Consider the following 55,839-nt stretch of genomic DNA (forward strand, 5'->3'; position numbering starts at 1 on the left):
GTCGTGTCGCTGAACGCCACCTCGGGCCCGCTGAGCTGCGTCCACGCGTAGCTCACCGCGTTCGTCGACCCGCTGCCGTCCAGCTCCGTGGCCATCCCGCGGGCGACCGAGCCCGGCAGGGCGGCGACGGCCGCGGTGGCCGCAGGCTGCTCGACGTCGGGGGTGTCCGGGGTGGTGCCGTCCGTGACCGGACCGGGATCCGGCTGGGGCTCGACCGGGTCCTCCCCGACCGGGGAGGCCTCCCCACCGGTGACCACCACGGGCACGGTGGTGCTGCTCGTCCCGGAGGTGGAGACCGTGGCCTCGACCGGGGGAGCGGCCGTGGTGAACGAGCCCGTGAACAGGTTCGCCGTGCCGGTGGCCTCGAGCGCTCCGAAGCCGGCGACCTCCGGGACGGCCCCGGACGAGGACGTCGCCTCGACGGTCAGGGCGGTCCCGTCGTAGCTCGCGGCCGTCGCGACCGAGACGTCGGTGACGGCGACCTCGGCGCTGCTGACGGGCTTGTCCCCGAGGTTCCGGACCGTCACGGCGGCCGGTGCGGTGCCCGTGTACGCGATCCGGGCGTAGGCCCGCTCCGAGTCGCCCTCGTCCTTCTCCATGGGCGTGGTGCTGAACACGCCGTCCTGACCGACCACCTCGAGCTGGTCCCCGCGGCTGGTGGCGAAGACGTCGATGTGGCCCTCGCCCACCACGGCCCGGTCGGCCTGCACGCCCGTGTTGGTGGAGAGCTTGCCCATCACGGAGAACTGGTCGTTGCGGGCGGTGGCGCCGTCCGCGGTGGTCACCTCGAAGTAGTTCGTGCCGAGCGGACTGCCCGTCACCGTGTGCTCCACGTCGGGATTGCCCAGGTATCCCTCGGGCGCCCCGCTGTCCCACTGCAGGAACGGACCGATGTCCCCCTCGAGCGGGGTCCGGAAGTTGCCGACGGCCGGGGAGACGTCCTCGACCAGCCGGCCGCGGCCGCGCTCGTCGGTGTCGACCGTGACGGTGCCGTAGGGGTGCGTGAACGTCAGGGTGGTGTTGGGTGCGGCGGCGTCCACGTCGACGCGCTGGCGGGCGAAGACCACCTGGTCGCCGGGCACCGGGTTCTCGTTGGCGAAGGCGGCCTCCAGGGCGAGGGTCAGCACCGCGTCCCCGCCGCCGGGCAGGGCGACCTCGGAGCCGGCGAGCATGTAGAAGGCCTCGCCGGGGAAGTTGTCCGGGAAGGAGATGGGCTTCAGCGGGTCCGGGACGTCCCCGGGCGGAAAGGCGCACAGCGGGTTGTCGGCCTCCAGGCACAGTTCCGTGCGGACCTTGCTGCTGTCCTCGTACCAGGCGGGGAAGCCGTGCTCGGTGTTCACGGGCCCCACGGCGGTCAGCCCGCCGGGATTGCGCTGGATCACCTCGGTCGCAGCGACCGAGGCGCTGATGCCCGTGGCCCCCAGCACGAAGGCGGCCGCCACGGCGACCGTGCGGCGTCCCCGCGGACGCTGTGGCGGGTCCCGCAGCAGTTCGCGGGGACCGGATGAGGTGTTCATGGTGTCTCCTCGAGTAGTGACGGTGCTGATAGCGCGAATATGCAAAGTCACACTTGAGAAAACCCTGTGGCAGCCGCCCCGGCCGCGGTCCGGGGCGGAACCGGGCGGGGGACGGCGCCGACGCGGGACGTCACGCGGGGACGGGTGCCCCGCGGACGCTCATGGCCGCGGCCGCTCAGCCCCGCAGCCGGGCCACGGCGTCCTGCTGGCCGAGGAGGTCCTGGCGCAGCTCGTCCTCGAGGAAGGCCAGCAGCGCGCGGGAGAGGTCCGCGTTCTCGGAGGCCACGGCGTCCCGGGCCACGGCCCCCCGGAAGTTGTGGGCGAACGCGTCCATCGCGGTCTGGGCCACGCAGCTGTGCGTGGAGAGCCCGCACAGCACCACGTGGGTGGCGTCCAGGTTGCGCAGCCGGGCCGCGAGGTCGGTGTCGAAGAACGCGCTGTCCCGGGTCTTGATCAGACCCGTCCCGCCCTCGGTGTCGAGGCCGGCCACGTACGCGGACTGCTCCGTGCCCGGGAACGCGAAGCCCTGGTCGTCGTCGTGCATGTTGACGGTCCACGTGGAGCGGTCCCGCTCGTGCTGGGTGCGGATCAGCAGGATCGGGCAGCCGCCCTCGCGGGCCGCCCGGATCAGCTCGTTGACCTTCTCCGTCACCGGCTCCCGCTGCTCCTCGAGCTCGGGGAAGTCGAAGTACGAGTTCTGCATGTCGATGACGAGCAGGGCGGTGCGGCCCGTCGGGGGGTGCTGGGTCATGGCGTCCTCTCCGGTGGGGGAGTCCCCGGGGAACTCCCGTGATCGGCTGATCCGATCAGCAAGCTTACTGCTACCGGCGGCCCGGCTCCACCCGGCGCCGGACCGTTCCACCGGTCAGCGCAGCGCCGCGCGCACCCCGGGACGGCCCGCCGCCACGAGCCACACGACGTTGACCGCCACCAGGACCGCGGTGCTCAGCCCGGGCAGCAGGTGCCCGCCCAGGAGGTACACGGCGAGGTCGAAGACGTCGCCCAGCACGGCCAGGGAGCAGAAGACGAGACCGAGCACCCAGCCCCACTGCAGCTGCTCGCGCAGCGGGAACCAGACGAGCGCGTAGAGCGACGCCGTCAGCACGGTGCCGAACAGCGTCACGGCCGCGGCCAGCCCGCCCCCGGGCAGGCCCGGGACCCGGACCACGTCCTCCATCCCGGGCAGCGTGCTGGGCCCCGCGGCCGCCTCCACCAGGCCGTTCGCCACGCTCACCCCGAGCGAGAGCAGGGTGAGCCGCAGCAGCAGCCGCAGCTGGGGGGTCATCGGGGGCCGGGGCGGCACGAGCCCGGGACCCGGTCCGCCGGGGAGATGCGGGGGCTGCCCGCCGCCCGGGCGGTGCGGACCACCGGGACCGTGCGGGTGCTGGCTCATGGACGGTGCCTCCTGGCGGGTGCGGGGTGTGCTCACCGCCGAACCTACCGCCCCCGGGCCCGTCCGGGCACGGGTGGTCCCCGGGCCCGGGGGAACATCTCCGTGCGACGTGGATCACGCGGGGTAGGCTGGCACGACAGGCACCGACGGCGCGACCGCTCGTCGGTCGCGCGCGCCGCCGCGACGACCGACCAGCCAGGAGCAGCCGCGACATGACGACCCAGCACGACCGCCCCGCAGCCCCCGACCGCCGACCGTCCGGGGTGATCGACGCGCCGCTGCGTGCGGACGTCCGCCGCATCACGACCCTGCTGGGGGAGACCCTGGCGCGCCAGCGCGGTCCGGAGCTGCTGGAGCTGGTCGAGCAGGTCCGCCGGCTCACCAAGGACGCGAAGGACGCCAAGGCCTCCGGGGGCGACGACGCCGCGGGCCGGGTCCGCGACCTGCTCGGCTCCCTGCCCCTGGACCGGGCGACGGACCTGGTGCGGGCCTTCGCCCACTACTTCCACCTCGCCAACGCCGCCGAGCAGGTGCACCGCGTGCGCGTGCTCGGCCGCCGCCCCGAGGACGAGGGGTGGCTCGCCGCGGCCGTCACCGACGTCGCCGCCGAGGCCGGCCCCGACGCCCTGCGGGAGGCGGTGGGCAGCCTCGACGTCCGGCCGGTGTTCACCGCGCACCCGACCGAGGCCTCCCGGCGGTCCGTGCTGACCAAGATCCGGCACCTCTCCGACATCCTGGCCCTCGAGACCCCCGAGGGCTCCGCCGCGCGCCGCAGCCAGGACCGGCGCCTGGCCGAGCTGATCGAGCTCCTGTGGCAGACCGACGAGCTGCGCCAGAACCGCCCCACCCCGCTCGACGAGGCCCGCAACGCCCTGTACTACCTCCGGGAGGTCCTCACCGAGACCATGCCCGTGCTGCTCGCGGACCTCGAGGACCAGCTGTCGCAGCACGACGTGCACCTGCCGGCCGGCCCCCCGCCGCTGCGCTTCGGGTCCTGGATCGGCGGGGACCGGGACGGGAACCCCAACGTCACCCCCGAGATGACCCGCCGCGTCCTCCAGCTCCAGGGCCAGGCGGCCGTGGACATCGCCCTGGGCTTCCTGGACGTGCTCGTCTCCCGGCTGTCCCCCTCCACCGCCATCGTCGAGGTCGACCCCGAGCTGCGGGAGTCCGTGGAGCGGGACGTGGCGCACCTGCCCGGCCTGGACCCGCGGGTGCTGGAGCTCAACGCGCAGGAGCCCTACCGGCTCAAGCTCACCTGCATCAAGGCCAAGCTGATCAACACGCGCCGCCGGTTCGCGGAAGAGTCCGCGCACGAGCCGGGCCGGGACTACCGGACCACGGCCGAGCTCGTGGCCGACCTCGACGTGGTGGCCGGCTCGCTGCGCCACCACGCGGGCGCGCTCGCCGCCGACGGCTCCCTGGCCGCGGCGATCCGCACCATCGCCGGCTTCGGCCTGGGCCTGGCCACCCTCGACGTCCGGGAGCACGCCGACGCCCACCACGAGGCCGTGGGGCAGCTGCTCGACCGGCTGGGGGAGCTCGAGCAGCCCTACGCGGACATGGACCGCGCCGCGCGCGCCGCGGTGCTCTCCGGGGAGCTCGCCGGCCGCCGGCCCCTCGCCCCGCCGGGGCTCGCCACGGGGTCCGTGCACCTCGACGGCGACGCGGACCGGACGTTCGCGGTCTTCCGGGAGATCGCCCGGGCCCAGGAGACCTACGGCGAGGAGGTCGTCGAGACGTACATCGTGTCCATGACCCGCGACGCGGACGACATCCTCGCCCCCGTGATCCTGGCCCGCGAGGCCGGGCTGGTGGACCTCACGGGCGAGCAGGACCGTGCCACCCTCGGCTTCGCGCCGCTGCTGGAGACCGTCCAGGAGCTGCGCCGCTCCGCGGAGGTCATCGACGAGCTGCTCTCCGACCCGGCCTACCGGCGGGTGGTCGCCGCGCGCGGGGACGTCCAGGAGGTCATGCTCGGCTACTCCGACTCCAACAAGGAGGCCGGGGTGATGACCAGCCGGTGGGAGATCCACCGCACGGAGCGCCGGCTGCGCGACGTCGCCGCCCGGCACGGGGTGCGGCTGCGGCTCTTCCACGGCCGCGGCGGGTCCGTGGGCCGCGGCGGCGGGCCCACCCACGACGCCATCCTGGCCCAGCCCAGCGGCGTCCTGGCCGGGGAGATCAAGTTCACCGAGCAGGGCGAGGTGATCAGCGACAAGTTCTCCCTGCCCGCGCTGGCCCGGGAGAACCTGGAGCTGTCCCTGGCCGCCGTGCTCCGGGCCACGGCCCTGCACCAGGACCCGCGCTCCACCGAGGAGGAGCTCACCCGGTGGGGCGAGGTCATGGACGTGGTGAGCGACGCCGCCTTCGCCGCCTACCAGGGCCTGGTCGAGGACCCGGACCTGCCGGAGTACTTCCTGTCCGCGACCCCGGTGGAGCAGCTCGGCGCGCTGAACATCGGCTCCCGCCCGGCCAAGCGCCCGTCCTCGGACAAGGGGCTGTCCGGGCTGCGGGCCATCCCGTGGGTCTTCGGCTGGACGCAGTCCCGCCAGATCGTGCCGGGCTGGTTCGGGGTGGGCTCGGGGCTGCGCGCCGCGCGCGAGGCGGGGATGGAGGGGGACCTGCGCACCATGCTGGAGCGCTGGCACTTCTTCGGCTCCGTGATCTCCAACGTGGAGATGACCGTGGCCAAGACCGACCTGGAGATCGCCGCCCACTACGTGCGGGCGCTCGTGCCCGAGCGGCTCCAGCACGTGTTCGAGGTGATCCGCCGCGAGTACGAGCTCACCCTCGACGAGCTCGCCCGGCTCACCGGGCAGCAGGAGCTGCTGGACGGCAACCCCACCCTGCAGCAGACGCTCGAGGTGCGGGACCAGTACCTGGACCCCATCTCCTATCTGCAGGTCGAGCTGCTGCGCCGGATCCGGGAGCAGGACGCCGAGGGCCAGGAGGTCGACGAAGGACTGCAGCGCGCCCTGCTGATCACCATCAACGGGGTGGCCGCCGGCCTGCGCAACACCGGCTGACCGGCCGGCCGGGCGGCGGCGGCCGGAGCGCGTGACTCGCCGCGCCTCCGGCTCCCCGGACGGGGCTCCGCGCCGGAGGGCGCAGCGGCGCTCCGCCGATCAGGCGAGCAGCTGGTGGCGGGCCAGCTCGCGGTAGAGCTCCGAGGTGCCCAGGAGCTCGTCGTGGGTGCCCACGGCCGTCACCCGGCCCCGGTCGAGCACCACGATCCGGTCGGCTCCGGCGACGGTGGACAGCCGGTGGGCGACGATGAGCACCGTGCGCCCGGCCGCGGCGGAGCGGATCGCGGTCTGCAGCGCCTTCTCGTTGCGGGAGTCCAGGCTGGCGGTGGGCTCGTCGAGCAGCAGCAGCGGGGTGTCCGCGAGCAGGGCCCGGGCGATGGCCAGGCGCTGGCGCTCGCCGCCGGACAGGCCCGCGCCGTCGTCCCCGACGGTGGCGTCCAGGCCCTCGGGGTGCGACCGGACGCGCTCCCGGAGGTTGACGGCGTCCAGCACCGCCCAGCAGGACTCCTCGTCGGCCTCGGGGGCGGCGAGCACGAGGTTCTCCCGGAGGGACCCGGCCAGCACCGGTGCGTTCTGCTCCACGAAGCCGATCCGGGCCCGCAGCTCGGCGCGGGACACGGCGCGCACGTCGGTGCCGCCGAGCCGGATCGACCCGGCCACGGGGTCGTAGAAGCGCTCGACCAGGGCGAGCAGGGTGGACTTGCCCGCCCCCGACGGCCCGACGATCGCGGTGATCGACCCCGCGGGGACCGTGAAGCTGAGCCGGTCGAGCACGGGACGGCCCGTCCCGTACGCGAAGGTGACCCGGTCGAAGACCAGCTCGACGGGACGCCGGACGTCTGCCGCGGCACCGGCCCGGGCGCCGGACGCCGGGCCCGCCCGGTCGGGGACGTCGTCGTCCGCGTCCTCGCGGGGGAGGTCCAGGATCTCCTGGATGCGGCCCAGGGCGCCCAGGGCGGTGCGGACCGTGGTGATGGCCGAGAAGAACTGCCCCAGGGGCATGACCATCATGAAGAGGAACAGGATGAACGTCACCAGGTCGGCGATCGCGAGGGCGCCCGAGGCCACCCGGTAGCCGCCCACGCCGAGGACGGCGAGGAAGGAGCCCTGGACGGCGAGCCCGCTGATCGGCCAGAGCACGGCGCCGACGCCGGCGACGCGCACCCCGAAGCCGTAGGCGGAGACCGCCTCGGCCTCCAGCCGGGCCGCCTCGCGGTCGGTGGCCCCGCCGGCGCGGATGGTGCGCACCGCCGACACCGCGCGCTCGACGCCGGCGGCGAGCCGGCCCACCGCCTCCTGGGCCGAGCGGGTGAGGGACTGGATCCGGGCCGACGCGACCACCACGGCCAGCACGGCCACCGCCACGACGCCGAGCGTGATGCCGAGCAGGAGCGGGTCCAGCAGCGCCATCCCGACCAGCGCGCCCGCGAACACCAGCGTCCCGCCCAGGGCGTCCACGAGCCCGCCGGTCAGCGCGGCCCGCACCATGGTGGTGTCCGAACCGACCCGGGAGACCAGGTCCCCGGCCCGGCGGGCGTCGTGCTCCCGCACCGGCAGGTGCAGCAGCTGCCCCACGAGCCGCCGGCGGGCGGAGAGCACCACGCCCTCGGCCGTGCGCTCGAGCAGGTACCGCTGCACCGCGCCCACCAGGGCGGCTCCGATGACCAGCAGCACGAGTGCGGCCACCAGCGGCGCCAGGGACCGGCCGGTGCCGATGGAGCCGATGACCCGGTTGACGACCACCGGCTGCCCGAGGGACAGCCCCGCGCCCAGCACGGACAGGACCAGCACCATGCCCAGGACGCCGCGGTGCTCGGCGAGGTAGCCCGCCAGGTCGCGCAGGCGCCCCCGCGGCGCCTGCGCCTCCTCGGCCGGCGCCGTCACGGGCGGGAACGCCGGCTAGGACCCACCGGCCAGGTCTCCACGGTGCGGGGCTCAGTCGCCGACGGCGTCGCGGCCGCGCCGGACGATCAGCGGATCGGGAGGATAGACCACGTCCGGGTCCTTGTCCTCGTAGTCGAACTGGTCCAGGAAGAAGCGCAGCGCGTTGATCCTCGCCCGCTTCTTGTCGTTGGACTTCACCGTGGTCCACGGGGCGTGGTCGGTGTCGGTGCGCAGGAACATCTCCTCCTTGGCGTCCGTGTAGTCCTCCCACCGGTCGAGGGAGGCGAGGTCCTGCGGGGAGAGCTTCCAGCGCCGCACGGGGTCGATCTGGCGGATCGCGAACCGGGTGCGCTGCTCCTGCTGGGTGACGGAGAACCAGAACTTCGTCAGGTGGATGCCCGAGTCCACCAGCATCTTCTCGAAGACCGGGGCCTGGCTCATGAACCTGGCATAGTCCTGCGGGGTGCAGAAGCCCATCACGGGCTCCACGACCGCGCGGTTGTACCAGGAGCGGTCGAAGAGCACCATCTCCCCGGCGGTGGGCAGGTGGCGGATGTAGCGCTGGAAGTACCACTGCCCGGCCTCGCGGTCCGAGGGCTTGGTGAGGGCGACGACGCGGGCCGCGCGCGGGTTCAGGTACTCGGTGAAGCGCTTGATCGTCCCGCCCTTGCCGGCGGCGTCGCGGCCCTCGAACACGATGACGTGCTGGAGGTCGTGGTCCTGGCCCCAGTACTGGAACTTCAGCAGCTCGATCTGCAGCTGGTACTTCTCGAGCTCGTACTCCTCCCGGCTCATCAGCTCGTCGTAGGGGTGCTCCTCCCGCCAGGTCTCCACCGCCGAGCCCCCCGGGTCGATCAGGTCCGGGTCCTCCTCGTGCCCGTGGGGCACGGTGTAGCCCATCTGCGTGAGGTGGTCGATGAACTCCCGCAGGTTCTCCCGCACCGCCCACTGGTCGGCGGGCATCCACTGCCGTTTTCCGTCGGGCATCGGCCGTTCCTCTCCGGTCGGGTCTCTTCTGCGCAGTGTAGGCCCGGCCGTCCTGACCCGTGCGGACGGCGGGCACATGACTCCCCGGTGACCGGCCGGAGCACGGTCCCGCCGCAGGTGCGGGCGCCTACCGGCCGTCGGCGCCGTCGACGCCCACGCTGATGTCGTGGCCGACGGCCGTCCCGTGCTCCACCGTCCGCGAGACCGTGCAGTACTTGTCGTGGGAGAGGCCGACGAGGCGCTCGACCATGCCGGCCGCCTTGCGGCCGGCCGCGTCGTCGGGGAACGAGAGGTGGAACGAGAGGTGCAGGTCCTCCAGGCGGTTCGCGCCGCTCTCCTCGACGATCTTCTGCCCCGTGGCCTCGATCCGGAACTCCGAGGGCTCCGCGCTGCGGGAGGTCGCGACGTCCACGTCGATGGCGGAGCACCCGGCAATGGCGGCCAGCAGCAGTTCCACGGGGGACAGCAGGTCCTCGCCGCGGCCGAAGGCGATCTCGGCCCCCGCCGGGTTGCGGGCGGTGTAGCGGCCGGTGGCGGTGCGGGTCAGCTCGACGGAGCGCGGGGTGGGGTCCGGGGTTTCACTCATGGGTCCATGATGCCAAGCCCACCGGCCCCGGCGCCGGGCCCCGGTGCGCCCGGCCGGCGCGCTGCCCGGTGCCCCTGACACACGCACGTCACCGGCACGCCGCCTGCCGGGGCCGCGCGGCCGTGGGAGAGTGGGGGCATGCGTGCCGTGGTCATCGATGCGTTCAGGAGCCGGCCCGAGGTCCGTGAGGTGGCCGAGCCCACGGCCCCGCCCGGCGGGGTGGTCGTGCGGGTGATGGCCACGGGCCTGTGCCGCAGCGACTGGCACGCCTGGGCCGGGCACGACGAGATCGCGCTGCCCCACGTCCCCGGGCACGAGCTCGCCGGAGTGGTCGCCGCGGTGGGCGCGGGCGTGCGGCGGTGGCGGACCGGGGACCGGGTGACCGTCCCGTTCGTCTGCGGCTGCGGCCGGTGCGAGTGGTGCCGGTCCGGTGACGCGCAGGTCTGTCCCCAGCAGGAGCAGCCGGGGTTCACCCACTGGGGGTCGTTCGCCGAGCACGTCGCCCTGCGCGCGGCCGACACGAATCTCGTGGCCGTTCCCGAGCACGTGGACTTCGCGACCGCGGCCGGGCTGGGATGCCGGTTCGCCACGGCCTACCGGGCCCTGGCCGGGCGGGCGCAGGTCGCCGCCGGGGAGTGGGTGACCGTGGTCGGCGCCGGCGGAGTGGGACTCAGCGCGGTGATGATCGCGCGGGCCCTGGGCGCCCGGGTCATCGCGGTCGACCGCAACCCGGAAGCGCTCGCCGTGGCGCGCGGGCTCGGCGCGGAGCACACGCTGCGCGCGGCCGGGACCGACGTGCCCGCGGCCGTCGCCGACCTCACCGGCGGGGGCAGCCACGTCGCCGTCGACGCCGTGGGCAGCGAGCAGACCTGCGCCGATGCGGTGCTCAGCCTGCGCCGGCGCGGGCGGCACGTCCAGATCGGCCTGCTGCCGCCGGTCGAGGGCCATCCGCGGGTGCCGATGGCGCGGGTCATCGGCTGGGAGCTCGACCTGCTCGGCAGCCACGGCATGGCGGCCGCCGACTACCCGGACATGATGAGGCTCATCGCGCAGGGCGCCCTGGAGCCGCAGAGACTCGTCGAACGGACCATCGGGCTCGAGGAGGCCGCGGCGCTGCTGCCGGTGTTCGACACGACGCCGGTGGCCGGCATGACGATGATCGATCCCGCGCTGTAGGTGCGCCCGCGCCGGCCCTGCGGGCGCCGGGGGCGGAATACGCCGTGGCGCGGCACCGTTGATGATGGGACTCAGTGCCCAGCGACGAGGAGGCCGGCTTGCCCCCACCACGACCGGCGCGCGACGGCGACGACCCCCAGGAGCCCGATCCCCACCCCCTGGACGCCGAGCTCGAGGCGCTGATCAGCGACTACCAGGAGCTGCACAAGGACGACGAGCGCCTGCGCCGGATCGAGCGCATCGTCCATCCCGGGCACCGGACCGCCGAGGAGGAACCCGGGGAGCGTGCCGGGGCGGTCCGGGAGGAGCAGATCGCCCCCGAGCTGAGGACCCAGGACCTCCGGCGGGTCGCCGCCGGGCTGCTGCGCACCGAGGCCGACATGCGGGCCTACGCGGCCCGGTTCGCCCAGCGCAGCACGCGGCAGGACCCGGCCGGACGGGACCTGGACCGCCAGGCCCACGCGCTGGACGCCGCGGGCCGGCACTGGCTGCTGATGATCGGCCAGAACCGGGACCACGGGCTGGTCGCCTGCCGCTTCGTCCGCGAGCAGGGCATCCCGCACGCCAGGGTCGTGTCCTTCACCCCCGAACGGCTGCGGCTGCCGATCCTGGTCGTCGAGCTCGGCCCGGACGAGGACGGCTCCGCGGCGGAGTGCTGATCCGCGTGGCGTGCCGCCGGGCCCCGATCCCGAGGGCCGGGGGCCGTGCCCGGACCGTCACCGCCTGGCCAGCACCAGCTCCGTGAGCGCGCTCAGCAGCGGTCCCTCGACGCCCAGGGCGCTCGCCTGCCCGAGCGCCCCCACGGGATCCCGCCGCACGGCCTCGTGCACCCGCTCCTTGACGTCGTAGCCGATCTGCGCGTCGTTGAGCAGGTCGAACACGCGGGCGGCGAGGTCCGGGGCGGCCACGGTGCGCAGCGCGGCCGACCGCACGACGATCCGCGCCCCGGGGGCCACGCCCTCGACGACGACGGAGGTGCGGTGCCCGCGCACGGCGTCCCCGTGCCGGACGGTCCGCGCCGGGACCGTTCCTCCGTCCACGGTCACGGCGAGCTCCGCCGGCTCCTCGAACCCGATGAGGGTGAGGGTCCAGGTGCGCGCCGCCGGCAGGCAGCCGAGGCCGCCCCGTGCCGGGCCGACCGTGAGCTCCCCGGCGGCCACGTCGAGGACGAGCGGAGTGCGCGCCCAGCGGCCCGGATCGCGGCCGTCGCCGCTGTCGTCGTCCTCGTCCAGGGCGGAGGCGTGCGAGGCGCCGGCGACCACGAGGACCTCGAGCTCGGCGGGATTGCCGACGCCCGGCGCGGCGTCGTCGTCGGACCCGGCGAGGGGCACCACGGCGCCGGCCCGCGCGAGGACGGGGACGTCCTCCAGGCGGCGGTGCAGCACCAGCTCGCGCCCGCCGTCGTAGACGGCGCCCGTGAACAGGTCCGTCCAGGACCCCTCCGGCAGCCACACCGGCACCGCCGCGCGCGTGACCACGGGGTCCGCGGGGGAGGTGACCGGGGCGACCATCAGCTCGGACCCGAACAGGTACTGGTGCCCGTAGCGGTAGGCCTGCTCCGCCTCCGGGTGCTCGTAGTACAGCGGCCGCACCAGGGGGACGCCCTCCACCGCGGCGGCCCGGTTCGCGGTGTGCAGGTAGGGGACCAGCCGGTGCCGCAGCCGGAGACCGCGCTCCATGACCTCCGCGAAGGGGGAGCGGTAGCGCCACGGCTCCTTGGCGATGAAGTCGTTGTCGCCCGAGTGCAGGCGCAGGATCGGCGAGAACACGCCGAACTGCAGCCAGCGGGTGGCCAGCTCGTCGTCGCGGGCGCCGAAGACGTGCCCGCCGATGTCGTGGCTCCACCAGCCGAAGCCGATGTTCGCCGCCGTCGCCGTGAAGTACGGCTGGAACGCCAGGGACGCCCAGGAGATGACGGTGTCGCCCGAGAAGCCCACCGGATACCGGTGGCTGCCCGGACCGGCGTAGCGGGAGAGCGTCAGCGGGCGGGACCCGTCCGCCCCCGAGTCCAGGAAGTGGTAGTGGTTGAGCACCCACAGGGGGTCCACGCCCGGCAGCCGGGAGTGCGGCCCGGACTGCCAGTCGATCCACCAGAAGTCCACGCCGTCGGCCTCCAGGCCGCGGTGCAGGACCTCGAAGTACGCGGCCACGAACTCCCGGTCGGTGACGTCGAAGGCCACCGGCTCCTCCGACCCCGGGTCCCGGCCCAGGGCCGCGAGCATGGCCGGGTGCGCGTCCTCGAAGGAGCGCACCCCGTCGGCCGGGTGCAGGTTGAGCGTGACCCGGTAGCCGCGCTCGTGCGCCCACGCGAGGAAGTCCCGGGGGTCCGGGAACAGCTCCCGGTTCCACGTGTAGCCCGTCCAGCCCGAGCCGTGCCGGCGCTCCACGTGCTCGTCGGTGAGGTGCCAGTCCATGTCCACCACCAGCACGGAGAACGGCAGCCGGTGCCGGTCGAAGTCGGCGACCAGCTGCCGGTACTCGGCGTCGTCGTAGGCGTGGTAGCGGCTCCACCAGTTGCCGAGCGCCCAGCGGGGCAGGACGGGCTGCGGTCCGGAGAGGGCGTAGAAGTCCCGCAGCGCCTGCTGGTGGTCGTGGCCCCAGCCGAAGAGGTAGAGGTCCACGGCCCCCTCCTCGCCGGCGCGCGGCGCGTACCAGCCGTCCTCCGTGAGCAGCACCGAGGCGGAGTCGTCGACCACCCCGAAGCCCTCGCGGGAGGTGATGCCCGGCTCGAGCGGGATGGGTCCGTCCGCCTCGTCGAGGGTGCGCGCGGTCCCGCCCAGGGTGGGGACCGGGGTGCCGTAGCGCCACACGCTGTGGTAGCTGGTCACGCCGCCGCGGATCTGCGCGGACAGGCCGGTCGGGCTGAAGGCCCGCTCGTCGTAGCTGAGGTGGATCCGCTCGGTGACCAGCTCGATCCCGGCCGCCGTGCGCCGCACCCGGAAGTCCGGCACCGGGAACCGGCGGTCGAGGGCGAACGCGGACGGGCGGTCCTCGAAGCGCCCGCTGGGGCTGTGCTCCAGGCGCAGCAGGCCGGGGCTCAGCACGCTGATGCGGTAGTGCTCGCCGGCGACCACGGCGTCCGGGTCGACGGCCCCGGCGCCGGTGGGGCGGAAGTGGGGGAGGGGCATGCGTCCACCCTAGGCGGACCGGGCCGGGAATAACCCGCCCCGGAGGTTCCTTGTACGGGGTAGTTCAAATTTGAAGCAACTGTGCGGGGGTGTCCGACCGGGCGCCGCCGCGGAGCAGGAGGACGGCATGCAGTTCGGCATCTTCACCATCGGGGACGTCACCGAGGACCCCACCACGGGGCGCACCCCCACCGAGCACGAGCGGATCAGGGCCACGGTCGAGATCGCGCGGAAGGCCGAGGAGGTGGGCCTGGACGTCTTCGCCACGGGCCAGCACCACAACCCGCCGTTCGTGGCCCCGGCGAACCCGCCGATCCTGCTGGCGAGCATCGCGGCGCAGACCGAGCGGATCCAGCTGTCCACGGCCACCACGCTGATCACCACCACCGACCCGGTGCGCATCGCCGAGGACTACGCCTATCTGCAGCACCTGAGCGGCGGGCGCGTGGACCTCACCATGGGCCGGGGCAACACCGGCCCGGTGTACCCGTGGTTCGGCCAGGACATCCGCCAGGGCATCCCCCTGGCGGTCGAGCACTACGGTCTGCTCCACCGGCTGTGGCGGGAGGACGTGGTCAACTGGCAGGGCCGGTTCCGCAGCGCCCTGCAGGGCTTCACCTCGACGCCGCGCCCGCTCGACGACGTGCCTCCCTTCGTGTGGCACGGGTCCATCCGCTCCCCCGAGATCCCGGAGCAGGCCGCCTACTACGGCGACGGGTTCTTCCACAACAACATCTTCTGGCCCGCCGAGCACACCCGGCGGATGGTGGAGTTCTACCGGGCCCGCTACGAGCACTACGGCCACGGCTCCGCCGACCAGGCGATCGTGGGCCTGGGCGGCCAGGTGTTCATGCGCCGGAACTCCCAGGACGCCGTGCGGGAGTTCCGCCCCTACTTCGACAACGCCCCGGTCTACGGCCACGGGCCCTCGCTGGAGGACTTCACGACGCAGACGCCGCTGACCGTGGGCTCCCCGCAGCAGGTCATCGAGAAGACCCTCGCCTTCCGCGACTACGCGGGCGACTACCAGCGCCAGCTGTTCCTCATGGACCACGCGGGCCTGCCGCTGAAGACCGTCCTGGAGCAGCTGGACCTGCTCGGCGAGGAGGTCGTGCCGGTGCTGCGCCGGGAGTTCGCCGCGCTCAAGCCGGCCCACGTGCCCGAGGCCCCGACCCACGCCTCGCTGATGGCCCGCCACCGCGCCGGCCAGGACCCGGTGCCCGGCGGCGCCGAGGACTCGCCCGCCGGGCGCGCCCGCGCCGCGCAGGCCGCGGAGCGGGGCGCGGGGAAGACCGCGGAGGGGGCCCGCCGATGAGCGCCCCCACGACGACGCCGGAGCCCGGCGCGGCGAGCCCGCTCACCCTGACGGTGGTCTCGGCCGGGATGTCGGACGCGTCCGCCACCTCGCTGTTGGCCGACCGGCTCGCGGACGCGGCGCGCGACGCCCCGGGCGGGGCGCCGGTGCGGGTCGAGCGCGTGGACCTGCGCCCGCTGGCCCACGCGATCGCCGACCACCTGCTCACCGGGTTCCCCGGTCCGCAGCTGCGGAGCGCGCTGGAGGCCGTCACCGGGGCGGACGCCCTGATCGCGGCCACCCCGACGTACAAGGCCTCCTACTCGGGACTCTTCAAGTCCTTCTTCGACCTCCTCGACGAGGCCGCGTTGGAGGACCTGCCCGTGCTGGTGGCCGCCACCGGCGGCACCGCGCGGCACTCCTTGATGCTCGACTCGGCCATGCGCCCGCTGTTCGCCCATCTCAAGGCCCTGGTGCTGCCGATGGGGGTGTACGCGGCCACCGAGGACTGGGCCGGGGACACGCTCGAGCAGCGCATCCGGCGGGCCGGGGCCCAGCTGGCGCGTTCGATCGCCCCGGGCGCGGAGCCGGCCGGACGCACGGCCGGCGCCGTTCCGGCCGGGGCCCGGCGCCCGGCGCGGGGGGACGGGTTCGAGCAGGTCCCGGACTTCGCGGACCTGCTCGCCCGGGCCGGACGGTGACCTCCCTGCCGGGCGGCGCGGCGTCCGCGGGTGCTCCCTCCGCGGAGGCTCCCTCCGCCGGCGCCCCTGCGGAGGGCGCCCCTGCGGAGGGCGCCCCGGAGGGGAGCTCCCGCCCGTGGGACGTGTGGCAGCTGTACTTCGAGACCACGGCCCGGCTCACCACCGAGATCGAGGCCCGGCTCAAGGAGCACGGGTGCTCGCTCATGGACTACCAGGTCCTGCTGCTGCTGCGCGACGCGGAGGGCCACCGGCTGCGGATGGGGGAGCTGGCCCAGCGGATGGTGTTCTCCCCGAGCCGGCTCAGCTACCAGATCGGCGTGCTCGAGAAGCGCGGCTGGGTGCGGCGCCGCCGCTGCGCGGAGGACGCGCGCGGCCTCGAGGCCGAGCTCACGGACGAGGGCCTGCGCGCCTTCCGCCGCCTGCGGCCCGCCCACGCCCGCGACGTCGAGGAGCTGTTCCTCGGCGCGCTCGAGGGGGACGACGCCGCACGCCTGGCGGCGGTCATGGAGCGGCTGGCCCGGAACCTGGGCTGAGGGCGGGCCGCCCGCGGCGTCCGGGCCGGCAGCCCGGCCCGCTCCGGTCGGCGCAGCGCGGCCCGGTCAGCGCAGGGCGGCCCGCACGCCGGGGCGGACGGCCACCACGAGCCAGGCCACGTCCACGACCGCCTTGAGCGCACTCGTCAGGAGGCCGGCCGAGACGCCGGTGGGCACCACGAGCAGCAGCGCGGCGTTGGCCAGGGTGCCCAGGAGCGCCATGGACGCGAGGACGATGCCGAGGATCCACGCCCACTGCCGCTGCTCGCGCAGCGGGAAGTACACCAGGGCGTAGAGTCCGGCGGTGACGCCGAGCCCGAGCAGCACGGAGCCGACGAGGACGACCGTGTCGAACGCCGGGCCCAGCGCCGTGGTCTGCTCCGGGGCCGTGAGGAAGCCCACCGCGCTGCCGAGGAGCGCCATCACGAAGGACGCCACGGTGAGCCGCAGGAGCAGCCGCAGGTCGGCGGTCACCGGAGGCCGGGGCGAGCGGTCCCTCGGGTAGGGCGGAGCCCCGGGCGGGGGCGGGCCGCCGTGGGCCCGCGGTTCGTGGGGCTGCTGGGACATCGTCGGTGCCTCCTGGCGCAAGGGTCCGTCACGGGGAAGGGGCCCGGGCAGGGCCCAGCACCGAACCTATCCGCCGGAATCGCTTTCGCGAACACCTAGGGGCCCGGTTGCTGCCTGTGCGGCGGACCGTGACGCCCCGAGCCGCTCAGGCGCCGGGCCGGCCGCCCGCCACGAGGGCCGCGGTCGCGGCCGCGATCGCCTGCTCCTCGTCGGTGGGCACCACGAGCACCTCGAGCGCGGAGTCCGGCGCGGAGATCCGCCGGACCTCCCGGGAGCGGGCGGCGTTGGCGTCGTCGTCGAGCACGACGCCGAGGGCGCCCAGCCGGGAGCAGACGCGGGCCCGGAAGGCCGAGGCGTTCTCGCCGATGCCGGCCGTGAAGACCAGCGCCTGCGCCCCGTCCACGGCCACGTGGTAGCCGCCCACGTACTTCGCCAGGCGGTGGGCGGCCATCTCCAGGGCGAGCTCGGCGCGCTCGTCGCCGCGGTCCGCGGCCTCCTGGACGGCGCGCATGTCGTGGTCGCCGGCGATCGCCCGGAGGCCGGACTCCTTGTTGAGCACGGCGTCGAGCCGCTCGGCGGTCATCCCCGGGTCCCGGCGCAGGACGGCGGTGACCACGGAGGGGTCCAGGTCCCCGGTGCGGGTGCCCATCACGAGCCCCGCCAGGGGGGTGTAGCCCATCGACGTGTCGTAGGACGCGCCGTCCTTGACCGCCGTCACCGACGCGCCGTTGCCCAGGTGCGCCACCACGCAGCTGAAGCGCTCGCGCGGGACCCCCAGGAACTGCGCCGCCCGCCCCGTCACCCAGTCGTGGGAGGTGCCGTGGAACCCGTAGCGGCGGATGCCCCAGTGCTCGTAGAACTCCTCCGGCACGGCGTAGCGCCACACGTGCTCGGGCATCGTGCGGTGGAAGGCGGTGTCGAACACGCAGATCTGCGGCAGGTGCGGCCACGTCTTCTGCACGGCCCGCAGGCCCAGGACGGCGGCGGGGTTGTGCAGGGGTGCCAGCGGGACCAGCCGCTCGATGTCGCGGATGATCTCGTTCGTGGCGAGCACCGGGGCGGAGAAGCGCTCGCCGCCGTGCACCACGCGGTGGCCCGCGGCGTCGATCGTGCGCCCCTCCAGCTCGACCTCGAGGCGCTGGGCGAGCAGCTCGAGGGCCTGCGTGTGGTCCTCGATCTGCGAGCTGCCGATGTTCTCGATCAGCCCGGAGGCCAGCACCGTCCCGCCGTCCGCACCGGCCTCGAGCTCCCGGACCTGGTACTTGAGCGAGGACGAGCCGCAGTTGACGACGAGCACGAGCATGGAGGACTCCCTGGGGCGGTGCGGACGGGGACGGTGGGGCACGGGGCGCCGGGCCGGCTCACATGCCCTGCGCCTGGATCGCGGTGATCGCCACCGTGTTGACGACGTCGTCCACGGTGCACCCGCGCGAGAGGTCGTTGACGGGCTTGCGCAGCCCCTGCAGCACCGGGCCCACGGCCACGGCGCCGGCCGACTGCTGGACGGCCTTGTAGGTGTTGTTCCCGGTGTTGAGGTCCGGGAAGACGAACACGGTCGCCCGGCCGGCCACGGTGGAGCCGGGCAGCTTGGAGGCCGCGATCGAGGCGTCCACCGCGGCGTCGTACTGGATGGGGCCCTCGACCTCGAGCTCCGGGTCCGCGCCGCGCACGATGTCGGTGGCCGTCCGGACCTTGTCCACGTCCTCGCCGGAGCCGGAGCCGCCGGTCGAGTAGGACAGCATCGCGACCTTGGGCTCCACCCCGAACCGGCGGGCGGTGCGGGCGGAGGCGAGCGCGATGTCCGCGAGCTGCTGCGCGTCCGGGTTCGGGTTCACGGCGCAGTCGCCGTAGACCAGCACGCGGTCCTCGAGGAGCATGAAGAACACGGAGGAGACGATCTTCACGCCCTCGGAGGTCTTCACGAACTCCAGGGCGGGCCGGATCGTGTTGGCGGTGGTGTGCGCGGCGCCGGAGACCATGCCGTCCACGTCCCCCAGCTGCACCATCATGGTGCCGAAGTAGGAGCCGTCGAGCATCCGCTCCAGGGCGGTCTCCTTCTGCACCCCCTTGTGGGCGCGCAGCCGCACGTACTCCCCGGCGTACTTTTCGCGCAGCTCCTCGTCGTGCTCGAAGTCCACGAGGGTCAGCCCGTCCTCGGTGAAGTCGAGGTTGATGCCCTCCGTCTGGCACAGCTGGGCGATCCGCCCGGGATCGCCCAGGATCGTGAGGTCGCAGAAGTTGCGGCGGTGGATCATCTCGGCGGCCCGCAGGATGCGGGGGTCCTCGCCCTCGGGCAGCACGATGTTCTTCCGCTCCGCCCGGGCGGTCTCGACGAGCTCGTGCAGGAAGCGCAGGGGCGTGCGCTTGGCGGGGCGCGGCAGGTCGAGGCGGCTCACCAGCTCCTCGCCGTCCACCCGCCGGGCCCACTCGCCGAGCGCGGCCGCGACCTTGCGCGGGTGCGCCCCGGAGAGGGTGCCCCGGGTCCGGGACACCTCGCGGGCGGCCCGGTAGGTGTCCAGCCCGGTGGTCAGCACGGGGAACGGCGCCGCGGCGGTGAGCTCCCGGATCCGCCCCTCGGTGTCGAAGCCCCCCGTCAGCAGCATCCCCGAGGGGACGGGCAGGGCGGGGGAGAGGGCGGAGGCCAGGGACGCGACGACGATGTCGGAGCGGTCTCCCGGCGTGATGACGAAGTCGCCGTCGGCGAGCTGCTCGAGGTAGTGGCCCACGGTCATCGCGGCGATCTTCACGCCCTTGACGTCGCGGTCGAGGGAGACCGTGGACGGGCCGTCCCCGAAGCCGTGCCGGTCCCGCAGCTCGGCCACGGTGGGGGCGGCCACCGCCTCGTTCTCGGCGATGACGTACACGGGCAGGCCCCGCACGCCGCGGGCGGCGTTGTGCTCGATCCGCTCCACCCAGTCGGGGCGGGCCCGGTTGACGATGACCGCGAAGATGTCGCACCGCGCCTGGTTCAGCTCGGCGCGGGTGACCTCGATCGCGTTCAGCACGTCCTCGGGGCTCTCGGACTCGTCGGCGCCGATCACCGCCAGGACGGAGGCGCCCAGGTTGTTGGCCATCCGGGCGTTCATGTCGAACTCGGCGGTGGCCGCGTTGTGCGCCAGGAGGTCGGTGCCGTCCACCACGACCACGTCGCAGTGCCGGGCCATCTCGCCGTAGACGGTCACGGCCATCGCGTCCAGCTCGTCGTGGTCCCCCGCGGCGAGCAGCTCGCGGGTGCGGGCCAGGGAGATGCCGCCGCGGCAGCGCTCGTCCGGGAGGTCGAAGTTGCGCTTCATCAGCTGCACCATCGGGTCCTCCGCCGGCGTCTCCCCGAGGTGGACGGGCCGGAAGTAGCCCAGGCGGTCCGTCTTGCGGAACAGCGAGTCGGCCAGGCCGAGGGCCACGAGCGACTTGCCCGACTGCGGCGTCATGGCGCTGACGTAGATGCCTTGGGTCATGGTGACGGGGTCCTCCGACGGTCGGGCTGGGTCCGTGCCCAGTGTAGGGCCCGCTTCCGGAGGTCCCGGCGGGAATCGCGCCGGTGACCGCACCGTTGCCCCTGCCGGGGCCGTCCGCCCGGCCGGCGCCGCTCAGGCCAGGGATCAGACCGTATGAGGTGACCGGCGGTTTGTGGGTTGGGGTTGCGGGCCGGGGCCCCGCGTACGCAGATTCGTGGGTTACCGGACAAGAACGGTCCTTGCCCGGGTTCCGACATGCGTAGGAGGCCCCGGTGTTTACCGAGAATACGAGCGTGGGACTGGATGTGCACGCACGATCGATCAGCGGCACAGCGATCGACACGACCACCGGTGAGGTGCTCACCCGCCGGCTGGGCCCGGACATCACCGGGGTGCTGGGCTGGCTGGAGGAACTCCGTGAGGGCCACGGCCCGCTGGCGGTGGCCTACGAGGCCGGCCCGACCGGGTACGGGCTGGCCCGGGCGGTGACCGGGGCCGGGCACCGGTGCGTGGTCGCGGCCCCGTCCAAGATCGTGCGCCCGGCCGGGGAGAAGGTGAAGACCGACGCGAAGGACGCGCTGCTGCTGGCACGGCTGCTGCGGATGGGAGAGCTCACCGCGGTGCGGGTGCCGACCGTGGCGCAGGAATCGGCCCGGGACCTGGTCCGGGCCCGCGAGGACGCCCGCCGGGAACTGATGAGCGCCCGGCACCGACTCTCGAAGCTGCTGCTGCGCCACGGGTGCGTGTACACCGGGGGCGAGGCCTGGACCGGCGCCCACGACAGCTGGTTGCGTCGGGTCCGCCGGGGCGAACTGGCCGTAGCCGGGGCCGGGACCCTGGCCGCCTTCGACGCCGGCTACGAGTCCGTGGGCCAGATCCTGGCCCGCCGCCACCGTCTCGACGCGGCGATCCTGGCGGTGGCCGCCGACTCCGAGTTCACCCCGGTCGTGGACCGGTTGTGCTGCCTGCGCGGGATCTCGAGGCTGACCGGGCTCGGGCTGGCCGTGGAGATCGGCGACTGGGACCGGCTCACCGGCGCGAGGATCGGGGCCTACCTCGGGCTGGTGCCCTCCGAGCACTCCTCCGGGGCCAGCAGATCCCTCGGGGGCATCACCAAGACCGGCAACACCCACGCCCGCCGGCTGCTGATCGAGGCCGCCTGGCACCACAAGCCCCGCTATGTGGTCGGGGCGACCATGCGTGAGCGGTGGGCCGCGGCCCCACCGGCCGCGGCCGCCCGCGGTGATGCCGGCAACCGGCGGCTGCACCACCGGTGGAGCGTGCTCACCGCGCACCGCAAACCGCACACCGTGGCCAACACCGCCATCGCCCGCGAACTGGCCGGCTGGTGCTGGTCCCTGGCCGTGATGGAGGACTAGCACCCACAGACTCGTTCACGAGACCGGCACCGGACCGCAGCGCGAGGAGCAACCAGCGCTTGGCCTGTGAGCACCCCACTCCTAGGAGCGGGGCCACGCTCGAGCTCAGACAAGCCCGACGGCTCCTGCCGAAACACGGTCCTGCGGTACCCAACCCGCGCATATCAGACTGACCGCGCGTCGCCACAGACACGCCGCCCCGGGCCCGGTCACGAGAACGACGAAGCGGCGTCCCTCACCGGCCAACGAGGGACGCCGCTTCACCCTGCCCTCTTGACAAGATCGACTACATATCAGGCCAGGGAGAGGAACATCTTCTCCAGCTCGGCCTTGTCCAGGCTCGGGTCCTCCTGGCGCAGGCACTGGTCCAGGCCCGTGGCGATGATGCTGAAGCCGGCCTTGTCGAGGGCGCGGGAGACCGCGGACAGCTGCGTCACCACGTCCTTGCAGTCGCGGCTCTCCTCGAGCATGCGGATGACGGCGCCGAGCTGGCCCTGGGCCCGCTTGAGGCGGTTGATGGTGGGCGTGAGGTCCTGGGGATCGAGTTGCACGGGGCGCTCCTGGGTGTGGTGGTGGGCTTCCACCATTGTATACCCCCTGGGGGATCTTGCATACCCAGGGGGGTATGGTGCATCATGGAGTCACACCCACCGCCACCTCCGGAAGGAACTGCCGCATGACCTCGAAAGTCGCCCCCGCCGAACTGAAGTCCTGGATCGACTCCGGCGAGGAGGTCGCCGTCCTCGACGTGCGCTCCGCCGCCGAGTTCGCCGCCGAGCACATCGACGGGGCCTACAACGTCCCCGTCGACCTCGTGGCCGACCACGCCAAGGACATCGCCGAGGCCCTCGGCGGCAAGGTCGCCCTGATCTGCCGCTCCGGCGCCCGTGCCTCCCGCGCCCAGGAGATCCTGTCCTCGGTCGGCACCGAGAACGCCTACGTCGTCGACGGCACCGTCGACGACTTCGAGAAGGCCGGCGGCGCGGTCGTCCGCGGCGCCTCGACCTGGGCGATGGACCGCCAGGTCCGCATGGTCGCCGGCTCCCTCGTGCTGGCGAGCGTCGTGGGCGGTCAGCTCGTCTCGCCGAAGCTGCGCGCCGTCGCCGCGGGCGTCGGCGGAGGCCTCGCGTACTCCGCGCTGTCCAACACCTGCGCCATGGCCAACGTGCTCTCGAAGATGCCCTGGAACCAGGGCGCCAAGGATCCCTCCAAGGACGCCGTGCTGGAGCAGCTCGCCGCCCAGTGAGCCGCCGGGATCGGTCCGGCGCCGAGCCACGGGCCGCCCGGCCCTGCGACGGCCCCGCCGCCACGCCGTCCGCGTGGCGGCGGGGCCGTCGTCGTCCCCGGGGTTCACCCGGACGCCGCCGGGTGGGAGGATGGGGGCATGCTGGTTGCCTTCTCCGTCTCCCCGTCCGGTGGCGAGAACCCGAGCGGTTCCGTCCACGACGCCGTTGCCGCCGCCGTCCGCGTGGTCCGCGAGTCCGGCCTGCCGCACGAGACCGACGCCATGTTCACCACGATCGAGGGCGAGTGGGACGAGGTCATGGACGTCGTCAAGCGCGCCACCGAGGTGGTGGGCGACTACGGGCCCCGGGTCTCCCTGGTGCTCAAGGCCGACATCCGCCCCGGGCACACCGGGGAGCTGCAGGGCAAGGTCGAGCGCCTCGAGGCCGCGATCCAGCGGCAGGCCATAGAGTCCTGAGCACTGTCCCCGCGGTGGTCCCCCTGCGGGCCGCCGGGCCGTCCGACGCCGAGGCCTGGACCGCCCTGCACCTGCACTGCCTCGACGAGACCTACCGGCCGCTCTTCGGCGACGCCTTCGCCGACCGGCAGCAGGCCGCCGCCGGGCGCACCGCCGGCTACGACCGCGCGCTCCTCGCCGACCCGGCCGTGCGCACCCTCCTCGCCTTCGACGAGGGCGGGACCGCGCTCGGGCTGGTCTCGGCCGGCCCGGCCCCTGCCGCGTGGGAGGAGCGCGCCGGGGTGCCCGCCCCGCTGGTCCCCCGGCAGCTGTTCCAGCTCTACGTGCTCCGGGCCGCCCACGGCACGGGCCTCGGCGCCGCGCTGCTGGACGCCGCGCTCGGCCCCGCGGACGCCTACCTGTGGATCATGGACGGCAACGCCCGCGCCGAGCGCTTCTACGTCAAGCACGGCTTCCGGGCCCTGGCCGAGTCCTTCCCCGCCGGCGGGCCCTGGGCCGGGCAGCACATGCACCGGATGCTGCGGAGGGAACCCGCGTGAGCCGGGCGTCCCGCCGCGCACGGGCCGTGCCGGCGCCCGCGGGGCCCACCGGCCCGGCGGCCGGGTCCTACGAGATCTCGACCGGCACCGCCGAGCTGGTGCCGGACGCGTACGCCCCCGGCTCCTGGGTGCTGCACGTCAACGGCGTCCCCTCCTCCCACGTGGACCCGGAGCACCCCGAGCGGCTCGACTTCGAGTACATGCGCTGGATCGCCGCGCTCGTGCACGCCCATGTGGACGTCCACCTGGACCCGGAGCGGCTGCGGGTCCTGCACCTCGGCGGCGGCGCCTGCTCCCTGGCCCGGTACCTCGCCCACGCCCACCCCGCGGCGCGGCAGGTGGTCGTCGAGCTCGACGGCCGGCTCGCCGAGCTGGTCCGGGAGTGGTTCGACCTCCCGCGGGCCCCGCGGCTGCGGATCCGGGTGGGGGAGGCACGGGCCGTCACGGAGTCGCTGAGCCCCGCCACCCGGGACGTGGTGGTCCGCGACGTCTTCGCCGGCGCCGTGACCCCCGAGCCGCTGACCACGGTCGAGTTCGCCCGGCACGTCCGGCGCGTCCTGGCCCCGGGCGGGCTGTACGTGCTCAACTGCGGCGACACCCGGGACCTCGCCGGGGCCCGCGCCGAGCTCGCCGCGCTGTCCGAGGTCTTCGAGCACGTCGCCGCCGTGGCGGACCCGGCGATGCTCAAGGGCCGCCGCTACGGCAACATCGTGCTCGCGGCCTCCGCCGCGCCGCTGCCGCTGGAGGGTTCGCCCGGAGCGGCCGCGCTGGGCCGGGAGCTGCTGGGCGGCGCGGTGCCCGCCCAGTACAAGGACGAGGCGTGGGCGCGCTCGTTCGCGGGCGGCACCCCGCCGCGCCGGGACCCCTGAGCACCGTGCGTGCGGTCCGGCGCGCCCCGTGCTCCCGGCCGGGCGCCGTCCGCTGCCCGCTCGCGGCGGGGTGCCGGCCCTACGGCCGGCTGCGCAGGGGCGCGAGCGCCTCGGCCCAGGCGACGACCTGGTCGAAGACGGCCTGCAGTGCGCCGGCGGCGTCCTCGGTGGGCGTGAAGGCGAAGTCGTCGTCGAACTCGGAGCCGAACGGCAGGAAGACCTGGGCGCGGACGTCGGCCATCTGCAGCTCGGCCGCGATCAGCCGCCAGGCCTCCACGGCGCGGGTGCCGCCGGCGCTGCCGTAGCTGACGAAGCCGATCGACTTGTTGTTCCACTCCGCGTACAGGTAGTCCACGGCGTTCTTCAGCGCCGCCGGGACGGAGTGGTTGTACTCCGGGGTGACGAAGACGAACCCGTCGTAGGAGGCGATCTTCTCCGCCCAGGCCCTGGTGTGCTCCTTCGAGTACTGCCCCATGGCCGGGGGCATCGGCTCGTCGAGCAGCGGCAGGTGCTGGTCGGCGATGTCCACGAGGTCGAATTGCGCGTCGGCGCGGTCCTGGGCGTGCTCGTGCACCCAGTCGGCGACGGTCCTCGCGTTGCGGTTGGGACGGGTGCTTCCGGCGATGACGGCGATACGGGTCACAGGGCGACTCCTTCGGCCTCGGCTGCTGGTGCGATCGGGGCGCGCACGGTGCGGCGCACCTCGTTCCTCAGCGTAGTGACCGGGCGCGGGAACGGAAGCCCTGGGCCCGGCCCGATCGGTCCCGCCTCGCCCAGCGGCTTGCCCCGGGCGCGTCGCTGGGCGAGGCTGAGCTCGGCACGGCTCACGGGAACTGCGCGCAGGGCGGTGCCGTGTGCCCGATCCCGGGTGGCGTGCGCAGCGGGTCGTCACCGGGGCCGCTGTTCGTCCAGTCCGCACTCGACCGGAGGTGCTTCCCATGGACCTGACCGACCGTTCGATCCTGCTCACCGGAGCCGGCAGCGGCATCGGCCGCGCGCTGGCCCTCGAACTGGCTCAGCACCCGACCCGCCTGGCGCTGGTGGGCCGGCGCTCCGAGCCCCTGGAGGAGGTCGCCGCCCTGGTGCGCCGGCAGGGCGCCGAGGCAGTGGTGATCTCCGCGGACCTGACCGCCGACGGCGCCCCGGCCCAGGTGGTGGCCGCGGCCCAGGAGCAGCTGGGCGGGGTCGACGTGCTGATCAACAACGCCGGCAACGTCCGGGCCGGACGGCTCGAGGCGATCGAGGAGTCCGAGGTGCTGGCGCAGATCGCGCTGAACCTCACGGCCCCGATCCTGCTCACCCGTGCTGCGCTGCCGGCGCTGCGGGCCTCGGGCGAGGGGCTCGTGGTCAACGTTTCCTCCGGCCTCGGCCTGCTGGGGATGGCGTTCTACGCGACCTACGGCGCGACCAAGGCCGGGATCGCCCACTTCGGGGAAGCCCTGCGCCGGGAGCTCCACGGCGAGGGCGTGCACGTGCTCAACGTCTTCCCCGGGGCCACCGACACCCCCATGATGGACAGCTCCGGTGCCCGGGCCGAGCACGGCTTCGACTACGAGAGCCCCGAAGCGGTGGCCGCCGCGACCGTGGCGGGCATGATCGGCGGTGAGCTGACCGTGCTGCGCGGAGAGTCCACGGGGCAGATGCTCGCCCGGAACCGGGAGGACCCGGCCGGCGTGGACCGGATCCTCGCCGCGGGCAAGGCCGAGCTGGAGAAGGTCGTGACCGGGCACTCCAGCCTCTGAGGTCTTTCGAACAGGACAGGGCCACGGTGTCGCCGGTCTCCGTCACTCCGTAGGCTCGACGGCACACCGGCCCTGGCCGGGACGGTGTGCCACCGCCACCAGGAACACCACAACGAGGAACGAGGCGCAACCATGGTGAACAGTCCGGACCTGATCGTGTTCGACGTCAACGAGACCCTCTCCGACCTGGCTCCGCTGGGTGCGGCATTCGACAAGGAAGGAGCGGCGGCGGGCCTGTCGCGGACGTGGTTCGCCGGCATCCTGCGCGACGGCTTCGCCGTGACGGCCACCGGCGGGAACACCGGCTTCGCCGAGATCGCCCAGGACAGCCTGCACCGGCTGCTGAGCGAGCACGGCGTCTCCGCGCCCGAGGAGTCCGTCGAGCGGATCATGGGCACCTTCAAGAGCCTGGACGTGCACCCCGACGTGGTGCCGGGGATCAAGGCCCTGCACCAGGTCGCCGAGCTGATCACCCTCACCAACGGGGCCGCCCAGGTCGCCGAGGCGCTGCTGAGCAGTGCCGGAGTCCGGGAGCACTTCTCCGAGCTGCTCAGCGTCGAGGACGCTCCGGCGTGGAAGCCGGCCCGGTCCGCCTACGACTACGCCGCCACCCGTCGCGGCACGGATCCGCAGGACATGCTGCTGATCGCGGTGCACCCCTGGGACATCCACGGCGCCCACGAGGCCGGATTGCGCACCGCCTGGATCAACCGGACGGGCGCCGAGTACCCCGGGTACTTCGCGCGCCCGGACCTGGAGGCCCCCGATCTGCCGGCGCTGGCCGAGCAGCTCGCAGGCCCGCGCGGCTGAACCCGGGGTAGGCCCACCGCTTCGAGAGGACGGGACCATGGCGATCGACGTGGACGCGGCGCGGCAGGACACCAGGGGGACGGCGCACGCCACCCACCTGGACAGCGCGGGCAGCTCCCTGATGCCCCGGCCCGTGGCGGACGCCGTGGTCGCCCACCTGCGCCGCGAGGAGCTGGTCGGCGGGTACGCGGCCGCCGCCGAGGCCGCGGAGCGCCTGGAGGCGGTCTACTCGTCGCTGGCCCGGCTGATCGGGTCCTCGCCCGGGGAGATCGCCGTGCTGGAGAGCGGGTCCACCGCGTGGGCCGCCGCCGTGTCCCGTCTCCGGCCGGCCGCCCCGCGCGTCCTGCTCGGACGCACGGAGTACTGGCACAACGTCCTGGTCCTGCGTCGGCTGGCCCGCCGGGACGGTCTGGAGCTGGTGGTGCTCGACGACGACGCGCACGGCCAGGTGGACGTGGCGCACCTGCGGCGCGAGCTGGACCGGGGCGACGTCGGGATGGTGGCCCTCACCCACGTGCCCATGGGCGGGGCGCAGGTCCAGCCGGCGGCCGAGGTGGGCCGGGCCTGCCGCGCGGCCGGGGTGCCGTTCGTCCTGGACGCCTGCCAGTCGGCCGGGCAGCTGCCGCTGGACGTGCAGGAGCTCGGCTGCGACGTCCTGGTCGGCACGGGCCGGAAGTTCCTGCGGGGACCGCGGGGCACGGCCTTCGTCCACGTCCGCCGGGAGCTGCTGGACCGGCTGGAGCCCGAGCTGTCAGAGCGCCGGTCGCCGGCGCGCGACGCCGGCGAGGGCCGGGCCCGGCTGCTGGAGAGCTGGGAGACCGGCGTGGCCGCCCGGCTGGGACTGGGCCGGGCCGTGGACCACGCCCTGGAGCTCGGGCCCGAGCCGATCCGGGACCGCGTCCGCGCGCTGGCGGAGTCCCTGCGCGGCCGGCTCGCGGCGCTCCCCGCGGTGCAGGTGCACGACCGGGGCCTCGTCCGGTGCGGGATCGTGACGTTCTCCGTCCGGGACCGGCCGCCCGACCGGGTGCAGGCCCACCTGGCCGGCCAGCGGATCACCGTCTCCACCGCCCCGCTCCCACCGCCGGCGGCAGAGCAGGTCCTGGACCCGGCCCCCGAGCATCAGACCGTGGCGGTGCGGGCCTCCGTGCACTACTACAACACCGAGGAGGAGCTCGACCGGCTGGCTGCCGCACTGTCCTGAGCAGCGCTGTCCCGGGCCGCACCGTCCCGCGCGGGGGTGCTCCCGGTCCGGGCGGAGGCGATGGGGCCCACGTGCACGTGCTCCCGGGTGGCCGTGAGCACTGACCCGTCCGGGACGCAGTACCACCCGGGCCCGTCGTCGGAGGGCTCGCTGGCCACCACGGTCCCGGAGCCGTCCCGGCGCCAGCACAGGGTGTCCCCGGCCGCCGTGGCGGCGATCGTGGTGCCGTCGGTGAGCAGGAGGTTGAACCGGCCCGTGGTGCGCGCCGAGACGTCCTGGACCACGGCGGCCAGTGCCTCCGGTGCCGAGGACCCGGCGGTGAGCCGCTCCTGAACCAGGGCCCAGAGCAGGGCGGAGTCGACGCGCGCCTCGAGGCCCAGCAGGCGGACCGGGGGCAGGGAGGCAGCCAGCGTCTCCACGGACCGCGGCCAGCCGTCGACCCGCCCGTTGTGGCTGAACAGCCACCGGCCGTCCGTGTAGGGGGCGGCCGCGGCCTCGTCGGGGGTGGTGCCCGGCGTGGCCGAGCGCACGGCGGCCAGCACCGCCCTGCTGGTGGTCACCCGGGCCACGTCGGCGAAGGAGGAGTCCGCCCACATCGGCACCGCCCTGCGGTACCGGGCCGGCACGGCATGACCGGGGGCGTACCACCCGGCGCCGAACCCGTCGGCGTTCATGCGGCCGTTGCGCTGGTGCCGGGGCGCCCAGGACTGGGTGAGCAGCCCGTGCTCGGGGGCCAGGAGGAGATCCGCCAGGGACGTCGGCGGGCCGAGGAAGGCCAGGTGGCGGCACACCCGGCTACCGCCCCTCGGCCGCGGCGTCGCGCACGGTGCGGAAGCCGGTGAAGATCTGCCGCCGGACCGGGTAGTCCCAGTTCCGGAACGTGCCGCGGCACGCTGCCGGGTCCGTGGCCCAGGACCCGCCGCGCAGCACCTTCTGCTCGGGCCCGAAGAACACCTCGCTGTACTCCGGGTACGGGAACGCGCGGAACCCCGGGTGCGGCAGGAAGTCGCTCGAGGTCCACTCCCACACGTCCCCGATGAGCTGGTGCACGCCCAGCGGCGAGGCGCCGGCGGGGCAGGAGCCCACCGGCGCCGGGCGCAGGGCCGTCCCGCCGAGGTTGGCGTGGCGGGCCGTCGGCTCCTCGTCCCCCCACGGGAAGCGCCGGGACCGGCCGGTGGCCGGGTCCCAGCGGGCGGCCTTCTCCCACTCCGCCTCCGTGGGCAGCCGGCGTCCGGCCCACCGGGCGTACGCCTCGGCCTCCCAGTAGGACACGTGCTGCACCGGTTCGTCACCGGGCACGGGTTCGACGACGCCGAAGCGCCGCCGCCACCACTGCCCGGCCTCGCGCCGCCAGAACCCCGGGGCGCTGATCCCCGTCCGCTGCCGGTGCGCCCAGCCCGCGGGGCTCCACAGGTCCTCCCGGTCGTAGCCGCCGTCCGCCACGAAGCCCGCGAGGTCCGCGTTGCTGACCGGCCGCGTGTCGATCCAGAAGCCGGGCACGTGGACCTCGTGGGCGGGGCGTTCGTTGTCGAGGGCCCACGGGTCCACCGAGGTCCCCATGGTGAAGGAACCCGCGGGCACGTGCACCTCCCGCGGCAGGCCCGTGCTCCGGGGAGCGCACACGGCGGGATCCAGCGGCTCCGCGTGCAGCACCGGCGCCCCGGTGCGCAGCTGGTGGGTCGCGAGCATGGTCTCGGCGTGCTGCTGCTCGTGCTGGACGATCATCGTGAAGGCGAAGCCGGACTCCAGCAGGGGCGAGCCCTCCAGCGGCACGCGGTCGAGGATGTCGAGGGCCTTGGCCCGGACCTCGCCGATGTAGGCGCGGGACTCCGCCGGGTCGAGCAGCGGCAGCGACGGGCGGGAGCTGCGGGAGTGCTCGAAGGCGTCGTAGAGGGAGTCGATCTCCGGGCGCAGGGGCTCCAGCCCGCCCACGTCGCGGACCAGCCACAGCTCCTCCTGGCTGCCGACGTGCGCCAGGTCCCACACCAGCGGCGACATCAGCGGGGAGTGCTGGGCGAGCAGCTCGGCGTCGTCGCACGCGGTGAGCGCGTGCACACGGCGGCGCGACCGCTCCAGTTCGGCGGCGATGCGCTCCTTCAGCGCCGAGGGGGTCCCTGCGGCGTCCGTGCGCGGATCGGTGTGGTTCATGCGGCGTGCTCCTCGTCCTCGGGGGTGTCGTCCAGCAGGTCTCCGGTACCGGGCCGGCGCGCCGGCCGCTCGTCGGCGGGGCACCGGCCGGCGTCCGGCGTCAGCCGGTGAGGTGCTCGGTCATGGCGTCGGCGACCTGCCGCGGCGAGTCCTCGGTGGGGATGTGCTTGCCCGCGACCTCCACGAGGTCGGCGCCGGGGATCTCCTCGACGTAGCGCCGGGCGAAGCCGATCCTCTGGAACTCGTCGTCGCGGCCCCACACCAGGCGCGTGGGCAGGGCCTTCCGCTGCAGCGCGGGCACGACGTCGAGGGTCCAGCGGGGGTCGGCGGCGGCCGCCATCGCCGTCCACGACCGGGCCCTGGCCGGTTCGTGCCAGGGGGAGAGGTAGTCGGCCAGCTCGTCGTCGCTCAGCTCCCGCACGGTGCTGCGGCGGGTGGACGCGGCGCGGGCCGCGAGCAGGTCCTCGACGGTGGTGGCGGCCCTGACCCCGGGATCGCGGAAGCGTTCGACCGCCGGGACGGGCCAGGAGTCGAACATCACCGAGTTCATCAGCACCATCCGCTGCACGCGGTCGGTCGTGGCGGCCAGGTGCTGGGCGATGCCGCCGCCGATGTCGTGACCGGCCAGGTCGAAGTCGTCCACGCCCAGGGCGTCCGCGGCGTCCAGCACCGTCCGGGCCAGCGCCGGGACGGTCGCCTGCTCGGGATCGAGCTCACCGGCGCTGGCGCCGAACCCCGGCAGGTCCAGGGCGATGCACCGGCGGATCCGCCCCAGGTCCGGCAGCACCGGTTGCCAGACCCGGCTCCAGAAGGTGCCGTGCAGCAGCAGGAGAGGCCGCTCCTCGTCGTCGCCCGCGGTCAGGTACGACAGCTCGGTGCCGTCGACCTCGACCTGCCGGCGCTCCAGGGGGTGCTCCACGGGGGTTCCTCTCGTCGTCGGGCCGGGGACGGGCGTCCTCCTCCGATCCTCCCGCTAGGCGTCGAGCTCGTCCAGGGCGGCCTGGTAGGCCTCGTGGTAGGTGGGGAACTGGGCGACCTGGTCCCGCAGCACGTCCAGCGGCAGCTGCGTGCGGACGGCCAGCGCGGCCTGGTGGATCCACTCCCCGGCCATCGGCCCGACCGCCCACGCCCCGATCAGCACGCCCCGGTCGGCGTCGGCCAGCAGGCCGAGGTGTCCGCGGGGGTCCCGCTCGTAGGTCCAGGGGCGGGCGAGGGACCGGGCCAGGTCCAGCTCGACGGCCGCGGTGCGGATCCCGCGCCGCTCCGCCTGCTCGGCGGTCAGCCCGGCGGCGGCGATCTCCGGGTCGGCGAACACCACCCGCGGGATCCCCTCGTAGGTCGCGGGGCGGGGCCGGCCGAGGACGGCGTCGGCGGCGATCCGCCCCTGGTACTTGGCCACGTGGGTGAAGGGCATGACGCCGGTGACGTCACCGATCGCCCACAGGTTCTCCGCCGCGCGGCAGTGCTCGTCGACGAGCACCTCGCCGTGCTCGCCCAGCTGCGCCCCGGCGTCCTCGCAGCCGAGGTCCCGGGTGCGGGGCCTGCGGCCGGTCCCGAAGATGACGACGTCGGCGGCGGCCTCGGTCCCGTCGTCGAGGGTCAGGACGCTGTCCTCGCCCACGCGCCGGGCGCCGGTGGCCGAGGCCCGCAGGCGGACGTCCACGCCGGCCTCGGCCAGGCAGCTGTGCAGGAGCTCCCCCACCCGGGGTTCCTCCCGGTCCAGCAGCCGTGGGCCGCGGTGGACGAGGGTGACCTCGACCCCGTAGCCGGCCAGGAACGTGGCCGTCTCGACCCCGACCGCCCCGCCGCCGACGATCACCGCGCGCCCCGGCAGCTCGCGGACGGTGTAGGCCTCCCGGTTCGTCCACGCGGTGATGTCCTCGATGCCCTCGATCGGGGGGACGACGGCCTGGGAGCCGGTGGCGACGACGATGTGCTCGGCGGTGATCTCCCGCTCGCCCACCTGGATCCGGCCCGGACCGGTGATCCGTGCTGCTCCGCGGATCACGGTGGCGCCCTGCTCGGCGTAGCTCTCGGCCTGGGCGGAGTCGTCCAGGTGCCGGGCCATGACGTCGCGGTACTCGCGGGCCCCGGCCCAGTCCGGCTCCGGGCCGGACATCCCGGGGGTCCGCCGCACCTCGGTGCGGGCCTCCACGGGCCGCAGGACCGTCTTGGACGGGATGCACGCCCAGTAGGCGCACTCCCCGCCGATCAGTTCCCGCTCGAGGACCGCGACCTTCTGCCCGGCCGCGATGAGCCGGCCGGCCGCGACCTCACCGCCGGGGCCCATGCCCAGCACGGCCACGTCGAAGTGCTCGCTCATGTCTGTACCTCTTCTTCCTGCCCGGATCCCTGCTCGGGTTCCGCGCTGGGATTCCTGGATCGAACTTCTGGGTCCCGGGGGGTGCGCGCCGTGGGAGCGCCGTGGCGGCAGGCCCGACCCCAGTGTGCACCTTTCCCCGCGGAGGTCCAGGGGAGCGGACGGCCGGGCGGGACCGCCCCCGGTCCCGGGAGCGCCCATATACTGGCCGCGCGGCAGAGGGAGGATCCCCACGGCCGGCTCGCCACCCGACCACCGACCGCCAGGAGAACGACCATGACCGCAGCTTCCCCCTTCCGCGCCCGCCGTGCCGCCGGACCCGTGCTGGGCGCCGCCCTGCTCCTGGGCCTCACCGCCTGCGGAGGCGGCGGCGACCCCCTCGCCGGGGACGGGGGCTCCGAGGACGGCGCCACCGGGACCGTGACCGTGGGCTCCGCCGACTTCCCGGAGAACGAGATCCTGGCCCACCTCTACGCCGGGGCGCTGGAGTCCGCCGGGGTCGACACCGAGACGAACCTCGGCATCGGCTCCCGCGAGGCCTACGTCGGCGCGGTCCGGGACGGGGCCGTGGACGTGATCCCGGACTACTCCGGCAACCTGCTGCTCTTCGCGGACCCGGAGGCCACCGCGAGCTCCGCCGAGGAGATCATGGACGCCCTGCCGGACGCCCTGCCCGAGGGGCTCACCGTGCTGGAGCCGGCCGAGGCGCAGAACAAGGACACCCTGGTGGTCACCCCGGAGACCGCCGAGCAGTACGGGCTGACGAGCATCGCCGACCTGGCGGAGGTCTGCGACCAGCTCGTGCTCGCGGCCACCCCCGAGTTCGCCGAGCGGGCCTACGGCCTCGACGGCCTCGAGCAGAACTACGGGTGCGTGCCGGCCTCCTTCGAGCCGATCAACGACGGCGGCGGCCCCCTGACCCTCCAGGCGCTGCTCGACGGCAACGCGGACGTCGCCGACATCTTCAGCACCACCCCCTCGATCGTGGAGAACGACCTCGTGGTGCTGGAGGACCCGGAGAACAACTTCATCGCCCAGCAGGTGGTGCCCCTGACGGCCGAGGACCGGTTGCCCCAGGAGGCGGTGGACGCCCTCAACGAGCTGTCCGGCAAGCTCAGCACGGAGGACCTCATCGAGCTCAACCGCCGGGTCAGCGGCCAGGACCAGGTCAACCCGGCCGAGGCGGCCGAGGAGTGGCTCTCCGCCAACGGGTACTGAGAGCGGGCCCGCGGACGGGGCGGGCCCACGGACACCGACCGGGGCCCACGACCCCGGGACCCCGCGCGGGGCCGGGTCCGGAACGAGGACGGAGAGGACGGCAGCGTGAGCGAGCACGGAAAGGAAGCAACGATGCAGCAGGTGAAGGAACGGCTCGGCGTGTCGGCGGTGTGGGAGATGCTCCGGGAGAGCGCGGCGTCCCCGCAGGAGCCCAGCCTCGAGGGCCTGATGCGGGCCGTCGTCGCGGAGTGCGACTCGTTCGAGGAGAGCCTGTCCGGGCTCATGGCCCACCGGATCGCCGACGAGCACGTGACCCGCGAGGACCTCGTGGTGCTGTTCACGGAGGTGCTCGCCGCGGAGCCGGCCATCGCGGCGAGCGCGGCCGTGGACCTGCTGGCCAGCGTGGCCCGCAATCCCGCGTACCCCAGCGTGCTGGTCCCCTACCTCTTCGCCAAGGGGTTCCTCGGGCTGCAGGTGCACCGGGTGGCGCACCACCTCTGGCACCGGCAGCGCCCGCTGGCGGCCATGTTCCTGCAGAGCCGGGTCTCGGAGGTCTTCTCGATGGACATCCATCCCGGCGCCGCCATCGGGTCGGGGGTCTTCATCGACCACGCGACCGGGGTGGTCATCGGCGAGACCGCGGTGGTCGGCGACGACGTCTCGATCCTGCAGAACGTGACGCTCGGGGGAACGGGCAAGCAGACCGGGGACCGCCACCCCAAGATCGGCTCGGGGGTGCTCCTGTCCGCCGGGGCCAAGGTGCTCGGCAACGTGGCCGTCGGCGACGGGGCGAAGGTCGGCGCGGGCAGCGTGGTGCTCGCCCCCGTCCCGGCGGGGACCACGGCGGTGGGGGTGCCCGCCCGTGTCGTCCGGTGCCGGGCCGGTGAACCGCCCGCCGAGTCGATGGACCAGTCCCTCGACTACGAGATCTGATGGCTGCGTGAGCCGGGGCCGGGGCGCCCGGCGGGGTCAGCGGGCGGAGCGCGCCTGCTCGACCGAGGCCACGAACTCCCGGGCCAGCGCCACCAGCTCCTCGGTCCGCTCGATCTGGGGCATGTGGCCGGTCTCCGGGAAGACGTGCAGCCGGGCCTCCGGCAGGGCCGCGGCCGCGGCCTCGGCGTGGTGGGCGGGCAGCACGGCGTCCGAGTCGCCCCACACCACGAGCACGGGCAGGCCCGACGCCCGCACCCGCTCCAGGAGGGCCCGCCGCCACCCCGGCAGCACTCCGACCACCGGCAGGCCGATGCTGCGGTAGGTGCCCAGGAACGTGGCCCGGAAGTCCGGCTGGGAGCCCACCAGCGCCGCGTGCCGGAGCAGCTCCGGGGTGGCCAGGGCGGGGTCGAAGAAGCAGCTCTGGTTGGAGCGCACCGCGGCGGCCCGCGCGAGCGGGCGGAAGCGGCGGCCCACCACCGGCAGCCGCGACAGGGCGGCCCACACCATGGGCAGGGCGGAGACGTTGGCCTCCCGGCCGAACCCGGCGCTGTTGGCGAGCAGCAGCCCCGCGACCCGGCCGGGGTGCTCGGCGGCCACGGTCATGGCCACGGCGCCGCCCAGGGAGTTGCCCATGAGGTGCACCGGCCGCTCCTCGCCGAGCGCGTCGAGCACGCCGACCACGGCGCGGGCGAACGTCCCGAGCCCCGGCTTCTCCGGGCCGGCGGGGGTGAGCCCGAAGCCGGGGAGGTCCATGCTGAGCACGCGGTGGTCCCGCGCCAGCAGCTCGTGGGCGGCCGCCCAGTCCTCCAGGCTGCGGCCGATGCCGTGCAGCAGCACGACCGGCGGGGCCTCCGCCGCGCCGGAGCGGCGGATGCGCACGGGGCGGCCGGCGACCTGCACCGTCGTCGTCGTGGTGTGCGGCGCCCCGGCCGGGACGTCCCCGGCGGGGGCGTCCGCGGGAGCGGCGTCCGCCGCCGGGTGCGGGGTGTGCCGGCCGGTCATGCGCGGGCCTCCTGGGAGCGGGCACCGCGGCGGGCCGCGGTGCGGGGGACGAGGTCGAGGGTCCGGGACAGCGGGGTGCGCAGGGTGGTCGCGGAGTCCAGCAGGTAGTTCTGCCGCACCCGCCACGGGTGCCGGTCGCCCTGGCGCGGGAACGCGTCGATCGCGCGCCGGACGTAGCCGGAGCTGAGGTCGAGCAGCGGGTGCTCGGCCATCTCCCGGCGCGCGCGGGGCACCACGGCCCCGGCGTCGTGGCGCCGCAGGTGCCGCAGCACCTTGCACACCAGCCGGTGGGTGAGGTCGGCGCGCAGGGTCCAGGACGCGTTGGTGTAGCCGATGCACAGCGCGAAGTTCGGCACGCCGGTGAGCATCGCCCCGTTCCACACGAACTGCTCGGACAGCTCCACCGGCGTCCCGTCCACGGTCAGGACGATCCCGCCGAAGGGGAGCAGCCGCAGACCCGTGGCGGTGACCACGAGGTCGGCCTCGAGCACCCGGCCGCCGCTCAGCCGGACGCCCTCCGGCACGAACGTGTCGATCGTGTCCGTGACGACCTCCGCCCGCCCCTTCCGCAGGGCCTTGAACAGGTCCGCGTCGGGCACCGCGCACAGCCGCTGGTCCCAGGGGTCGTAGGACGGGGTGAAGTGCTCGGCCACGAGCTCCTCCGAGCCGAGCATCCGCGCGGCCCGGGACGTGAAGAACTGCCGGGCCGCGGCCGGGCGGCGCCGGCAGAACTGGTACACGGCCGTGCTGAACAGGATGTTCTTGGCCCGGACGGCCCGGTGGGCGAGTCCCGCGGGCAGGACCCGGCGCAGCGCGTCGGCCCGCCGGTCGCGCCCGGGCACGGCGCTGATCCACGTGGGGGAGCGCTGCAGCATCGTGACGCTCGCCGCCTCGGCGGCCATGGCCGGCACCAGGGTCACCGCGGTGGCGCCGCTGCCGACCACCAGCACGCGCCGGCCCGTCCAGTCCAGGTCCTCGGGCCAGAACTGGGGGTGCACCACCCGGCCCCGGAAGTCGTCCAGGCCCGGCAGCACGGGGTCGTGGCCGCGGTCGTAGTCGTAGTAGCCGGCGCACGAGTACAGGAACGAGCACGTCATGGTGCGCTCGTGCACGGTCCCGTCCTCGTCGCGGACCTCGAGGCCGAGGGTCCAGCGCTGCTCGGCCCCGGACCAGTCGGCGGAGACCACCCTGGTGCGCAGGCGCAGGATGCGGTCGATGCCGAACTCTTGCGCCGTCTCGTGGATGTACGCGAGGATCGACGGTCCGTCGGCGATGGACTGCGGGTCCCGCCACGGCTTGAACGAGTAGCCGAGGGTGAACATGTCGGAGTCGGAGCGCACGCCCGGGTAGCGGAACAGGTCCCAGGTCCCGCCCAGGTCGTCCCGCGACTCCAGCACCGCGCAGGACAGCTCGGGGCACTCGGTCTGCAGGCGGTAGGCGGCGCCGATGCCGGACAGGCCGGCCCCGACGACGACGACGTCCCGGTGGTCGGTCCCGCCGGAACGGTCGCCGGGGGAGTCGCCGGAGCGGTCTCCGGGGAAGTCCCCGCGGGAGCTCCCCCGGGAGTTCTCGGGGGAGTCGCCGGAGGCGTCGCGGAGGGGCTCGGCGGGGATCGTGCCGGGGATCCCGCGGGGGATCCCTCCGGCCGTGGAAGGTGCTGGCATGGTTCCAGGATCACCCGGCGCCCTGGGGGAAGACTTGACGCTGGGCGACAGATGCTTGACCCTGGGCGACATGACGGTCATCCGGTCCGCGGGTCTGCGCGGCTTCCGCGCCGCGGTCGCGGAGCTCGGCGGCAGCGCCGAGGCCCTGGCCGACGCCGCCGGCCTGCCCCGCGCCGCCCTGGACACCGACGACCTCTTGGTGCCGGAGCGAGCCGTGGGGCGGGTGCTCGAGACCGCCGCCCGGGAGCTGGGCTGCCCCGACCTGGGGCTGCGGGTCGCCGCCCGGCAGGACCCGGGCGTGCTCGGCCCGCTCGCCCTCGCCGCCCGCCACTCGGAGACGGTGCGCGACGCCCTCGAGTGCACCTCCCGCTACCTGTTCGTCCACGCCCCGTCCCTCGAGCTGGCGCTGGTGCAGGACCCCTACGGCGCCCGCGGGGTGACGGCGGTGCGCTACGGCGGGTCCGCCGCGACCGCCCGGGACCCCGGGCGGGGCAGCCCCCAGGGCACCGATCTCGGCCTGGGCCTGCTGCACCGGGCCCTCACCTCCCTGGTGGGCGGCCGCTACGGGCTGCGCACGGTCGAGCTGGCCCACCGCCCGGCGGCGCCGCTGCGGGCCTACGAGGAGTTCTTCGGGGCGCCCGTGCGCACCGGCCGCCCGGAGGTCCTCCTGCGCCTGCCCACGAGCACGCTCGCCCGGCCGCTGCACGGGGATGCCGGGGTGCGGCAGGTGGCGCTCGCCTTCCTCGACACCCAGCTCCCCGGGGCCGGCTCCGCGTGGGCGCCCCGGGTCCGCGGCGTGCTGGTGCAGCTGCTCGGCACCGCGGCCCCGGAGATCGAGGCCGTGGCCCGCGTGCTGGACCTGCACCCCCGCACCCTGCAGCGCCGGCTCGCCGAGGAGGGCACCACCTTCGGCGCCGTGCTCGACGAGACCCGGCGCAGCGCCGCCCTGCGCTGGCTCACCAGCACCGACGTCCCTCTCGGCCAGATCGCCGGGCTGGTCGGGCTCTCGGAGTCCTCGGCCCTCACCCGGTGCGCCCGCCGCTGGTGGGGCGTCCCGCCGCGGGACGTCCGCCGGGGCGTCCGGGCCGCCTGACGGTGTCGCAGGACGTCAACTTCCTGTCGCGGAGGGTCAAGCGGCGGCACGGGTCCGCCCGCACACTGGACAGCGGGCCCCGCGCCCGCCCCGCGCCACGACCCCAGGAGCAGCCCGTGTCCCCGTCCGCACCCTTCCGTTTCCCCGGCGCCACCGCGGTGCTCACCGGCGCCGCCTCCGGCATCGGCGAGCAGCTCGCCCACGGCCTCGCCGCCCGCGGCGCCCACCTGGTGCTCCTCGACCGGGACGCGGCGGGGCTCGAGCGCGTCGCCGGGGCGATCCGCGCCGGGCACCCGGACCTGCCGGTGCGCACGGTCCTCGCCGACCTGGCCGAGCTGTCCGCGCTGCCGGGCGTGGCCGGGCGGATCCGCGCCGAGCACCCGCGGATCGACCTGCTGGTCAACAACGCGGGGGTGGGCCTGGGCGGGACCTTCGAGGAGGTCTCCGCCGAGGAGTTCGACTGGCTCATGGACATCAACTTCCGGGCGCCCGTGGTGCTCACCCGCGAGCTGCTGCCCGCCCTGCTCGCCGCCCCCGGCAGCCACCTGGTCAACCTCTCCAGCCTGTTCGGCCTCATCGCCCCGCCCGGGCAGGTGGCGTACTCCGCGAGCAAGTACGCCCTGCGCGGGTTCAGCGAGGGCCTGCGCCACGAGCTGGCGGGCCGGGTGGGGGTCACCGTGGTCCACCCCGGCGGGGTCCGGACCCGGATCGCCGAGACCGCGCGCACCCCGGCCGGTGTGCCCGAGGAGCGGGCCCGGAAGGACCGTGAGGACTTCGCGGGGCTGCTGAGCTATCCGGCGGAGCGGGCGGCCGCCGACATCCTGGGGGCGGTGGAGCGGCGCCGCGGCCGGCTGCTCGTGGCCCCCAGCGCCGTGCTGCCGGACCTCGTGGCGCGGCTCCTGCCGGGCTCCTACTGGCCGGTCCTGCGGCACGCGCCGCGGCTCCTGCAGCGCCTTCCCGGGCGGCGGCGCCGGGCCTAGGCTGGGCGCATGACCAGCACGCTGTCCGCCGTCGCCGTCGACTGCCGGGACCCCGAGACCCTCGCCCGCTTCTGGTGCGCCGCCCTGGGCTACGTCGTCCACGGCGAGGCCGAGGGCTACGTGGGGATCGTGCCCGCGGAGGGCCGCGGCCCGCACCTCGACTTCGTGCTCGTGCCCGAGCCCCGAACGGTCAAGAACCGGCTGCACCTCGACCTGCGCGCGGTGGACACCGACCAGGACTCGGAGGTCGCGCGGCTGGAGTCCCTCGGGGCCCGCCGCGTGGACGTGGGGCAGGGCCCCGAGGTGACCTGGGTGGTGCTGGCCGATCCGGAGGGCAACGAGTTCTGCGTGCTCGCCGATGCCGAGGACGCCTGACCCGGCGGGCTCAGGCGACCACGCCGTCCACGTAGTACCACCGGCCGTCCTCGCGCCGGAACCGGGAGCTCTCCCGCTGGGTCCCCCGGGCGCCGCCCGCGCCGCGCCAGTGGGCGGTGAAGTCCACCCGGCCCTCGTCGTCGAAGGGGCCGCCGCCCGTGGTCCCGTGGACGTCCAGCCGGGTCCAGCGCAGCGCGGGGTCCAGGCCCACAGTGTCCGGGCGCGTGGCCGGGTGCCACGTGGCCAGCAGGTAGGGCTCGTCTCCGGCGGCGAAGGCGCTGAACCGCGAGCGCATGAGCAGCTCCGCCGTGGGCGCCGGGCGGCCGCCGTGGAAGCGGCCGCAGCACGCGCCGTAGGTCTCCCCGGTGCCGCAGGGGCAGCGGGCGTCGTCGTCGATCATGCCCCCGATCCTCTCACCGGCCCCGCTCCCGGACCCGCTCCCGATCCCGGCCCTGATCCCGAACCCGCTCCCGGGCGCGAGGTTGCGGACGACGGCCACCGGAACGCGTCCGGTCGCCGTCGTCCGCAACCTCGCGGAGGGGGGACTCGCGCAGGAGGACTCGCGCGGGAGGAGTCGTGCAGGGGGAGGGGGAGCCGCTCAGGCCATCCAGCCCTCGACCACGCCCTTGCCGAAGAACACCACGAACGCCGCCGCCACGACGTACATCAGCGGGTGCACCTCCTTGCCCCGGCCCTGCACGAGCCGGATGAAGACGTAGGAGACGAAGCCCGCGCCGATGCCGTCCGCGATCGAGTAGGTGAACGGCATGACGGCGAACGTCAGGAAGGACGGCACGGACAGGCCCCAGTCGTCCCACTCGATGCGCACGACCTGCTTGGCCATGAGGAAGCCCACCACGACCATGGCCGGGGCCACGGCCTCGAACGGCACCACGTTGACCAGCGGCGTGATGAACATGGCGAGCAGGAACAGCACGCCGGTGACCACGTTGGCCAGGCCGGTGCGCGCGCCGTCGGCGATGCCGGTGGAGGACTCCACGAAGATCTGGTTGGAGGACACCGAGCCCGCGCCGCCGGCGATCGCGCCCGCGGCGTCCACGAGCAGGATCTTGTCCACGTTCTGGATCTGCCCGTTGCGGCCCACGAGCCCGGCCTGCTGGGAGAGCCCGACCATCGTGCCCATCGCGTCGAAGAAGATCGAGAGCAGGATGGTGAAGATCAGCAGCGCCGCGGCGAGCGCCCCGAGGCTCTGGAACGCCTCGAGCGGGGCGGCCGAGCCCACGAGGGAGAGGTCCGGCAGCGCCACGAAGGAGGTGGGGGCCGCGGGCACGACCAGCGACCAGCCGGTGGGGGCGTCCACCGAGGAGCCGGACGGGACGACCGCCTCGAGCACGTGGGCGAGGATCGTCGTGGCGACCACGGCGATCAGGATGGCGCCGCGGACGTTGCGGACGATGAGGGCCACGGTCAGGAGCAGGCCGACCACGAACGTCAGCATGGGCCAGCCGAGCAGCGTCCCGCCGTCGCCGAGCTGCACGGGCACGGTGGTGCCGGCGGCGTCCGGGATGCGGCGCACGAAGCCGGCGTTCACGAAGCCGATCAGGGCGATGAACAGCCCGATGCCCACCACGATGGCGGTCTTCAGGGACGCCGGCACGGCGTTGAACACCGCGGTGCGGAAGCCCGTGAGGACCAGGACGAACATGATCAGGCCCGCCCACACCACCAGGCCCATCACCTGCGGCCACGTGAGCTCCGGGGTGGTCACGATCGTCACGGCGAGGAACGCGTTGACGCCCAGGCCGGTGGCGATCGCGAAGGGCGCGCGGGCCACGACGCCCATGAGAATGGTCAGCACCCCGGCGACGAGCGCCGTGACCGCGGCGACGCGCTCGCCGCCCAGGACGTTGCCGGCGCCGTCCGGTCCGTAGCCGAGGATCAGCGGGTTGAGCACCACGATGTAGCTCATCGCGATGAACGTCGCCACGCCGCCGCGGACCTCGCTCGTCACCGAGGAGCCGCGCTCGCTGATCTTGAAGAAGCGGTCCAGGCCGTTGCGCGGCGGGCCGGAGGGAGTCTCCGTGGAGACGGAAGCGGAGGATGCCATGGTGGTCCTTCAGGCACTCGACGGGAGGGAGCGGGACTCCACGAGGGGGCGCTCCCGGGCTGACGGCGGCACCGTTGCCACCGGGACGACACTACCTGCCCGCGTCCGGGCGCGTCCCGGCCGGAACGTGCCGGAAGCCGGGGCGCGGACCCGCCGCAAGCCGGGGCGCGGACCCGGCCGCCGGGCGGCGCCGGCGCCGGCCCACCGTGGCTCCCGGGCCGGGGACCGGGGCCACGCGCCGGGAGCCGGCCGGAAGGCCCCGCTCCGCTGGAACACCGGCCGGACGGAGCCCGTTGACATGGTGGTGGGCGCCGCACGAACCGCGGCGCACGCCCGCACCGACCAACCGACCGACCACCGCGGCCGGCCCGCGGCACCGCCGCACAGCACGGCCGCACGAAGGAGTGCACACCTCATGAGCCAGCCCTCACCGATCCCTCCCACCGCCTCCGGCAACTACCGGATCCTCCGCAGCGTGCCCACCTACGACGCGGCGCAGGAGATCGTCGACACGCTCTCCGACGCCGGGTTCCCCGTGGAGCACGTCCGGGTGGTGGGCACCGGCCTGCGCTCGGTCGAGCAGGTCACCGGGCGGATGACCAACGGGAAGGCCGCTCTCTACGGCATGGTCTCCGGCGCGTGGCTCGGCCTCTTCGTGGGTCTGCTCCTCGGCCTCTTCGCCGTGGGCGCCTGGCTGAGCGTGGTGCTGTGGGGCGTGGCCCTGGGCGCGGTCTGGGGCCTGGTCCTCGGCCTCGTGGGCCACGCGGCGACCGGCGGGCGCCGGGACTTCCGCAGCATCCAGGGCTTCGAGGCCGACGCCTACGACGTCCTGGTCGACGCCGAGCACGTCGACGACGCGGCGGCGCACCTCGCCGGGCAGCGGCCCACGGCCTGAGCCCCCGCCCACGGCACGGCGCAGCGGCGCAGTGCAGCACAGCGCAGCGCGGGACGGCCCCTCGGGCCCCGGTCCGCCCCTCCGGGCGGGCCGGGGCCCGATGCCATGGCACATATCGGCAGCCCTGTCCACCCCTGTGTCAAGGGGAGACGGTTCATGGCGGTTTGTGACGATCGGCGTGACTGTCCTGCCGGACGCGCGAACAATCGACGCCATGACACAGACGACGCGCGCGCCCCGCGCTGCCCGGAAGCCGAAGCCCGAGGGGCAGTGGAAGGTCGACGGCCGGGATCCCCTGAACCCCAACGAGGTCTTCAAGCAGGCCGACGACGGGCTCAATGTGCGCACCCGGATCGAGGAGATCTACTCGAAGCACGGCTTCGCGTCGATCGACCCGCAGGACCTGCACGGGCGCTTCCGCTGGTGGGGCCTCTACACCCAGCGCCGCCCGGGCATCGACGGCGGGAAGACCGGGTCCCTGTCCGACACCGAGATCGAGGACGAGTACTTCATGATGCGCGTCCGGCTCGACGGCGGGGCCCTCACCCGCGAGCAGCTGCGCGTGCTCGGGCAGATCTCCGCGGACTTCGCCCGGGACTCGGCCGACATCACGGACCGCCAGAACATCCAGTACCACTGGATCCGCGTCGAGGACGTCCCGGAGATCTGGCGCCGGCTCGAGGACGCCGGCCTGGACACGGCCGAGGCCTGCGGCGACGTGCCGCGCGTGATCCTGGGCTCCCCGCTCGCCGGGATCGCCGAGGACGAGATCATCGACCCCACCCCGGTGATCGAGCAGATCAAGTCCACCTGGATCGGCTCCCCGGAGTTCTCCAACCTCCCGCGCAAGTACAAGACCGCGATCACCGGCCACCCGTCCCTGGACGTGGTGCACGAGATCAACGACTGCGCCCTCGTGGGCGTCGTCCACCCCGAACTGGGCCCCGGCTACGACCTGTGGGTCGGCGGCGCCCTGTCCGTGGTGCCGTTCCTCGGCAAGCGCCTGGGCGCCTTCGTGACCGAGGAGCAGGCCCCCGAGGTGTGGAAGGGCGTCACGAGCATCTTCCGCGACTACGGCTACCGGCGGCTGCGCAACCGTGCCCGGCTGAAGTTCCTGGTCCAGGACTGGGGGCCCGAGAAGTTCCGGCAGGTGCTCCAGGACGAGTACCTCGGCTACGAGCTCGCCGACGGCCCCGCGCCGGAGAAGGCGGCCACCCCGGGCGACCACATCGGCGTGCACCGGCAGAAGGACGGCCGGTTCTACATCGGCGTGGCCCCGCGCGTGGGCCGCGTCTCCGGGGCGAAGCTGCTGGCCCTGGCCGACGTGATGGCGAAGTACGGCTCCGACCGGCTGCGCACCACCCCGCACCAGAAGCTCGTGCTGCTCGACATCGCGGAGGCCGACGTCGAGAGCGCCGTCGCGGACCTCGACGCCCTGGACCTGCAGGCGAAGCCCTCGGCGTTCCGCCGCTCGACCGTGGCGTGCACCGGCATCGAGTACTGCAAGCTCGCGATCGTCGAGACCAAGCAGACCGCCTCGGACACCATCGACGAGCTCGAGCGGAGGCTCGACGGCGTGGAGCTGCCCCACCCCATCTCGATGCACGTCAACGGCTGCCCCAACTCGTGCGCCCGCATCCAGACCGCGGACATCGGGCTCAAGGGCCAGCTGCTGCCCACCGAGGACGGTGGGCAGAAGCCCGGCTACCAGGTCCACCTGGGCGGCGGGCTCGCCGACGACGACCGGGCCGAGGCCGAGCTGGGCCGCACCGTGCGCGGGCTCAAGGTGTTCCAGGACGACCTCGCCGACTACGTCGAGGGACTGGTCCGCCGCTTCCTGGCCCAGCGGACCGAGGACGAAAGCTTCGCCGAGTGGACCCGCCGGGTCGAGGAGAGTGAACTCGCATGACCGCCACCGACACGGGCACCCGCCCCGCCCTGCGCGACGAGCAGCAGCTGCGCGCGCTCGCGGCGGCCGGCGCCGCCGCGCTGCACGCCGAGCTCGACGCCGAGGGCAGGGTCCCGGCCGAGGGCGAGGCCTCCACGGAGGAGGCCATCCGCTGGGTGGCCGAGAACTTCGACCTCCGCAGCGTGACCGTGGCCTGCTCGATGGCCGACGCCGTGCTCCCGGCCCTGGTCGCCGAGCAGCTGCCCGGCGTGGACGTGCTCTTCCTGGAGACCGGCTACCACTTCCCGGAGACCATCGGCACCCGGGACGCCGTGGCGCACATGCTCGACATCACCGTGGTCGACGCCCTGCCGGAGCTCACCGTGGCCGAGCAGGACGAGCAGCACGGCAAGGACCTCTTCGCCCGGGACCCCGGCCTGTGCTGCGCCATCCGCAAGGTGGCGCCGCTCAAGAAGTCCCTCGAGGGCTACGAGGTCTGGTTCACCGGCGTGCGCCGGGACGAGTCCTGGACCCGCACCAACGCCCCGATGGTGACCTTCGACGAGACCCACAAGCTCGTCAAGGTCAACCCCATGGTGCGCTGGACCCTCGACGAGCTGGTCCAGTGGTCGCAGGACCACGGGGTGCCGACCAACCCCCTGCTGGCGGAGGGCTACCTCTCCATCGGCTGCGCCCCCTGCACGCGGCCCACGGCCCCGGGCGAGGACCCGCGCGCGGGCCGCTGGGCCGGCCAGGACAAGATCGAGTGCGGGATCCACCTGTGAGCGCACCCACCACGACGGAGGCGAACGTGACCATTCCGACCACCGCCCCGGCCCCCGCGGAGGCCGGCGTGCACAGCAGCCTCGACGCGCTCGAGGCCGAGTCCATCCACATCCTGCGCGAGGTCGTGGCGGAGTTCGACCGCCCGGCCATGCTGTTCTCGGGCGGCAAGGACTCGGTGGTCATGCTGCACCTGGCCGCCAAGGCGTTCTGGCCCGGGCGGATCCCCTTCCCCGTGCTGCACGTGGACACCGGGCACAACTTCCCGGAGGTCCTGGACTTCCGGGACCGCACCGTGGAGCGGCTCGGCCTGCGGCTGGTCGTGGCGAGCGTGCAGGACTACCTCGACGACGGCCGGCTGCTCGAGCGCGCCGACGGCACCCGCAACCCGCTGCAGACCCTCCCGCTGCTGGACGCCATCGCGGAGCACCGGTTCGACGCCGTGTTCGGCGGCGGCCGCCGCGACGAGGACAAGGCCCGGGCGAAGGAGCGGATCCTGTCCCTGCGCGACGAGTTCGGGCAGTGGGACCCCCGCAACCAGCGCCCCGAGCTGTGGAACCTCTACAACGGCCGGCACACCCCCGGCCAGCACGTGCGGGCGTTCCCCATCAGCAACTGGACCGAGCTCGACATCTGGCGCTACATCGAGCGCGAGAACATCGAGCTGCCGCCCATCTACTACGCCCACGAGCGGGACGTCTTCCGCCGGGACGGGATGTGGATGGCCGTGGGCGAGTTCTCGGCGCCGGCCGGGGCCGAGACCGTGGAGCGGCAGACGGTGCGCTACCGCACCGTGGGGGACATGTCCTGCACCGGCGCCGTGCTCTCCGGGGCGCGCACCGTGGCGGACGTGGTGGCCGAGGTCGCCGTGTCCACGCTCACCGAGCGCGGGGCCACCCGCGCGGACGACAGGATCTCCGAGGCCGCCATGGAGGACCGCAAGAAGGACGGGTACTTCTAGACATGACTTCCCCCAGCACCGCCGCGCCGGCGGCCGAGCACGTCCCCACGATCGACCCCGGCTCGCTGTTCCGCTTCGCGACCGCCGGCTCCGTCGACGACGGCAAGTCCACCCTGGTGGGCCGGCTGCTGCACGACGCCAAGGCGATCCTCGCCGACCAGCTCGAGGCCGTGGGCCGCACCTCCGCCGAGCGCGGCTTCGGCGGCGGCACGGGCCGGCTCGACCTCGCCCTGCTCACCGACGGCCTGCGCGCCGAGCGGGAGCAGGGGATCACCATCGACGTGGCCTACCGCTACTTCGCCACGGACCGCCGCTCCTTCATCCTCGCCGACTGCCCCGGCCACGTGCAGTACACGAAGAACACCGTCACGGGCGCCTCGACGGCCGACGCCGTCGTGCTGCTCGTGGACGCCCGGCACGGCGTGGTCGAGCAGACCCGCCGGCACCTGGCCGTCGTGTCCCTGCTGCGCGTGCCGCACGTGGTGGTCGCCGTGAACAAGATCGACCTCGTCGACTACGACCAGGAGGTCTTCGACCGGGTCGCCGCGGACGCGTCCGCCGTCGCCGCCCGGCTGGGGGTCGAGGACGTGCACGTGGTGCCCGTCTCCGCCCTCGAGGGCGACAACGTGGTGGAGCCCTCCGCACGGACCCCGTGGTACTCCGGGCGGCCGCTGCTGCGGGTGCTCGAGGAGCTGCCCACGGTGGACGAGTCCGGCCGCGGCACCGCGCGCCCCTTCCGCTTCCCCGTCCAGTACGTCATCCGCCCGCAGGGCGGCACGGCGCCGGGCGCGGACGCCGAGCAGCTGCGGGACTACCGCGGCTACGCGGGCCAGATCGCCTCGGGCACCGTCGCGGTCGGGGACGAGGTCGTGGTCCTGCCCGCGGGCCGGCGCACCACGGTCACCGGCATCGACGTGGCGGGCACCGCGCCCGCCCCGGGGGCGTCCCTGCCCGGCGAGCGGCTCACGGAGGCCGCGGCCCCGCTGTCCGTGACCCTGCGGCTGGCCGACGACATCGACATCGCCCGCGGCGACCTCGTCGCGAGCGCCGACGACGAGCTCCCGGAGCCCGTCCAGGACCTCGTCGCCTCCGTGGCGTGGCTCGGCGCGCGGCCCCTGCAGCCCCGCGCCCGCGTGCTCGTCAAGCACGGGGCGGCCACGGTCCAGGCCATGGTCACGGAGCTCGAGGGGCGGCTGGACCTCGAGGAGCTCGTGCTGCGGGACGCGGCGACCCTCGAGCTCAACGACATCGGGCGGGTCCGGCTGCGGCTGGCCTCCCCGCTGCCCGTCGACGCCTACGACCGGCTGCGGCGCACCGGCGCCTTCCTGGTCGTCGACCCGGCCACGGGCAACACGCTCGCCGCCGGGCTCGTGCGGGACGCCTGAGGTGGGCCGGCAGCAGCCGCTGGACCTCGCCACGGTGACGGCCGGCCGCGGCGGGCGCCCCGCCGCGGCACGCCGTCCCGGCTGGCCGCTGGTGCTGACCGCCCTCGCGCTCCTGACCGCCCTCACGGCCGCCGCCACGTGGCTGCGCGCCGACGGGACCTTCGCGGCGTGGGAGCAGGCCGCCGTCGAGACCTCCGACGCCGGGGCGCTGCGGCTGGGCCACTTCGGCAACCTCACGCACGGGCCCGCCCTGGTGGGCGTCGAGGAGGACCTCTTCGCCCGGGAGCTGGGCGGGACCCAGCTGTCCACCCAGGTCTTCGGCAGCGGGCCCACCGCCGTGGAGGCCATGAACGCCGGGACCCTGGACGCCGCGTTCGTGGGTCCCAGCCCGGCGATCAACTCCTACGCGCAGTCCGGCGGGGAGTCCCTCGCGATCGTGGCCGGCGCGGCCTCCGGCGGCGCCCAGTTCGTGGTGACCGGCGACGTCGCGGGCGCGGACGACCTCGCGGGGAGCACCCTGGCGACCCCCGAGTTCGGGGGCACCCAGGACGTCGCGCTGCGCACGTGGCTCGCCGGACAGGGCTACGAGGCCGACGGCGACGGGGAGCGCTCCGTCGCGATCACCCCCATGCCCAACGGGCAGGCCCTGCAGATGCTGCGGCAGGGCCAGATCGACGGCGGCTGGCTGCCGCAGCCCTGGGCCACCCGCGCCGTCCAGGAGGAGGGCGCCCGCGTCCTGGTGGACGAGCGGGAGCTGTGGGCGGACGGCCGGTTCCCCACCACGGTGCTCGTGGTCCGCCGGGACTTCCTCGAGCGGCACCCGCAGACCGTCGAGCGGCTCGTCCGCGGCCTGCAGCGCTCCGTGGACTGGCTCGAGGCCCGCGAGGACGACCCCGTGGAGGTGGCCGGCACCCTCAACGCCGGGCTCGTGCGGGCCGGCACCGAGGCCCTGCCGCAGACCACGCTGATCGACGCGCTCGATGCCCTCGAGTGGACGGTCGACCCGCTCCCCGCGGCCTACCCCGCCCTGCTCGCCGACGGCGTCGCGGCCGGCACCACCCAGGACGCCTCGCTCGAGGGTCTCGTGGACGAGCGGTTCCTGGCGCGGGTGCGCCCCTCCGCCGCGGCGGGGGAGGGGGCACCGTGACGGCGATCCGGCTCGAGGGCCTGAGCAAGAGCTTCGGCCCCGCGGACGGCCCGGTCCTGGAGGACGTGGACCTGGAGGTGGAGCGGGGCCAGTTCGTGGCGCTGCTCGGCGCCTCCGGGTGCGGGAAGTCCACGCTGCTCAACATCGTGGCGGGGCTCGAGGAGCCCACCGGCGGCTCCGTGACCGTCCCCGCCGAGGGCGCGGCCCTGATGTTCCAGGACGCCGCCCTCTTCCCGTGGCTGAGCGCGCGCCGCAACGTGGAGCTGGCTCTCGAGCTGCGCGGCATGCCGCGGGCCGAGCGCCCGGAGCGGGCCCGCGAGCTGCTCGAGCTCGTCCGGCTCGGCCACGCCGGGGACAAGCGCCCGCACGAGCTCTCCGGCGGGATGCGCCAGCGCGCGGCCCTGGCCCGGGCCCTGGCCCAGGAGCGGGAGGTGCTGCTCATGGACGAGCCGTTCTCCGCGCTGGACGCCATCACCCGGGACCTGCTGCACGACGAGCTGCTGCGGATCTGGCGGGCCACCGGCCGCACGATCGTGTTCATCACCCACAACGTGGGCGAGGCCGTGCGCCTGGGCCAGCGGGTGCTGCTGATGTCCTCCCGCCCGGGACGGATCGTCCAGGAGTGGGACACCCGCCCGTGGAAGGACCCCGACGCCTACGGCTTCGAGGGCAACGCCCAGTCGCTCGACGACACGCTCGGGGAGCTGACCCGCACGATCACCGCACGACTCCGGGAGGAGATCAGCCGCCATGCCGCCTGAGACCGCCGCACCCGCCGTCCCGGCCCGCCCGGCCGCGGCGCGCCCCGCCGTCGCGCGCCCCCACGCTCCCGCGGCCCCGGCCGGCGCGCGCCCCGCCGCCGACGAGCTCGCGGGGCTCGACGCCCTGCAGACCGAGCGCACCCGCCGCACGTCGGGGGCCGAGGTGCTGCGCACCAAGGTGGCCCCGCCGCTCGTGGCGCTGCTGTTCGCCCTGCTGCTGTGGCAGCTGCTCGTCGCCGTCCTCGGCCCCCGCCCGGACGTGGTGCCGGGCCCGCTCGACGTCGCCCGCCAGACCGCCGCGCTGCTCTCCGACGGCACGGTGCTGGGCGCCCTGGGCACGAGCCTGTGGCGCGGGGTCAGCGGGTTCCTGATCGCGGTGGCCGTCGCCACCCCGCTGGGCCTGCTCGTGGCGCAGTGGCAGGGGCTGCGCAACGCCGTGGGCCCGCTCATCTCCGGGCTGCAGGTGCTGCCGTCCGTGGCGTGGGTGCCCGCCGCGATCATCTGGTTCGGGCTCTCCGACGCCACCGTGTACTTCGTGGTGCTCATGGGCGCCGTCCCGTCCATCGTGAACGGGATGCTCGCGGGCGTGGACCAGATCCCGCCGCAGCTGCGCCGCGCCGGGCACGTGCTCGGCGCCTCGGGCTGGACGATGGCGAGCCGGATCGTGCTGCCCGCGGCCCTGCCCGGCTACGTGGCCGGGCTCAAGCAGGGCTGGGCGTTCTCGTGGCGCTCGCTCATGGGCGCCGAGCTCATCGCGATCGGCGGCTCCATCGGCTTCGGCCTCGGCTCCCTGCTCGCCCAGGGCCGGACCGTGTCGAACATGGCCGTGGTGATGGTCGCGGTGCTCGCGATCCTCGCCGTCGGCATCCTCGTGGAGCTGCTGTTCTTCAACCCCGTGGAACGGCGTCTCCTGCGCGGGAGAGGGCTGCTCGGCCACCGGTCGTGAGCCTGCTCACCCAGGAGATTCTGCGCTTGATTCACTACCCTTGAACCCGATCTACGATGCGCGCGGTGGACGCCGTGCGCGCAATCGAAAGGAACCCACGTGGCTGACACCACCACCCGCCCCCTGCGCGTCGCCGTGATCGGCGCCGGCCCGGCCGGCATCTACGCCGCGGACATGCTGACCAAGTCCGAGCCCGTGCAGAACGGGGAGCTCGAGGTCAGCATCGACCTGTTCGACCGCTACCCGACCCCGTTCGGCCTCATCCGCTACGGCGTGGCCCCCGACCACCCCCGCATCAAGGGCATCATCACCGCGCTGCGCGCCATCCTGGGCCGCGGCGACATCCGCTTCTTCGGCAACGTGGAGTTCGGCCGCGACCTGACCCTGGCCGACTTCGGCAGCCACTACGACGCCGTGATCTTCGCGACCGGAGCGGTCTACGACGCCCCGCTGAACATCCCCGGCAACGACCTGAAGGGCGTGCACGGCGCCGCCGAGTTCGTGGCCTGGTACGACGGCCACCCGGACTTCCCGCGCACCTGGCCGCTCGAGGCCCGGGAGATCGCGGTCATCGGCAACGGCAACGTGGCCCTCGACGTCGCCCGCGTGCTCTCCAAGCACGCCGACGACATGCTCGTCACCGAGATCCCCGGCAACGTCTACCAGGGGCTCAAGGCGTCCCCGGTCACGGACGTGCACATCTTCGGCCGCCGCGGCCCCGCCCAGGTGAAGTTCACCCCGCTCGAGCTGCGCGAGCTCGCCAAGTCGCGCGACGTCGACATCGTGGTCTACGACGAGGACTTCGTCTACGACGAGGGCTCCGAGCAGGCGATCGCCAAGAACAACCAGGTCAAGGTCATGGTCAAGACGCTCGAGAAGTGGCGGGCCGACGACGCCCCGAAGACCGCCTCCCGCCGGCTGCACCTGCACTTCCTGCAGAGCCCCCGCGAGGTGCTCGGGGAGGACGGCCGGGTCACGGGCCTGCGCATGGAGCGGACCCGGCTCAACGGCGACGGCTCCGTGTCCGGCACCGGCGAGCACATCGACTACCCGGTGCAGGCCGTCTACCACGCGGTGGGCTACCTGGGCTCCCGGCTGCCCGAGCTGCCGTTCGACGACGGCCGCGGCGTGATCCCCAACGCCGAGGGACGGGTCCTGGCCGAGGACGGCACCGTGCTGCACGGGCTCTACGCGACCGGCTGGATCAAGCGCGGTCCGGTGGGGCTGATCGGCGCCACCAAGTCCGACGCCCTCGAGACGGTCACCCACCTCCTGGAGGACCGCCCGGTGCTGCCGGGCGCCACCCGCCCCGACCCCGAGTCGGTCGACGACCTGCTCGAGGCCCGCGGCGTCGAGTACACCACCTGGGAGGGCTGGCTGGCCCTCGACGAGTACGAGCAGGGCCTCGGGCAGTCCTCCCACGACGCCGAGGGCAACCCGCGCGAGCGCGTCAAGGTGGTCGAGCGCGAGGAGATGGTCAGCGTCTCCCGCGAGGGCGTGGCGGAGCCGGTCTCCTCGCCCGTCTGATCCGCGGCTCCCTGCCGCCGTGCCGCCTCTCGAGGGGCCGCGTCCTGCCGGACGCGGCCCCTCGAGCCGTGCGGCACCGGGCGGTGGACCGCGCGCGGGGCCTACAGGCCCAGCAGCCCGCGGACGTGGTCGTTGAGGAACACCCCGTCCGGGTCCACCGACGCCCGCACGTCGAGGAAGTCCTGGAACCGCGGGTACACCGAGTGCAGGTGCTCCGCGCCCTGCGTGTGCACGGTGCCCCAGTGCGGGCGGCCGCCGTGGGCCACGAAGATCTCCTCGGCCGCGGCGAAGACCTTCGGGTCGTACCTGCGCCAGTACTGCCGCAGCGCGATCCAGCCGGTCTCGCGGCCGTGGGCGGGGGAGAGCCAGGCGTCCTCCGCGGCCGAGCAGCGCACGTCCACCGGGAGCGAGAAGGAGTAGTCGCGGCGCTCGATGAGCGTCTGCAGCTCCCGGAAGGCCCCGACGAGCTCTTCCGCGGGCAGCGCGTACTCGGAGGAGACGAAGCGGGTCCGGCGCGGCACGGTGAACACCCGGAAGGAGAGGTCGCTGTACTGCCGCGGGCTGTTCGTGTAGGCGTCGAGGCGGTTGAGCCCCGGTGTGGAGCGCGGCAGGACGGTGGCCAGCTGGTTCAGCCCCGCGGTGAGGGTGTTGCGCAGCAGGGCGTCGTCGAGCCGGCGTACGGTGCGGGCCACGGGGGAGCCGGGCCGCGTGAAGGAGTCCGGGAGCTTGTGCAGGCGCGTCAGGATCCGGGTCTGGGCGGTGGCGGTGCCCGGCGTCCAGAAGAACTCGAAGTGGTCGGCCCCGGACATCCGGCTCCCCAGGGTGTCCACGAGCTGGCCGAGAGGCTCCTTGAGCTCCGCCGCGTGCAGCCGGAACGTCGGCTCGCACACCAGGGTGGCGCTCGCGACGATCCCCACGGCGCCCAGGCCCACGCGGGCGGCCTGGAACAGCTCGGGGCGCTGCTCGGCGGAGCACTCCACCAGCTCGCCGCGCGCCGTGACCAGGCTCAGGGCGACCACCTGCTGGGACAGGGAGCCGAAGCCCAGCCCGGTCCCGTGGGTGCCCGTGGAGATGGCGCCGGCGACCGTCTGCCAGTCGCTGTCCGGCAGGTTGGTCACGGCCAGCCCGTGGGCGTTCAGCTCCTGGTTCAGGTCACGGATCGTGGTGCCCGCCAGGACCGTGACCCGCTGGTTCTCCCGGTCGACGGCCGGCAGCCCGGACAGCCCGGAGAGGTCGAGCATGACGTCCGGGGCGAGCGGCAGCGCCGAGAAGCTGCACCCGGAGCCCACCGCGCGCACGCCCAGTCCGCGGCGCGCGGCGGCGGCGACGCCCTCCGCGAGCTCGGACACCGAGGCGGGGCGCAGCACGTGCCGGGGGGTGACGGAGTGCGTCCTGCCCCACGTGGCCCACTCTCTCGTCCCGGTCTCGCCGGGCAGGGCGTCGGGCAGCGAGACCTCGCTCATCGGCGGGACCGTCCTTCCTCGCAGGCAGGTGCACAGTGCGCCCTCATCCTCTCATCCCGGTGCCGCTCCGGCGCCCTGCGAACGCCGGTCGCCGCCGTGCCGCGCGTACCATCGGAGGCGAAGCCCGCGGCGGGGCCGGAGCACCGCGGGCCGAGGACGCGCACAGGAGGCAGCACCATGACCGACCACCCGTCCCGGGACCGGGAGCGCGAGGAGCCGCGCGGGAGCACCCTGGGCGAGGAGGCGGTGCGCCGGCGCGTCCCGTCGGGGGGCGGGCAGAGCCGCTCCCTCGACGCCACGGGAGAGGTCGTCGTGGGCATCGACGGCTCCGAGCAGAGCCTCGGCGCCCTGCGGTGGGCGGCCCGGGAGGCGCGCCGCCGCGGCCGCCCGGTGCGGCTGGTCACCGCGTACAGCCTGCCCGTGTTCTCCGGCTCGGGCTTCGACACCGGCTACGCCACCGTGGACGAGGCCGCCCTCACCCAGGGCGTCGAGGAGCTGCTGAACCACGCCGCGGAGCACGTCCGCGACGTGGGGGTGGAGCTGCGGGCGACCGTCGAGACCGGGGACCCCTCCGGCGCCCTGCTCGAGCTGAGCCGCACGGCGGAGCTGCTGGTCCTGGGCTCCCGCGGCCGGGGCGGCCTGCTGGGCCGGCTCCTCGGCACGGTCTCCACGGCGGTGCCGGCGCACGCGAAGTGCCCCACGGGCGTGGTCCCCCTGCCGTGGGCGCAGGAGCACCTGGGCGCGGCGGAGCTCACGAGCACCCGCGCCCTCGTGGACCGCGTCGTCGTGGGCTCGGACGGCTCCGCCCAGGCGCGGGCGGCCATGCTCTACGCCGCGGAGGAGGCGCGCCTGCTCGGCGTCCCGCTGACGGTGCTGTGCGCGCTCCCGCCCGTGAGCGGGGCGCTCGCGTGGATGCCCACGGCGGTGGACTTCGAGGTGATGTACGACGACGTCGCGCGGGCGCTGAACGGCGGCGTCGCCTGGCTCGAGAGCTGGTTCCCGGACCTGGAGATCGGCTCCGAGCTCGCGGACGGCTCCCCGGTGCAGGTGCTGGTCGAGCGGACCCGGCGCAACAGCCTCGTGGTGATGGGCACGCGCGGCCGGGGCGGGTTCGCCGGGATGCTCCTGGGCTCCACGTCGCAGGGCGTGCTGCACAACGCCGCGGGCCCGGTGCTGATCGTCCCGGACCGCTACGACGAGCGGATCGAGACCCGCAAGGACTTCGACTCCGACGACATCCGCCCCTGGGACGCCTGAGCGGGCCGGCTCAGCCCCAGCCCAGTTCGTGCAGGCGGTCGTCGTCGATGCCGAAGTGGTGGGCGACCTCGTGGATGACGGTGACCGTGATCTCCTCCACGAGCTCCTCGCGCTCCGCGCACATGCGCTGCAGCGGTCCCTGGTAGACGAAGATCCGGTCCGGCAGGGAACCGGCGCCCCAGCCGCCGTCCCGGGCCGTGAGGGGCACGCCCTCGTAGAGGCCCAGCAGCTCCGGGGCGTGCTCCGGCGGCTCCTCCTCGACCAGGATCACCACGTTGTCCATCGCCCGGAAGAGGGCGTCCGGGATCAGGTCGATGGCGTCGTCGACGGCGCCGTCGAACTCCTCGCGGGTCATCTCGATCACGGTCCATTCCTACCGCACCGGCCCGTGCGGCGGCTGGATCCCGGGGGCAGAGCGGGAATTGTGCGGACTCCGTGCATGCCTCTAAGCTGTACTCGGTTTCCCCCGTGTCACGGTCCTCGGTCGCCGAGGTCGTGGCCGTCGACGCGGGTGTCCGGCCCCCATCGTCTAG

Annotated in this window: 51 protein-coding genes and 1 tRNA gene (2 of these 52 cut by a window edge); 30 read left to right on the top strand and 22 right to left on the bottom strand. The window is 74.4% G+C overall.

The window, feature by feature from the left end; translation table 11 throughout:
* The 3 genes from RCG67_RS12730 to RCG67_RS12740 all read right to left on the bottom strand — a co-directional run.
* Positions 1-1,517, bottom strand: partial view of a hypothetical protein gene (locus RCG67_RS12730; protein WP_368826717.1) — the 5' portion only. It extends 436 nt beyond the left edge of the window; only the first 1,517 of its 1,953 coding nucleotides appear in the window; it begins with the start codon at positions 1,515-1,517; its stop codon lies off the left edge, out of view.
* 175 nt (positions 1,518-1,692) lie between these two features.
* Positions 1,693-2,268, bottom strand: coding sequence for a cysteine hydrolase family protein (locus RCG67_RS12735; protein ID WP_368826719.1), 576 nt, complete (start codon positions 2,266-2,268; stop codon positions 1,693-1,695).
* A 114-nt stretch (positions 2,269-2,382) separates the two neighbouring features.
* On the bottom strand, positions 2,383-2,910 hold the full coding sequence (locus RCG67_RS12740; RefSeq protein ID WP_368826720.1) for a hypothetical protein: 528 nt from the start codon (positions 2,908-2,910) through the stop codon (positions 2,383-2,385).
* Positions 2,911-3,122: 212 nt separating this feature from the next.
* On the opposite strand from RCG67_RS12740, the gene ppc reads away from it, so the two are divergent.
* Positions 3,123-5,939: a phosphoenolpyruvate carboxylase gene (ppc, locus tag RCG67_RS12745; protein WP_368826722.1), complete on the top strand. Its 2,817-nt coding sequence runs from the start codon at positions 3,123-3,125 to the stop codon at positions 5,937-5,939.
* Positions 5,940-6,038: 99 nt separating this feature from the next.
* Here ppc and RCG67_RS12750 read toward each other — a convergent pair whose 3' ends face one another.
* The 3 genes from RCG67_RS12750 to RCG67_RS12760 all read right to left on the bottom strand — a co-directional run bounded on the left by RCG67_RS12750 (position 6,039) and on the right by RCG67_RS12760 (position 9,396).
* On the bottom strand, positions 6,039-7,823 hold the full coding sequence (locus tag RCG67_RS12750) for an ABC transporter ATP-binding protein (protein ID WP_368826724.1): 1,785 nt from the start codon (positions 7,821-7,823) through the stop codon (positions 6,039-6,041).
* Between the two features lie 51 nt (positions 7,824-7,874).
* Positions 7,875-8,810: a polyphosphate kinase 2 gene (gene ppk2, locus RCG67_RS12755; protein WP_368826725.1), complete on the bottom strand. Its 936-nt coding sequence runs from the start codon at positions 8,808-8,810 to the stop codon at positions 7,875-7,877.
* 127 nt (positions 8,811-8,937) lie between these two features.
* Entirely contained in the window at positions 8,938-9,396 is a 459-nt protein-coding gene (locus RCG67_RS12760) for an OsmC family protein (protein WP_368826727.1), read from the bottom strand.
* Positions 9,397-9,534: 138 nt separating this feature from the next.
* Here RCG67_RS12760 and RCG67_RS12765 point away from each other — a divergent pair, with 138 nt between their 5' ends.
* The gene (locus tag RCG67_RS12765; RefSeq protein WP_368826729.1) at positions 9,535-10,572 is read left to right on the top strand and encodes a zinc-binding dehydrogenase; all 1,038 of its coding nucleotides are present in this window, start codon (positions 9,535-9,537) and stop codon (positions 10,570-10,572) included.
* Between the two features lie 98 nt (positions 10,573-10,670).
* Positions 10,671-11,231, top strand: a complete 561-nt coding sequence (locus RCG67_RS12770; RefSeq protein ID WP_368826730.1) for a hypothetical protein — start codon at positions 10,671-10,673, stop codon at positions 11,229-11,231.
* Positions 11,232-11,288: 57 nt separating this feature from the next.
* On the opposite strand, the gene RCG67_RS12775 is transcribed toward RCG67_RS12770, so the two are convergent.
* Positions 11,289-13,700, bottom strand: a complete 2,412-nt coding sequence (locus RCG67_RS12775) for a glycoside hydrolase family 31 protein (protein ID WP_368826732.1) — start codon at positions 13,698-13,700, stop codon at positions 11,289-11,291.
* Between the two features lie 127 nt (positions 13,701-13,827).
* Between RCG67_RS12775 and RCG67_RS12780 the strand changes: the two genes are divergently transcribed.
* Genes RCG67_RS12780 through RCG67_RS12790 form a run of 3 tightly spaced genes read left to right on the top strand, consistent with a single transcriptional unit; the run spans position 13,828 to position 16,228 of the window.
* Positions 13,828-15,015 (top strand): LLM class flavin-dependent oxidoreductase, encoded by a 1,188-nt coding sequence (locus tag RCG67_RS12780; protein WP_368826734.1) that lies wholly within the window; start codon positions 13,828-13,830, stop codon positions 15,013-15,015.
* Positions 15,012-15,695, top strand: coding sequence for a CE1759 family FMN reductase (locus tag RCG67_RS12785; RefSeq protein ID WP_368826735.1), 684 nt, complete (start codon positions 15,012-15,014; stop codon positions 15,693-15,695). The genes RCG67_RS12780 and RCG67_RS12785 overlap by 4 nt, the downstream gene beginning before the upstream one ends.
* Positions 15,692-16,228 (top strand): MarR family winged helix-turn-helix transcriptional regulator, encoded by a 537-nt coding sequence (locus RCG67_RS12790; protein ID WP_368826737.1) that lies wholly within the window; start codon positions 15,692-15,694, stop codon positions 16,226-16,228. Before RCG67_RS12785 ends, RCG67_RS12790 begins: the two co-directional genes overlap by 4 nt.
* Before the next feature lie 66 nt (positions 16,229-16,294).
* Here RCG67_RS12790 and RCG67_RS12795 read toward each other — a convergent pair whose 3' ends face one another.
* From RCG67_RS12795 to pta, 3 genes are all read right to left on the bottom strand, one after another.
* Complete coding sequence (locus RCG67_RS12795; protein WP_368826739.1) at positions 16,295-16,795, bottom strand: hypothetical protein; 501 nt, start codon at positions 16,793-16,795, stop codon at positions 16,295-16,297.
* Positions 16,796-16,940: 145 nt separating this feature from the next.
* Positions 16,941-18,098, bottom strand: a complete 1,158-nt coding sequence (locus RCG67_RS12800; RefSeq protein ID WP_058875530.1) for an acetate/propionate family kinase — start codon at positions 18,096-18,098, stop codon at positions 16,941-16,943.
* 58 nt (positions 18,099-18,156) lie between these two features.
* Positions 18,157-20,250: a phosphate acetyltransferase gene (gene pta / locus RCG67_RS12805; protein ID WP_368826740.1), complete on the bottom strand. Its 2,094-nt coding sequence runs from the start codon at positions 20,248-20,250 to the stop codon at positions 18,157-18,159.
* A 272-nt stretch (positions 20,251-20,522) separates the two neighbouring features.
* Here pta and RCG67_RS12810 point away from each other — a divergent pair, with 272 nt between their 5' ends.
* Positions 20,523-21,629 (top strand): IS110 family RNA-guided transposase, encoded by a 1,107-nt coding sequence (locus RCG67_RS12810; protein ID WP_368826741.1) that lies wholly within the window; start codon positions 20,523-20,525, stop codon positions 21,627-21,629.
* 293 nt (positions 21,630-21,922) lie between these two features.
* Here RCG67_RS12810 and RCG67_RS12815 read toward each other — a convergent pair whose 3' ends face one another.
* Positions 21,923-22,180, bottom strand: coding sequence for a metal-sensitive transcriptional regulator (locus RCG67_RS12815; RefSeq protein ID WP_058875528.1), 258 nt, complete (start codon positions 22,178-22,180; stop codon positions 21,923-21,925).
* A gap of 125 nt (positions 22,181-22,305) precedes the next feature.
* On the opposite strand from RCG67_RS12815, the gene RCG67_RS12820 reads away from it, so the two are divergent.
* The 4 genes from RCG67_RS12820 to RCG67_RS12835 all read left to right on the top strand — a co-directional run bounded on the left by RCG67_RS12820 (position 22,306) and on the right by RCG67_RS12835 (position 24,739).
* A complete protein-coding gene (locus RCG67_RS12820; RefSeq protein WP_058875527.1) occupies positions 22,306-22,875 on the top strand; it encodes a rhodanese-like domain-containing protein in 570 nt (189 codons plus the stop codon).
* A gap of 138 nt (positions 22,876-23,013) precedes the next feature.
* Positions 23,014-23,331 (top strand): thiamine-binding protein, encoded by a 318-nt coding sequence (locus RCG67_RS12825; RefSeq protein WP_058875526.1) that lies wholly within the window; start codon positions 23,014-23,016, stop codon positions 23,329-23,331.
* Positions 23,332-23,345: 14 nt separating this feature from the next.
* Positions 23,346-23,870, top strand: coding sequence for a GNAT family N-acetyltransferase (locus RCG67_RS12830; RefSeq protein WP_368826743.1), 525 nt, complete (start codon positions 23,346-23,348; stop codon positions 23,868-23,870).
* Positions 23,867-24,739 (top strand): spermidine synthase, encoded by an 873-nt coding sequence (locus RCG67_RS12835; RefSeq protein WP_368826745.1) that lies wholly within the window; start codon positions 23,867-23,869, stop codon positions 24,737-24,739. Before RCG67_RS12830 ends, RCG67_RS12835 begins: the two co-directional genes overlap by 4 nt.
* A gap of 79 nt (positions 24,740-24,818) precedes the next feature.
* Here RCG67_RS12835 and RCG67_RS12840 read toward each other — a convergent pair whose 3' ends face one another.
* Entirely contained in the window at positions 24,819-25,382 is a 564-nt protein-coding gene (locus tag RCG67_RS12840; protein WP_368826746.1) for an NADPH-dependent FMN reductase, read from the bottom strand.
* Positions 25,383-25,677: 295 nt separating this feature from the next.
* Here RCG67_RS12840 and RCG67_RS12845 point away from each other — a divergent pair, with 295 nt between their 5' ends.
* From RCG67_RS12845 to RCG67_RS12855, 3 genes are all read left to right on the top strand, one after another.
* Complete coding sequence (locus RCG67_RS12845) at positions 25,678-26,481, top strand: SDR family NAD(P)-dependent oxidoreductase (RefSeq protein ID WP_368826748.1); 804 nt, start codon at positions 25,678-25,680, stop codon at positions 26,479-26,481.
* Positions 26,482-26,613: 132 nt separating this feature from the next.
* Complete coding sequence (locus RCG67_RS12850) at positions 26,614-27,291, top strand: haloacid dehalogenase type II (protein WP_368826750.1); 678 nt, start codon at positions 26,614-26,616, stop codon at positions 27,289-27,291.
* 37 nt (positions 27,292-27,328) lie between these two features.
* Positions 27,329-28,492: an aminotransferase class V-fold PLP-dependent enzyme gene (locus tag RCG67_RS12855; RefSeq protein WP_368826752.1), complete on the top strand. Its 1,164-nt coding sequence runs from the start codon at positions 27,329-27,331 to the stop codon at positions 28,490-28,492.
* Here RCG67_RS12855 and egtC read toward each other — a convergent pair.
* The 4 genes from egtC to RCG67_RS12875 all read right to left on the bottom strand — a co-directional run bounded on the left by egtC (position 28,444) and on the right by RCG67_RS12875 (position 32,963).
* Entirely contained in the window at positions 28,444-29,283 is an 840-nt protein-coding gene (gene egtC / locus RCG67_RS12860) for an ergothioneine biosynthesis protein EgtC (protein WP_368826754.1), read from the bottom strand. The genes RCG67_RS12855 and egtC overlap by 49 nt on opposite strands.
* 4 nt (positions 29,284-29,287) lie before the next feature.
* The gene (gene egtB, locus RCG67_RS12865; protein ID WP_368826756.1) at positions 29,288-30,640 is read right to left on the bottom strand and encodes an ergothioneine biosynthesis protein EgtB; all 1,353 of its coding nucleotides are present in this window, start codon (positions 30,638-30,640) and stop codon (positions 29,288-29,290) included.
* Positions 30,641-30,740: 100 nt separating this feature from the next.
* A complete protein-coding gene (locus RCG67_RS12870) occupies positions 30,741-31,559 on the bottom strand; it encodes an alpha/beta fold hydrolase (protein ID WP_368826758.1) in 819 nt (272 codons plus the stop codon).
* Positions 31,560-31,613: 54 nt separating this feature from the next.
* Positions 31,614-32,963 (bottom strand): dihydrolipoyl dehydrogenase family protein, encoded by a 1,350-nt coding sequence (locus RCG67_RS12875; protein WP_368826759.1) that lies wholly within the window; start codon positions 32,961-32,963, stop codon positions 31,614-31,616.
* Positions 32,964-33,236: 273 nt separating this feature from the next.
* Here RCG67_RS12875 and RCG67_RS12880 point away from each other — a divergent pair, with 273 nt between their 5' ends.
* Both RCG67_RS12880 and cysE read left to right on the top strand, forming a co-directional pair.
* Positions 33,237-34,178 (top strand): ABC transporter substrate-binding protein, encoded by a 942-nt coding sequence (locus tag RCG67_RS12880; protein ID WP_368826761.1) that lies wholly within the window; start codon positions 33,237-33,239, stop codon positions 34,176-34,178.
* Between the two features lie 105 nt (positions 34,179-34,283).
* The gene (cysE, locus tag RCG67_RS12885; RefSeq protein WP_368826763.1) at positions 34,284-35,111 is read left to right on the top strand and encodes a serine O-acetyltransferase; all 828 of its coding nucleotides are present in this window, start codon (positions 34,284-34,286) and stop codon (positions 35,109-35,111) included.
* Between the two features lie 36 nt (positions 35,112-35,147).
* Here the strand turns inward: cysE and RCG67_RS12890 are convergent, their stop codons facing one another.
* Together RCG67_RS12890 and RCG67_RS12895 are read right to left on the bottom strand one after the other, a co-directional pair.
* On the bottom strand, positions 35,148-36,113 hold the full coding sequence (locus RCG67_RS12890) for an alpha/beta fold hydrolase (RefSeq protein WP_368826765.1): 966 nt from the start codon (positions 36,111-36,113) through the stop codon (positions 35,148-35,150).
* A complete protein-coding gene (locus RCG67_RS12895) occupies positions 36,110-37,777 on the bottom strand; it encodes a flavin-containing monooxygenase (RefSeq protein WP_368826767.1) in 1,668 nt (555 codons plus the stop codon). Before RCG67_RS12895 ends, RCG67_RS12890 begins: the two co-directional genes overlap by 4 nt.
* A 70-nt stretch (positions 37,778-37,847) precedes the next feature.
* Between RCG67_RS12895 and RCG67_RS12900 the strand changes: the two genes are divergently transcribed.
* The 3 genes from RCG67_RS12900 to RCG67_RS12910 all read left to right on the top strand — a co-directional run bounded on the left by RCG67_RS12900 (position 37,848) and on the right by RCG67_RS12910 (position 40,225).
* On the top strand, positions 37,848-38,870 hold the full coding sequence (locus tag RCG67_RS12900) for an AraC family transcriptional regulator (protein WP_368826768.1): 1,023 nt from the start codon (positions 37,848-37,850) through the stop codon (positions 38,868-38,870).
* 116 nt (positions 38,871-38,986) lie between these two features.
* A complete protein-coding gene (locus RCG67_RS12905; RefSeq protein ID WP_368826770.1) occupies positions 38,987-39,850 on the top strand; it encodes an SDR family NAD(P)-dependent oxidoreductase in 864 nt (287 codons plus the stop codon).
* A gap of 9 nt (positions 39,851-39,859) precedes the next feature.
* The gene (locus RCG67_RS12910) at positions 39,860-40,225 is read left to right on the top strand and encodes a VOC family protein (RefSeq protein ID WP_368826772.1); all 366 of its coding nucleotides are present in this window, start codon (positions 39,860-39,862) and stop codon (positions 40,223-40,225) included.
* A gap of 10 nt (positions 40,226-40,235) precedes the next feature.
* Here the strand turns inward: RCG67_RS12910 and RCG67_RS12915 are convergent, their stop codons facing one another.
* Both RCG67_RS12915 and RCG67_RS12920 read right to left on the bottom strand, forming a co-directional pair.
* Positions 40,236-40,625 carry a YchJ family protein gene (locus tag RCG67_RS12915; RefSeq protein WP_368826773.1) on the bottom strand — a complete coding sequence of 130 codons (390 nt, stop codon included), beginning with the start codon at positions 40,623-40,625 and terminating at the stop codon, positions 40,236-40,238.
* Between the two features lie 198 nt (positions 40,626-40,823).
* A complete protein-coding gene (locus RCG67_RS12920) occupies positions 40,824-42,293 on the bottom strand; it encodes an NCS2 family permease (RefSeq protein WP_368826774.1) in 1,470 nt (489 codons plus the stop codon).
* 415 nt (positions 42,294-42,708) lie between these two features.
* On the opposite strand from RCG67_RS12920, the gene RCG67_RS12925 reads away from it, so the two are divergent.
* The 9 genes from RCG67_RS12925 to RCG67_RS12965 all read left to right on the top strand — a co-directional run bounded on the left by RCG67_RS12925 (position 42,709) and on the right by RCG67_RS12965 (position 52,586).
* Positions 42,709-43,188 (top strand): YflT domain-containing protein, encoded by a 480-nt coding sequence (locus tag RCG67_RS12925; protein ID WP_368826776.1) that lies wholly within the window; start codon positions 42,709-42,711, stop codon positions 43,186-43,188.
* Between the two features lie 214 nt (positions 43,189-43,402).
* Positions 43,403-45,097 (top strand): nitrite/sulfite reductase, encoded by a 1,695-nt coding sequence (locus RCG67_RS12930; protein ID WP_368826777.1) that lies wholly within the window; start codon positions 43,403-43,405, stop codon positions 45,095-45,097.
* Positions 45,094-45,861: a phosphoadenylyl-sulfate reductase gene (locus tag RCG67_RS12935; protein WP_368826778.1), complete on the top strand. Its 768-nt coding sequence runs from the start codon at positions 45,094-45,096 to the stop codon at positions 45,859-45,861. Before RCG67_RS12930 ends, RCG67_RS12935 begins: the two co-directional genes overlap by 4 nt.
* A 26-nt stretch (positions 45,862-45,887) precedes the next feature.
* Positions 45,888-46,820, top strand: a complete 933-nt coding sequence (gene cysD, locus RCG67_RS12940) for a sulfate adenylyltransferase subunit CysD (RefSeq protein WP_438612668.1) — start codon at positions 45,888-45,890, stop codon at positions 46,818-46,820.
* 2 nt (positions 46,821-46,822) lie between these two features.
* Complete coding sequence (locus tag RCG67_RS12945; protein ID WP_368826780.1) at positions 46,823-48,205, top strand: sulfate adenylyltransferase subunit 1; 1,383 nt, start codon at positions 46,823-46,825, stop codon at positions 48,203-48,205.
* Between the two features lies 1 nt (position 48,206).
* Positions 48,207-49,352: an ABC transporter substrate-binding protein gene (locus tag RCG67_RS12950; RefSeq protein WP_368826782.1), complete on the top strand. Its 1,146-nt coding sequence runs from the start codon at positions 48,207-48,209 to the stop codon at positions 49,350-49,352.
* Entirely contained in the window at positions 49,349-50,113 is a 765-nt protein-coding gene (locus RCG67_RS12955; protein ID WP_424346974.1) for an ABC transporter ATP-binding protein, read from the top strand. Before RCG67_RS12950 ends, RCG67_RS12955 begins: the two co-directional genes overlap by 4 nt.
* Entirely contained in the window at positions 50,103-51,059 is a 957-nt protein-coding gene (locus RCG67_RS12960) for an ABC transporter permease (protein ID WP_368826784.1), read from the top strand. Before RCG67_RS12955 ends, RCG67_RS12960 begins: the two co-directional genes overlap by 11 nt.
* Positions 51,060-51,158: 99 nt before the next feature.
* Complete coding sequence (locus RCG67_RS12965) at positions 51,159-52,586, top strand: FAD-dependent oxidoreductase (protein WP_368826786.1); 1,428 nt, start codon at positions 51,159-51,161, stop codon at positions 52,584-52,586.
* 101 nt (positions 52,587-52,687) lie between these two features.
* Here RCG67_RS12965 and RCG67_RS12970 read toward each other — a convergent pair whose 3' ends face one another.
* Positions 52,688-54,049, bottom strand: coding sequence for a D-arabinono-1,4-lactone oxidase (locus RCG67_RS12970; protein WP_368826787.1), 1,362 nt, complete (start codon positions 54,047-54,049; stop codon positions 52,688-52,690).
* Between the two features lie 177 nt (positions 54,050-54,226).
* Here RCG67_RS12970 and RCG67_RS12975 point away from each other — a divergent pair, with 177 nt between their 5' ends.
* Positions 54,227-55,306, top strand: a complete 1,080-nt coding sequence (locus tag RCG67_RS12975) for a universal stress protein (protein ID WP_368826788.1) — start codon at positions 54,227-54,229, stop codon at positions 55,304-55,306.
* Positions 55,307-55,316: 10 nt separating this feature from the next.
* On the opposite strand, the gene RCG67_RS12980 is transcribed toward RCG67_RS12975, so the two are convergent.
* Entirely contained in the window at positions 55,317-55,661 is a 345-nt protein-coding gene (locus RCG67_RS12980; RefSeq protein WP_438612669.1) for a metallopeptidase family protein, read from the bottom strand.
* Between the two features lie 163 nt (positions 55,662-55,824).
* Between RCG67_RS12980 and RCG67_RS12985 the strand changes: the two genes are divergently transcribed.
* Positions 55,825-55,839: transfer RNA gene (locus tag RCG67_RS12985), tRNA-Glu, on the top strand; it runs 58 nt beyond the window's last position.

The sequence above is a fragment of the Kocuria cellulosilytica genome (assembly GCF_040981245.1).
Classification (GTDB): domain Bacteria; phylum Actinomycetota; class Actinomycetes; order Actinomycetales; family Micrococcaceae; genus Kocuria; species Kocuria cellulosilytica.

Bases quoted from the DNA above. Each gene is read 5' to 3' on its own strand.
- RCG67_RS12900 (WP_368826768.1), top strand. From the start codon at position 37,848: ATGACGGTCATCCGGTCCGCGGGTCTGCGCGGCTTCCGCGCCGCGGTC.
- RCG67_RS12735 (WP_368826719.1), bottom strand. From the start codon at position 2,268: ATGACCCAGCACCCCCCGACGGGCCGCACCGCCCTGCTCGTCATCGAC.
- RCG67_RS12780 (WP_368826734.1), top strand. From the start codon at position 13,828: ATGCAGTTCGGCATCTTCACCATCGGGGACGTCACCGAGGACCCCACC.
- RCG67_RS12765 (WP_368826729.1), top strand. From the start codon at position 9,535: ATGCGTGCCGTGGTCATCGATGCGTTCAGGAGCCGGCCCGAGGTCCGT.
- RCG67_RS12930 (WP_368826777.1), top strand. From the start codon at position 43,403: ATGACACAGACGACGCGCGCGCCCCGCGCTGCCCGGAAGCCGAAGCCC.
- RCG67_RS12890 (WP_368826765.1), bottom strand. From the start codon at position 36,113: ATGACCGGCCGGCACACCCCGCACCCGGCGGCGGACGCCGCTCCCGCG.
- RCG67_RS12910 (WP_368826772.1), top strand. From the start codon at position 39,860: ATGACCAGCACGCTGTCCGCCGTCGCCGTCGACTGCCGGGACCCCGAG.
- RCG67_RS12915 (WP_368826773.1), bottom strand. From the start codon at position 40,625: ATGATCGACGACGACGCCCGCTGCCCCTGCGGCACCGGGGAGACCTAC.
- RCG67_RS12925 (WP_368826776.1), top strand. From the start codon at position 42,709: ATGAGCCAGCCCTCACCGATCCCTCCCACCGCCTCCGGCAACTACCGG.
- RCG67_RS12850 (WP_368826750.1), top strand. From the start codon at position 26,614: ATGGTGAACAGTCCGGACCTGATCGTGTTCGACGTCAACGAGACCCTC.
- egtB (WP_368826756.1), bottom strand. From the start codon at position 30,640: ATGAACCACACCGATCCGCGCACGGACGCCGCAGGGACCCCCTCGGCG.
- RCG67_RS12960 (WP_368826784.1), top strand. From the start codon at position 50,103: ATGCCGCCTGAGACCGCCGCACCCGCCGTCCCGGCCCGCCCGGCCGCG.
- RCG67_RS12970 (WP_368826787.1), bottom strand. From the start codon at position 54,049: ATGAGCGAGGTCTCGCTGCCCGACGCCCTGCCCGGCGAGACCGGGACG.
- RCG67_RS12760 (WP_368826727.1), bottom strand. From the start codon at position 9,396: ATGAGTGAAACCCCGGACCCCACCCCGCGCTCCGTCGAGCTGACCCGC.
- RCG67_RS12975 (WP_368826788.1), top strand. From the start codon at position 54,227: ATGACCGACCACCCGTCCCGGGACCGGGAGCGCGAGGAGCCGCGCGGG.
- RCG67_RS12800 (WP_058875530.1), bottom strand. From the start codon at position 18,098: ATGCTCGTGCTCGTCGTCAACTGCGGCTCGTCCTCGCTCAAGTACCAG.
- RCG67_RS12845 (WP_368826748.1), top strand. From the start codon at position 25,678: ATGGACCTGACCGACCGTTCGATCCTGCTCACCGGAGCCGGCAGCGGC.
- pta (WP_368826740.1), bottom strand. From the start codon at position 20,250: ATGACCCAAGGCATCTACGTCAGCGCCATGACGCCGCAGTCGGGCAAG.
- RCG67_RS12775 (WP_368826732.1), bottom strand. From the start codon at position 13,700: ATGCCCCTCCCCCACTTCCGCCCCACCGGCGCCGGGGCCGTCGACCCG.
- RCG67_RS12820 (WP_058875527.1), top strand. From the start codon at position 22,306: ATGACCTCGAAAGTCGCCCCCGCCGAACTGAAGTCCTGGATCGACTCC.
- RCG67_RS12920 (WP_368826774.1), bottom strand. From the start codon at position 42,293: ATGGCATCCTCCGCTTCCGTCTCCACGGAGACTCCCTCCGGCCCGCCG.
- RCG67_RS12825 (WP_058875526.1), top strand. From the start codon at position 23,014: ATGCTGGTTGCCTTCTCCGTCTCCCCGTCCGGTGGCGAGAACCCGAGC.
- RCG67_RS12875 (WP_368826759.1), bottom strand. From the start codon at position 32,963: ATGAGCGAGCACTTCGACGTGGCCGTGCTGGGCATGGGCCCCGGCGGT.
- RCG67_RS12785 (WP_368826735.1), top strand. From the start codon at position 15,012: ATGAGCGCCCCCACGACGACGCCGGAGCCCGGCGCGGCGAGCCCGCTC.
- RCG67_RS12935 (WP_368826778.1), top strand. From the start codon at position 45,094: ATGACCGCCACCGACACGGGCACCCGCCCCGCCCTGCGCGACGAGCAG.
- RCG67_RS12855 (WP_368826752.1), top strand. From the start codon at position 27,329: ATGGCGATCGACGTGGACGCGGCGCGGCAGGACACCAGGGGGACGGCG.
- ppk2 (WP_368826725.1), bottom strand. From the start codon at position 8,810: ATGCCCGACGGAAAACGGCAGTGGATGCCCGCCGACCAGTGGGCGGTG.
- RCG67_RS12945 (WP_368826780.1), top strand. From the start codon at position 46,823: ATGACTTCCCCCAGCACCGCCGCGCCGGCGGCCGAGCACGTCCCCACG.
- ppc (WP_368826722.1), top strand. From the start codon at position 3,123: ATGACGACCCAGCACGACCGCCCCGCAGCCCCCGACCGCCGACCGTCC.
- RCG67_RS12880 (WP_368826761.1), top strand. From the start codon at position 33,237: ATGACCGCAGCTTCCCCCTTCCGCGCCCGCCGTGCCGCCGGACCCGTG.
- RCG67_RS12740 (WP_368826720.1), bottom strand. From the start codon at position 2,910: ATGAGCCAGCACCCGCACGGTCCCGGTGGTCCGCACCGCCCGGGCGGC.
- RCG67_RS12980 (WP_438612669.1), bottom strand. From the start codon at position 55,661: ATGACCCGCGAGGAGTTCGACGGCGCCGTCGACGACGCCATCGACCTG.
- RCG67_RS12895 (WP_368826767.1), bottom strand. From the start codon at position 37,777: ATGCCAGCACCTTCCACGGCCGGAGGGATCCCCCGCGGGATCCCCGGC.
- RCG67_RS12795 (WP_368826739.1), bottom strand. From the start codon at position 16,795: ATGTCCCAGCAGCCCCACGAACCGCGGGCCCACGGCGGCCCGCCCCCG.